The organism is Rhizobium sp. NXC24, from assembly GCF_002944315.1.
In the GTDB taxonomy this organism is placed as follows: Bacteria; Pseudomonadota; Alphaproteobacteria; order Rhizobiales; family Rhizobiaceae; genus Rhizobium.
This window is the reverse complement of sequence record NZ_CP024311.1, coordinates 3713845-3770156: the sequence shown is the minus strand read 5'-3', so window position 1 is coordinate 3770156 and position 56312 is coordinate 3713845. Positions and strand designations below refer to the sequence as shown.

The 56312-nt window shown below is 60.6% G+C and carries 56 protein-coding genes (1 of these 56 running past the window's edge); 46 read left to right on the top strand and 10 right to left on the bottom strand.

The window, feature by feature from the left end:
- Window positions 1-2: 2 nt before the first annotated feature.
- The 5 genes from NXC24_RS18480 to NXC24_RS18460 all read left to right on the top strand — a co-directional run bounded on the left by NXC24_RS18480 (window position 3) and on the right by NXC24_RS18460 (window position 2198).
- Window positions 3-302, top strand: coding sequence for a hypothetical protein (locus NXC24_RS18480; RefSeq protein WP_104824615.1), 300 nt, complete (start codon window positions 3-5; stop codon window positions 300-302).
- Window positions 299-733, top strand: coding sequence for a PIN domain-containing protein (locus tag NXC24_RS18475; protein WP_104824614.1), 435 nt, complete (start codon window positions 299-301; stop codon window positions 731-733). The genes NXC24_RS18480 and NXC24_RS18475 overlap by 4 nt, the downstream gene beginning before the upstream one ends.
- Before the next feature lie 67 nt (window positions 734-800).
- Complete coding sequence (locus tag NXC24_RS18470) at window positions 801-1094, top strand: YciI-like protein (RefSeq protein ID WP_104824613.1); 294 nt, start codon at window positions 801-803, stop codon at window positions 1092-1094.
- Window positions 1095-1096: 2 nt separating this feature from the next.
- Complete coding sequence (locus NXC24_RS18465) at window positions 1097-1528, top strand: EVE domain-containing protein (RefSeq protein WP_104824612.1); 432 nt, start codon at window positions 1097-1099, stop codon at window positions 1526-1528.
- A 19-nt stretch (window positions 1529-1547) separates the two neighbouring features.
- Complete coding sequence (locus NXC24_RS18460; protein WP_104824611.1) at window positions 1548-2198, top strand: methyltransferase; 651 nt, start codon at window positions 1548-1550, stop codon at window positions 2196-2198.
- A 6-nt stretch (window positions 2199-2204) separates the two neighbouring features.
- Here NXC24_RS18460 and NXC24_RS35725 read toward each other — a convergent pair whose 3' ends face one another.
- Window positions 2205-2708, bottom strand: a complete 504-nt coding sequence (locus NXC24_RS35725; RefSeq protein ID WP_245463904.1) for a hypothetical protein — start codon at window positions 2706-2708, stop codon at window positions 2205-2207.
- Between the two features lie 311 nt (window positions 2709-3019).
- On the opposite strand from NXC24_RS35725, the gene sdhC reads away from it, so the two are divergent.
- The 20 genes from sdhC (at window position 3020) to NXC24_RS18355 (ending at window position 22941) form a co-directional block, all read left to right on the top strand.
- Entirely contained in the window at window positions 3020-3418 is a 399-nt protein-coding gene (sdhC, locus tag NXC24_RS18450) for a succinate dehydrogenase, cytochrome b556 subunit (RefSeq protein ID WP_104824610.1), read from the top strand.
- A 64-nt stretch (window positions 3419-3482) separates the two neighbouring features.
- A complete protein-coding gene (sdhD, locus tag NXC24_RS18445) occupies window positions 3483-3863 on the top strand; it encodes a succinate dehydrogenase, hydrophobic membrane anchor protein (RefSeq protein ID WP_104824609.1) in 381 nt (126 codons plus the stop codon).
- A 6-nt stretch (window positions 3864-3869) separates the two neighbouring features.
- Window positions 3870-5726, top strand: a complete 1857-nt coding sequence (sdhA, locus tag NXC24_RS18440; RefSeq protein ID WP_104824608.1) for a succinate dehydrogenase flavoprotein subunit — start codon at window positions 3870-3872, stop codon at window positions 5724-5726.
- The gene (locus tag NXC24_RS18435) at window positions 5727-6683 is read left to right on the top strand and encodes a hypothetical protein (protein WP_104824607.1); all 957 of its coding nucleotides are present in this window, start codon (window positions 5727-5729) and stop codon (window positions 6681-6683) included. It abuts the gene before it with no gap.
- Window positions 6676-7455: a succinate dehydrogenase iron-sulfur subunit gene (locus NXC24_RS18430; RefSeq protein ID WP_104824606.1), complete on the top strand. Its 780-nt coding sequence runs from the start codon at window positions 6676-6678 to the stop codon at window positions 7453-7455. Before NXC24_RS18435 ends, NXC24_RS18430 begins: the two co-directional genes overlap by 8 nt.
- 390 nt (window positions 7456-7845) lie before the next feature.
- Window positions 7846-8364, top strand: a complete 519-nt coding sequence (locus tag NXC24_RS18425) for a protease inhibitor Inh/omp19 family protein (RefSeq protein ID WP_104824605.1) — start codon at window positions 7846-7848, stop codon at window positions 8362-8364.
- A gap of 61 nt (window positions 8365-8425) precedes the next feature.
- Window positions 8426-9589: a cell division protein ZapE gene (gene zapE, locus NXC24_RS18420; protein WP_104824604.1), complete on the top strand. Its 1164-nt coding sequence runs from the start codon at window positions 8426-8428 to the stop codon at window positions 9587-9589.
- Window positions 9590-9769: 180 nt separating this feature from the next.
- The gene (gene mdh, locus NXC24_RS18415; RefSeq protein WP_104824603.1) at window positions 9770-10732 is read left to right on the top strand and encodes a malate dehydrogenase; all 963 of its coding nucleotides are present in this window, start codon (window positions 9770-9772) and stop codon (window positions 10730-10732) included.
- Between the two features lie 27 nt (window positions 10733-10759).
- Window positions 10760-11953, top strand: coding sequence for an ADP-forming succinate--CoA ligase subunit beta (gene sucC / locus NXC24_RS18410; RefSeq protein WP_104824602.1), 1194 nt, complete (start codon window positions 10760-10762; stop codon window positions 11951-11953).
- 5 nt (window positions 11954-11958) lie between these two features.
- Complete coding sequence (locus tag NXC24_RS18405; RefSeq protein ID WP_104824601.1) at window positions 11959-12450, top strand: DUF1579 family protein; 492 nt, start codon at window positions 11959-11961, stop codon at window positions 12448-12450.
- A gap of 12 nt (window positions 12451-12462) precedes the next feature.
- Entirely contained in the window at window positions 12463-13365 is a 903-nt protein-coding gene (gene sucD / locus NXC24_RS18400) for a succinate--CoA ligase subunit alpha (protein ID WP_104824600.1), read from the top strand.
- 176 nt (window positions 13366-13541) lie between these two features.
- Window positions 13542-16526 carry a 2-oxoglutarate dehydrogenase E1 component gene (locus tag NXC24_RS18395; protein WP_104824599.1) on the top strand — a complete coding sequence of 995 codons (2985 nt, stop codon included), beginning with the start codon at window positions 13542-13544 and terminating at the stop codon, window positions 16524-16526.
- Between the two features lie 26 nt (window positions 16527-16552).
- The gene (locus NXC24_RS18390) at window positions 16553-16873 is read left to right on the top strand and encodes a YciI family protein (RefSeq protein ID WP_104824598.1); all 321 of its coding nucleotides are present in this window, start codon (window positions 16553-16555) and stop codon (window positions 16871-16873) included.
- A 31-nt stretch (window positions 16874-16904) separates the two neighbouring features.
- A complete protein-coding gene (gene odhB / locus NXC24_RS18385) occupies window positions 16905-18134 on the top strand; it encodes a 2-oxoglutarate dehydrogenase complex dihydrolipoyllysine-residue succinyltransferase (protein ID WP_104824597.1) in 1230 nt (409 codons plus the stop codon).
- A gap of 14 nt (window positions 18135-18148) precedes the next feature.
- On the top strand, window positions 18149-18898 hold the full coding sequence (locus NXC24_RS18380) for a DUF4241 domain-containing protein (protein WP_104824596.1): 750 nt from the start codon (window positions 18149-18151) through the stop codon (window positions 18896-18898).
- Between the two features lie 20 nt (window positions 18899-18918).
- Window positions 18919-19425: a hypothetical protein gene (locus NXC24_RS18375; protein ID WP_104825245.1), complete on the top strand. Its 507-nt coding sequence runs from the start codon at window positions 18919-18921 to the stop codon at window positions 19423-19425.
- Window positions 19422-20177, top strand: coding sequence for an SDR family oxidoreductase (locus NXC24_RS18370; protein ID WP_104824595.1), 756 nt, complete (start codon window positions 19422-19424; stop codon window positions 20175-20177). Before NXC24_RS18375 ends, NXC24_RS18370 begins: the two co-directional genes overlap by 4 nt.
- An 18-nt stretch (window positions 20178-20195) precedes the next feature.
- The gene (locus tag NXC24_RS18365) at window positions 20196-20834 is read left to right on the top strand and encodes a LysE family transporter (RefSeq protein ID WP_104824594.1); all 639 of its coding nucleotides are present in this window, start codon (window positions 20196-20198) and stop codon (window positions 20832-20834) included.
- Between the two features lie 29 nt (window positions 20835-20863).
- Window positions 20864-22270, top strand: a complete 1407-nt coding sequence (lpdA, locus tag NXC24_RS18360; RefSeq protein WP_104824593.1) for a dihydrolipoyl dehydrogenase — start codon at window positions 20864-20866, stop codon at window positions 22268-22270.
- A gap of 23 nt (window positions 22271-22293) precedes the next feature.
- Window positions 22294-22941 (top strand): DUF2867 domain-containing protein, encoded by a 648-nt coding sequence (locus NXC24_RS18355; RefSeq protein WP_311319434.1) that lies wholly within the window; start codon window positions 22294-22296, stop codon window positions 22939-22941.
- On the opposite strand, the gene NXC24_RS18350 is transcribed toward NXC24_RS18355, so the two are convergent.
- Both NXC24_RS18350 and NXC24_RS18345 read right to left on the bottom strand, forming a co-directional pair.
- Window positions 22919-24010 (bottom strand): TraB/GumN family protein, encoded by a 1092-nt coding sequence (locus NXC24_RS18350; RefSeq protein WP_104825244.1) that lies wholly within the window; start codon window positions 24008-24010, stop codon window positions 22919-22921. The two genes, NXC24_RS18355 and NXC24_RS18350, sit on opposite strands and share 23 nt — an antisense overlap.
- Before the next feature lie 117 nt (window positions 24011-24127).
- A complete protein-coding gene (locus NXC24_RS18345; protein WP_104824591.1) occupies window positions 24128-25063 on the bottom strand; it encodes a tyrosine recombinase XerC in 936 nt (311 codons plus the stop codon).
- Window positions 25064-25308: 245 nt separating this feature from the next.
- Here NXC24_RS18345 and NXC24_RS18340 point away from each other — a divergent pair, with 245 nt between their 5' ends.
- From NXC24_RS18340 to NXC24_RS18305, 8 genes are all read left to right on the top strand, one after another.
- Entirely contained in the window at window positions 25309-26265 is a 957-nt protein-coding gene (locus NXC24_RS18340) for a 1-acyl-sn-glycerol-3-phosphate acyltransferase (RefSeq protein WP_104824590.1), read from the top strand.
- Window positions 26266-26402: 137 nt separating this feature from the next.
- Window positions 26403-28634 carry a primosomal protein N' gene (locus NXC24_RS18335; protein WP_104824589.1) on the top strand — a complete coding sequence of 744 codons (2232 nt, stop codon included), beginning with the start codon at window positions 26403-26405 and terminating at the stop codon, window positions 28632-28634.
- 108 nt (window positions 28635-28742) lie between these two features.
- Window positions 28743-29126 (top strand): DUF4345 family protein, encoded by a 384-nt coding sequence (locus NXC24_RS18330; RefSeq protein ID WP_104824588.1) that lies wholly within the window; start codon window positions 28743-28745, stop codon window positions 29124-29126.
- 262 nt (window positions 29127-29388) lie between these two features.
- Window positions 29389-29955, top strand: coding sequence for a F0F1 ATP synthase subunit delta (locus NXC24_RS18325; RefSeq protein ID WP_104825243.1), 567 nt, complete (start codon window positions 29389-29391; stop codon window positions 29953-29955).
- Window positions 29955-31484, top strand: coding sequence for a F0F1 ATP synthase subunit alpha (gene atpA, locus NXC24_RS18320; RefSeq protein ID WP_104824587.1), 1530 nt, complete (start codon window positions 29955-29957; stop codon window positions 31482-31484). Before NXC24_RS18325 ends, atpA begins: the two co-directional genes overlap by 1 nt.
- A 29-nt stretch (window positions 31485-31513) precedes the next feature.
- Window positions 31514-32398: a F0F1 ATP synthase subunit gamma gene (locus NXC24_RS18315; protein WP_104824586.1), complete on the top strand. Its 885-nt coding sequence runs from the start codon at window positions 31514-31516 to the stop codon at window positions 32396-32398.
- Between the two features lie 23 nt (window positions 32399-32421).
- Window positions 32422-33852 (top strand): F0F1 ATP synthase subunit beta, encoded by a 1431-nt coding sequence (atpD, locus tag NXC24_RS18310; RefSeq protein ID WP_104824585.1) that lies wholly within the window; start codon window positions 32422-32424, stop codon window positions 33850-33852.
- A 75-nt stretch (window positions 33853-33927) separates the two neighbouring features.
- Complete coding sequence (locus tag NXC24_RS18305) at window positions 33928-34335, top strand: F0F1 ATP synthase subunit epsilon (protein WP_104824584.1); 408 nt, start codon at window positions 33928-33930, stop codon at window positions 34333-34335.
- Between the two features lie 75 nt (window positions 34336-34410).
- Here the strand turns inward: NXC24_RS18305 and NXC24_RS18300 are convergent, their stop codons facing one another.
- Window positions 34411-35316, bottom strand: coding sequence for a LysR substrate-binding domain-containing protein (locus tag NXC24_RS18300; RefSeq protein WP_104824583.1), 906 nt, complete (start codon window positions 35314-35316; stop codon window positions 34411-34413).
- 68 nt (window positions 35317-35384) lie between these two features.
- On the opposite strand from NXC24_RS18300, the gene NXC24_RS18295 reads away from it, so the two are divergent.
- The 3 genes from NXC24_RS18295 to NXC24_RS18285 are packed head-to-tail and all read left to right on the top strand — an operon-like array spanning window position 35385 to window position 39222.
- Complete coding sequence (locus NXC24_RS18295) at window positions 35385-36578, top strand: iron-containing alcohol dehydrogenase (RefSeq protein ID WP_245463996.1); 1194 nt, start codon at window positions 35385-35387, stop codon at window positions 36576-36578.
- 1 nt (window position 36579) lies between these two features.
- The gene (locus NXC24_RS18290; RefSeq protein ID WP_104824582.1) at window positions 36580-38079 is read left to right on the top strand and encodes an aldehyde dehydrogenase; all 1500 of its coding nucleotides are present in this window, start codon (window positions 36580-36582) and stop codon (window positions 38077-38079) included.
- A 21-nt stretch (window positions 38080-38100) separates the two neighbouring features.
- Window positions 38101-39222 (top strand): mandelate racemase/muconate lactonizing enzyme family protein, encoded by a 1122-nt coding sequence (locus NXC24_RS18285; protein ID WP_104825241.1) that lies wholly within the window; start codon window positions 38101-38103, stop codon window positions 39220-39222.
- Window positions 39223-39262: 40 nt separating this feature from the next.
- On the opposite strand, the gene NXC24_RS18280 is transcribed toward NXC24_RS18285, so the two are convergent.
- Both NXC24_RS18280 and NXC24_RS18275 read right to left on the bottom strand, forming a co-directional pair.
- Entirely contained in the window at window positions 39263-40513 is a 1251-nt protein-coding gene (locus tag NXC24_RS18280) for an acyltransferase (RefSeq protein WP_104824581.1), read from the bottom strand.
- Window positions 40514-40705: 192 nt separating this feature from the next.
- A complete protein-coding gene (locus NXC24_RS18275; RefSeq protein WP_104824580.1) occupies window positions 40706-41281 on the bottom strand; it encodes an NAD(P)H-dependent oxidoreductase in 576 nt (191 codons plus the stop codon).
- A gap of 74 nt (window positions 41282-41355) precedes the next feature.
- Here NXC24_RS18275 and soxR point away from each other — a divergent pair, with 74 nt between their 5' ends.
- Complete coding sequence (gene soxR / locus NXC24_RS18270; RefSeq protein ID WP_104825240.1) at window positions 41356-41814, top strand: redox-sensitive transcriptional activator SoxR; 459 nt, start codon at window positions 41356-41358, stop codon at window positions 41812-41814.
- Between the two features lie 113 nt (window positions 41815-41927).
- Here the strand turns inward: soxR and glpD are convergent, their stop codons facing one another.
- Window positions 41928-43439 carry a glycerol-3-phosphate dehydrogenase gene (glpD, locus tag NXC24_RS18265; RefSeq protein ID WP_104824579.1) on the bottom strand — a complete coding sequence of 504 codons (1512 nt, stop codon included), beginning with the start codon at window positions 43437-43439 and terminating at the stop codon, window positions 41928-41930.
- A 117-nt stretch (window positions 43440-43556) separates the two neighbouring features.
- A complete protein-coding gene (locus tag NXC24_RS18260) occupies window positions 43557-44330 on the bottom strand; it encodes a DeoR/GlpR family DNA-binding transcription regulator (protein ID WP_104824578.1) in 774 nt (257 codons plus the stop codon).
- Between the two features lie 98 nt (window positions 44331-44428).
- On the opposite strand from NXC24_RS18260, the gene NXC24_RS18255 reads away from it, so the two are divergent.
- The 9 genes from NXC24_RS18255 (at window position 44429) to NXC24_RS18210 (ending at window position 55096) form a co-directional block, all read left to right on the top strand.
- Complete coding sequence (locus tag NXC24_RS18255; RefSeq protein ID WP_104825239.1) at window positions 44429-45199, top strand: SDR family oxidoreductase; 771 nt, start codon at window positions 44429-44431, stop codon at window positions 45197-45199.
- Between the two features lie 101 nt (window positions 45200-45300).
- Window positions 45301-45639: a metalloregulator ArsR/SmtB family transcription factor gene (locus NXC24_RS18250; RefSeq protein WP_104824577.1), complete on the top strand. Its 339-nt coding sequence runs from the start codon at window positions 45301-45303 to the stop codon at window positions 45637-45639.
- A 620-nt stretch (window positions 45640-46259) separates the two neighbouring features.
- Complete coding sequence (locus NXC24_RS18240; RefSeq protein WP_104824575.1) at window positions 46260-47156, top strand: LysR family transcriptional regulator; 897 nt, start codon at window positions 46260-46262, stop codon at window positions 47154-47156.
- 117 nt (window positions 47157-47273) lie between these two features.
- Window positions 47274-47753 carry a formate dehydrogenase subunit gamma gene (locus NXC24_RS18235; RefSeq protein ID WP_104824574.1) on the top strand — a complete coding sequence of 160 codons (480 nt, stop codon included), beginning with the start codon at window positions 47274-47276 and terminating at the stop codon, window positions 47751-47753.
- Window positions 47750-49306, top strand: a complete 1557-nt coding sequence (locus tag NXC24_RS18230; protein ID WP_104824573.1) for an NADH-quinone oxidoreductase subunit NuoF — start codon at window positions 47750-47752, stop codon at window positions 49304-49306. Before NXC24_RS18235 ends, NXC24_RS18230 begins: the two co-directional genes overlap by 4 nt.
- A gap of 6 nt (window positions 49307-49312) precedes the next feature.
- Window positions 49313-52192 (top strand): formate dehydrogenase subunit alpha, encoded by a 2880-nt coding sequence (fdhF, locus tag NXC24_RS18225; RefSeq protein WP_104824572.1) that lies wholly within the window; start codon window positions 49313-49315, stop codon window positions 52190-52192.
- A 52-nt stretch (window positions 52193-52244) separates the two neighbouring features.
- Window positions 52245-53072 carry a formate dehydrogenase accessory sulfurtransferase FdhD gene (fdhD, locus tag NXC24_RS18220; protein WP_104824571.1) on the top strand — a complete coding sequence of 276 codons (828 nt, stop codon included), beginning with the start codon at window positions 52245-52247 and terminating at the stop codon, window positions 53070-53072.
- Window positions 53062-53319 (top strand): formate dehydrogenase subunit delta, encoded by a 258-nt coding sequence (locus NXC24_RS18215; protein ID WP_104824570.1) that lies wholly within the window; start codon window positions 53062-53064, stop codon window positions 53317-53319. The genes fdhD and NXC24_RS18215 overlap by 11 nt, the downstream gene beginning before the upstream one ends.
- Before the next feature lie 118 nt (window positions 53320-53437).
- Entirely contained in the window at window positions 53438-55096 is a 1659-nt protein-coding gene (locus NXC24_RS18210) for an OFA family MFS transporter (RefSeq protein ID WP_104824569.1), read from the top strand.
- A gap of 85 nt (window positions 55097-55181) precedes the next feature.
- Here the strand turns inward: NXC24_RS18210 and NXC24_RS18205 are convergent, their stop codons facing one another.
- Together NXC24_RS18205 and rocD are read right to left on the bottom strand one after the other, a co-directional pair.
- On the bottom strand, window positions 55182-55658 hold the full coding sequence (locus NXC24_RS18205; RefSeq protein ID WP_104825238.1) for a chemotaxis protein CheW: 477 nt from the start codon (window positions 55656-55658) through the stop codon (window positions 55182-55184).
- A gap of 134 nt (window positions 55659-55792) precedes the next feature.
- Window positions 55793-56312: the 3' portion of an ornithine--oxo-acid transaminase gene (rocD, locus tag NXC24_RS18200; protein ID WP_104824568.1), read on the bottom strand. The gene runs 683 nt beyond the window's last position; only the last 520 of its 1203 coding nucleotides appear in the window; its start codon lies beyond the right edge, outside the window — the gene reads right to left on this strand; the stop codon is at window positions 55793-55795.

Below are 56312 nucleotides of genomic sequence, written 5' to 3'. Positions count from 1 at the left end.
GAATGGGCAGTTCACAGAAGCGTGCAATTCAAAATTACCGCTCACGTATCGAGGAGCGCGGCCTGGCTCGTTTCGAAGTGCTGGGCCTTGATAGTGATCGGGCGCTCATTCGTTCTGTGGCGCGGCGTCTGGCGGAAGGAGGGACCGAAGCGGCATATATCCGTAATGTCCTGAACCAGACGCTCTCCGGCGAGCCGCCGAAGAAAGGTGGCGTTTATGCCTGGCTGCGTAGTTCGCCCCTCGTCGGCGCGGATATCGATCTTGAACGAGTTCGTGGCAAAGTGCGCGAGATCGATCTTTGACCCGTTATTTGCTCGATACCAATATTATCAGCAACACGATCAAACCAGAGCCGTCACCTGATCTTGCCAGATGGCTTCAAGCCCAAATAGACGATGATCTCTTCATCGCAGCCTCCACGATCGCCGAGATTCAGCGCGGCATCCTGATCATGCCGGCGGGGCGTATGCGCGATGACCTCGAAACCTGGTTTCTCGGTGCACAAGGACCACTGGCGTATTTCGCCGGACGTATTCTTTCCTTCGATGAGAACGCGGCCTTGGTATGGGCGCAACTCATGGCGGAGGGGCGAGCAGCGGGGCGGCAGCGTGACCCGCTGGATATGTTGATCGCTTCCGTCGCAATCGCGAATGAATGCATCATCGTCACGCACAATGAGGCCGATTTCTGGGGCCTCGATATTATCAATCCGCTTCGCGCAGAAACAAGATGACCTTCGGTGGATGAGACTTTATCCATCACCCCTGATGATCTGCTGATTTCCATAGGAGAATGAAACAATGCTGTTTGCCTTTGTCTGCAAGGACAAGCCCGGTCATTTGAATGTCCGCATGGACACGCGCCCTGCGCATCTCGAGCATTTGAACAAGCTCAATGCCGAGGGTACGCTGAAGATGGCGGGTCCCTTCCTCGATGCCGAAGGCAAGCCGAATGGGAGCCTGGTTGTCGTCAGTGCCGAAACGATCGAGGCGGCGAAGGCGATCGCCGATGCCGATCCCTACACCAAGGCTGGCCTGTTCGAGAGCGTAGAGATCAAGCCGTTCAACTGGGTCTTCAACAATCCGGAGGTATGAACATGGCGCACTGGCTGTATAAATCCGAGCCGTCCTCCTGGTCCTGGGAGGCACAGAAGAAGGCTGGCGAGAAGGGCACGGAATGGACCGGAGTGCGCAACTATCTCGCCCGCAACAACATGCGGGCGATGCAGATCGGCGACAAGGGCTTCTTCTATCATTCCAACGAAGGGCTGGAGATCGTCGGCATTGTCGAGGTCTGCGCGCTGTCGCATCCCGATTCGACCGCCAAGGACGATCCGCGCTGGGATTGCGTGGATATCCGCGCCGTGTGCGACATGCCGAAACCGGTGTCGCTAAAGGATATCAAAGCCAATCCGAAGCTCTCGCAGATGTCGCTCGTCACCTCGATGCGGCTTTCCGTGCAGCCGGTGACCGATGAGGAATATCTCGAAGTCTGCCGCATGGGCGAACTCGACAATCCGCCCGTCTGACCCGTAATTCGAGGACGCTTTGAAGACCGATCCGGAGAGTTTCATCCGTGCGAATACCAGTCTCATGGCGCCGCCGCATGTGCCGGAAATCCGGCTGCATCTGGCAAGCGAAGCCCATGATCTCTGGCTGAAGACGGAGGAAGAACTTGAAGAGATCGGCCTGCCGCCGCCCTTCTGGGCTTTTGCCTGGGCGGGCGGGCAGGGGCTTGCGCGCTATGTGCTCGATCATCCCGACATGGTCGCCGGAAAACGGGTACTGGATTTCGCCAGCGGCTCCGGCCTCGTCGCGATTGCGGCAAAGCTCGCGGGCGCAAGCCATGTGCTCGCCGCCGATATCGATCCCTGGGCGGAAACCGCGGTAAGGCTGAATGCTGCGGAAAACGGCGTTGCGCTCGATTTTACAGGCGACAATCTCATTGACCAAGCTACGGATGCCGACGTCATTCTCGCCGGCGATGTCTTTTATGATCGCGATTTCGCCGATCGGCTGATTCCCTGGTTCCGGCAGCTCGCGGGAGAGGATCGCCTTGTGCTGGTCGGCGATCCGGGGAGGGCCTACCTGCCCAAGGATCGTCTGGAGCTTCAGGCGACCTATCAGGTGCCGGTGACGCGGGCGCTGGAGGATAGCGAGGTCAAGAAGACCACGGTCTGGCGATTTCTAGCCGGCTAACGACCGTCAGGGGCGAATCACACAGACGCCGGCCTCGTAGGAGCAGGCATTGCCGGCACGTTTGACGTTGATGATCTTGGCTCTCGGCTTCAATGCAGCCGGTTCGCCCTGATATTGATCATAGCCGCCGCCATAGCCGACAATATAAGTCCCATCGTCGGCCTGATACATATCGGCCGTGCCCGCATAGGTGCCGATGTCAGCGGCATATTGCCGATCCATGAGGATGATTCTGGTCGGTTGCGGCTGCGTGTAGTGCTGCGGCCAGGAGATTTGTTGCAACCGAACCGGGCCGCGATGATGGAACGGCCGATATCCATGGCGATAGCCGGTCGAAAAGGCGACCTCCGTGGCATAGGCACCGACGCGTCCGGGGTGCAGCGGAAATGGCCCATGATGCTGGAACGGGCGGTACCCATGGCGATAATCGCCTGCGGAGGCCGACATGGACGAAAGGGCGGCGGCTGCCGCTAAGACGAGCGTTGCTGCCTTGAAAAGATGCTGTCCCATAGGTTGCCTCGCTCTCCAAATGCTTAATAAAATATGAAGAACAGAGTGCCGCAAGAGCGACGCCAAGTCTACTCGGTTAGCGGGAAAATCGTGTGGAATGGCCAATCGGAGAATGTCGTTTCTGCGCACTCGCTAAAAGTGTCGGCTGATCCGAATCGATTAAATTCAAGGCAGACAGCAATTGTGCTTGTCGACGTGCCTTTCCGTGATTAATGGTCCAATTGATGCAACGCACACAGGACTTCCCCCAGGCGTGTGTTGCCCCGGAGATATTCCGGGATAGAAGCGTATCGTAACGCCGCGAGGTTCTGATGGCGAACGTCACACAAAACCGGCCCCTGTCGCCGCATCTGCAAGTCTACAAACTTATTCCCACCATGGTCATGTCGATCGTCCACCGCATCACCGGCGGCGCGCTTTATTTCGGCACGCTGCTGGTCGCCTGGTGGCTGATCGCGGCGGCGACCGGCCAGGGCTATTTCGATCTGGTCAACTGGATCATGGGCTCGATCATCGGCCGGCTCGTCCTGCTCGGTTATACCTGGGCGCTGCTGCACCACATGCTCGGCGGTTTCCGCCATTTCGTCTGGGATCTCGGATACGGCTACGACCCCGCTGTCTCGACCAGGATGGCCAAGGCGACGCTCGTCGGCTCGCTCTGTCTTACCGCGCTGGTCTGGATCATCGGCATTATCATCCGGCTGATTTGATTGGCATGACTGTTCTCGAAAGCGCTCGAACGCTTTCGGGATCATGCTTTAAAGGATATTTCTCATGGATATGCGCACTCCCCTGGGCAAAGTCCGCGGTCTCGGTTCCGCTAAGGAAGGCACGGAGCATTTCTGGCGCCAGCGCCTGACCGCCGTCGCCAACGTTCCTCTCATCATTTTCTTCGTCATCTTCCTGATGATCTATGCCGGCGCGCCCTACGCGGAAGTCGTGCACGCGCTGTCGAACCCGATCGTTGCCGTTATTTTCGGCCTGATGGTGATCTCCGGCGTCATCCACATGCGGATAGGCATGCAGGTCATCATCGAGGACTATGTCCATAGCGAGATCAGCAAGATCGTCCTTCTTATGCTCAACACATTCTTCGCGATCATCGTGGCCGGGCTCTGTCTCTTCGCCATTCTGAAGATCGCGTTCGTAGGATAATTACCGATGGCACCGAATTCATCCGCTCAGAATGGGCCCGCTCAGAACGGGAAAGCCTATAAATATGTCGATCACTCCTACGATGTGATCGTTGTCGGCGCCGGCGGCGCTGGCCTGCGCGCCACGCTCGGCATGGCCGAGCAGGGTTTCCGAACCGCCTGCATCACCAAGGTATTCCCGACCCGCTCGCACACGGTCGCAGCCCAGGGCGGTATCGCCGCCTCACTGCAGAACATGACGCCGGATAGCTGGCAGTGGCATCTCTACGACACCGTCAAGGGTTCCGACTGGCTCGGCGACGTCGACGCCATGCAGTATCTCGCCATGGAAGCGCCGAAGGCGGTCTACGAGCTCGAGCACTACGGCGTGCCCTTCTCGCGTAACGAAGAGGGCAAGATCTACCAGCGCCCGTTCGGCGGCCATATGCAGAACTACGGCGAAGGCCCGCCGGTTCAGCGCACCTGCGCCGCTGCCGACCGTACCGGCCACGCTATCCTGCACACGCTTTATGGCCAGTCGCTGCGCAACAACGCTGAATTCTTCATCGAATATTTCGCGCTCGATCTGATCATGTCCGACGATGGCAGCCGCTGCACCGGCGTCGTCGCCTGGTGCCTGGACGATGGAACGATCCATCGCTTCGCCGCCAAGATGGTGGTGCTGGCGACCGGCGGCTACGGCCGCGCCTATTTCTCGGCGACTTCGGCCCATACCTGCACCGGCGACGGCGGCGGCATGGTTGCCCGCGCCGGCTTGCCGCTGCAGGATATGGAATTCGTACAGTTCCATCCGACCGGCATCTATGGTTCCGGCTGTCTGATCACCGAAGGCGCACGCGGCGAAGGCGGGTATCTCGTCAACTCCGAAGGCGAGCGCTTCATGGAGCGCTACGCGCCGTCGGCCAAGGACCTTGCCTCGCGCGACGTCGTTTCGCGCTGCATGACGCTGGAAATCCGCGAAGGCCGCGGCGTCGGCAAGAACAAGGACCACATCTTCCTGCATCTCGACCATCTCGATCCGGCCGTGCTGCATGAGCGCCTGCCGGGTATTTCCGAGAGCGCGCGCATCTTCGCCGGCGTCGATGTCACCCGCGAGCCGATCCCGGTCCTGCCGACCGTTCACTACAATATGGGCGGCATTCCCACGAATTATTGGGGTGAAGTGCTGAATGCCGACAGCAACAATCCGGAGCGTGTTCTGCCGGGCCTGATGGCCGTCGGTGAAGCCGGTTGCGCCTCGGTGCACGGCGCCAATCGCCTCGGCTCCAACTCGCTGATCGACCTTGTGGTCTTCGGCCGCGCCGCCGCCATCCGCGCCGGCCAGGTCATCGACCGCAACAGCCCGGTTCCGCCGGTCAATGTTGCCGCCTGCGACAAGATTATGGAGCGTTTCGACCGCCTGCGCCACGCCAGCGGCTCGACGCCGACGGCGGTGCTGCGCGAAAAGATGCAGCGCGCCATGCAGGAAGACGCCGCCGTGTTCCGCACCCAGGAATCGCTGGAATCCGGCTGCCGCCGCCTTTCGGAGATCTGGAAGGAAATGCCCGATATCAAGGTCACCGACCGTTCGCTGATCTGGAATTCCGACCTTGTCGAGACGCTGGAGCTGCACAACCTGATGGCAAACGCCATCACGACGATCTACGGCGCCGAAGCCCGCAAGGAAAGCCGTGGCTCGCATGCCCGTGAGGACTATACCGAGGGCAAGTTTGCCGGCCGCGACGACGAAAACTGGCGCAAGCATACGCTTGCCTGGGTCAACGAGGCAGGCGACGTGAAGCTCGACTATCGTCCCGTTCACACCGACCTGATCGCCGAAGGCATCGATCCGCACAAGATCGAGCCGAAGGCACGAGTATATTAAGTGTTGTCACTAGACGAAGCTTCGGATGATGACGGAGAGCGAGTCTCGTCAAAACTACGGGCCGCTTTTCCGTTGTCTATGCGAAAGGATTTTGAAGTTCCAGTGAACAGGAGCGCTTATCAAGTTGGCGTTGATAAGCATTATCCGGCTCGTCTCCGTGAGATGATTAGCGCGGCTGTTTTAACATACTCGTTGCAGAATAAATCCGTCGACAACATTTACAGAAAGTATTTCAAAGACAAGCCGTATTCAGAGGATCCTGGAGGTGATGCTCGTCTAGATCGGCTCTATCGTCGGAGCTGCCGAGAGCAAACCACTTGCTTGGATGAGATACTGAAATGGTATCCAAAGTTGCTAACGCGTGAGCCATCTATTGGTGAAGTGATTGGCGATTTAACGTTGATTCGAGTCTTGTATAGCTTTGAACGTGCATTCTCTGAAGCCGATAAAGGTGCGCTGTTTGAAGCGGTAGCGATAGCGCGCATGATTCTTGAGCAAGTCTCCTGGGTTTTTGCTGTGCACGGCCTGGATGACGGCGAGGTGATCAAGAAGACTAAGACGACCAAATCTATAGCGACAACGACGGCTAAATTCCCTCAGGTAGGGCGCTTGTATGGGTGGATGAGTGATCATGCTCACTGGAGCTACGGCGCGCATATGAAAGTAATCGTTGAAGATGATGAGAGCGCGACGAGTGCGCTGCTGGCTTCCTCAGAGTTTAAAGCGATCGCATATGCGATGCTGATCGCGCTGACTTTCTTAGTTTCGGAAATTGTAGCCTCCATACTAGGTAGCTATCTGGCGCTTTCTTCTGCGGAAGAATTTAAAAGTTGGAATGCGACGCGCGGGGCCTTCGATGCAGCCTCGATGATAGACAAAATGTATCATCTATCTGGTGAGGCGCCAGATATTGGATTAATTCTGAACATCGTGAAGGTGGATAGAAAGAATGGTTGAACTCGCTCTCCCCAAGAACTCTCAGATGCGTGAAGGCAAGGTCTGGCCGAAGCCGGCCGGTGCCACGAACACCCGCGAATTCCGTGTCTATCGCTGGAGCCCGGATGACGGCCTGAACCCGAGCATCGACACTTATTACATCGATGTCGACGATTGCGGCCCGATGGTGCTCGACGGTCTGCTCTACATCAAGAACAAGATCGATCCGACGCTGACACTGCGCCGCTCCTGTCGCGAAGGCATTTGCGGCTCGTGCGCGATGAACATCGATGGCACCAATACGCTCGCCTGCACCAAGGGCATGGACGAGATCAAGGGCACGGTGAAAATCTATCCGCTGCCGCATATGCCCGTCGTCAAAGATCTCGTGCCGGATCTGACGAACTTCTACGCCCAGCATCGCTCGATCGAGCCCTGGCTGAAGACGGTGTCGCCGCCGCCGGCGAAGGAGTGGAAGCAGAGCCACGAGGATCGTCTGAAGCTCGACGGCCTTTATGAATGCATCCTCTGCGCCTGCTGCTCGACCTCCTGTCCGAGCTACTGGTGGAACGGCGACCGTTATCTCGGCCCGGCCGTTCTTCTGCAGGCCTATCGCTGGCTGATCGACAGCCGTGACGAAGCAAAGGGCGAGCGTCTTGATAATCTCGAAGATCCGTTCCGCCTCTATCGCTGCCACACGATCATGAACTGCGCCCAGACCTGCCCCAAGGGTCTGAACCCGGCCAAGGCGATCGCCGAAATCAAGAAGATGATGGTCGAGAGGCGGATCTGACCGCCGCCGACCGTTCGTCCCTGTTGCGGCGGGAATAGCCTGACCGCCATGATTACCGCTTCGACCACATCGGGTCGGAGCGGGATCATTCTGTAGGCCGCTCTCGGTGAAGAGGCGGATGCCGCCGCTGCAGCTCACGGAATTTTTATCGGCCTCGCTTGCATGTTGTTCCGATTTCTCCAGCAAACTTCGCTAGAACGCGGACCTGCAGGAACTCGCCGGATGAGGTTTGTCTGGTTAAGCCTTGAAATGACCGGATTCCTGCGGAGCTATGGCCTCCAGCGATTTGTGTCCCGTAGCGACTTGATTAACCAAAGTGAAATACGGTAATTCCAACTTAATTAAGCGCCAGTTTGCAAACCTCGATGGTGGACAATTAGGAGTATGATGATGCAATTGAGATATGCAGCGACGGCTGCGGCGATAGGTCTGTCGCTTGCCGGTTGCCAGCGCACAGCATACAACGACGAATATTCTGCCGCGCCATTGCAGGCTCAACCCGTTCCTTCCGTCCAATCCAGCCAGCTTCCGCCGACCACCGGCGGCGCCTCGCAGTTCCCGGCAGCGCCGACGAATACGCCGAATGCTGCCAATCAGCAGCAACAGCAGGCGATGGCCGCTTCCGCGCAGGACGTGACCAAGGAATCCATGGTCGGTAGCTGGAAGGTCAGCAATGGCGGCGCGAGCTGCGACATGTTCCTGACGCTCACCAATCTCGGCAGCGGTTCGCGCGGCGGCACGCGCGGTTGCGCGGGCGAGTTGACGACGATGGGTTCCTGGGAAGTGTCCGGCAAGCAGGTCATCCTCAAGAATCGTGACGGCAGCCAGATCGGCTCGCTCTACAAGACGGCCGCTTCGCGCTTCGACGGTTCCACGGCATCCGGCCAGCCGCTCAGCCTCAGCCGATAAGCTCTTTTGAAGCGGCTGGGCCGTCCAGCCGCTTCCTCCTTGCACAGGCGGGTATTTCCCCATGCAGCCCATGCCCGACTATTCCATCAGCGTCGTCGAACATCTAAAGACGCTGACGGCTTCCGGATCGCTTCAGGTGGATTCGGCGCAGATGGATGTCGCAAAATCCCTCGATCGCGTGCTTGCCGATCTCAAGCGGAAGCGACCGGCGACCAAATCGAGCGCGCTTGGCTGGATGTTTGCCGCGCGCAAGAGGCCGACGGGGATCGTTCGTGGCCTCTACATCCATGGCAGTGTCGGGCGCGGCAAGACCATGCTGATGGACATGTTCTTCAACATGGCGCCCTGCAGCAAGAAACGTCGGGCACATTTCCATGAGTTCATGGCGGATGTGCACAACCGCATCGCTGCTCACCGGCTGAAGTTCAAGAATGGCGAGACCAAGCAGGCCGATCCGGTACCGCCGGTCGCAGCCGACCTTTATGGTCAGGCGGAGCTGCTTTGCTTCGATGAATTCACCGTGACCGACATTGCCGATGCGATGATCCTGTCGCGGCTGTTTTCCGAATTGTTTTCGCTCGGCTGCGTCTTGGTTGCCACATCGAATGTCGAGCCGGACAATCTCTATCGCGATGGCCTCAATCGCGGCCTGTTCCTGCCTTTCATCGATCTTTTGAAACGCCATGTCGATGTCGTCACGCTGGACTCGCCAACGGATTACCGCATGGAGAAGCTGAATAGCCAGCCGGTCTATCTGACCCCGATCAACGATCGCACCGATATGGCAATGGATGCGTCGTGGGTGCAGGTGCTGCACGGACGCAAGGCACAGCCGTCAGACATTCCGATGAAGGGGCGTTCCATCCATGTGCCGCTCGCCGTCGATCGCGCGGCGCGCTTCTCGTTCGCCGATCTCTGTGAAGCGCCGCTGGGCGCAGCCGATTTCCTGGCCATCGCCAATCGGTTCGACACGATATTTCTCGACCGCGTTCCGAAGCTCGGGCCGGAAAAGCGCAACCAGACCAAGCGCTTCATCATTCTCATCGACACGCTTTACGATCATGCCATCCGGCTTTACGTTTCGGCCGAGGCGATGCCGGAGGAGCTTCTGATCGAAAAACGCGGCACGGAAGGCTTCGAGTTCGACCGCACCGCATCGCGGCTTTTCGAAATGCGCAGCACGGAATATCTTGCCCAGACTCAGGCAAAACGCGCCGCCGAGTAACGTTTTGGTGACAAAATGTCTTACGTTTACGTAAGACATTTTCGATCTAACCGATTGAAATACCTGATCCAAAAATAATCAATTGCCAATTTCGACCTTTGGGTCTATGCGATTGGCGGCAATGGTGGATGCCTTGCAAGGTGTCCCGCCACGGATTTTGATCGCAAAGGATACACCGAAATGGCGCGCAACAAGATCGCACTTATTGGTTCTGGCATGATTGGTGGCACGCTGGCGCATCTCGCCGGCCTGAAAGAACTGGGCGACATCGTCCTGTTCGACATCGCGGACGGCATTCCCCAGGGCAAGGGTCTCGACATCGCCCAGTCTTCTCCTGTCGAAGGCTTCGACGCCAACCTCACCGGCGCCAGCGACTATTCCGCGATCGAAGGCGCTGACGTCTGCATCGTCACCGCCGGCGTTCCCCGCAAGCCGGGCATGAGCCGCGACGATCTTCTCGGCATCAACCTCAAGGTCATGGAACAGGTCGGCGCCGGCATCAAGAAATATGCCCCGGACGCTTTCGTGATCTGCATCACCAATCCGCTTGACGCCATGGTCTGGGCTCTGCAGAAGTTCTCGGGCCTGCCGACCAACAAGGTCGTCGGCATGGCTGGCGTGCTCGACTCGTCGCGCTTCCGCCTCTTCCTCTCCCAGGAATTCAACGTCTCCGTCGAAGACGTCACCGCTTTCGTTCTCGGCGGACACGGCGACTCGATGGTGCCGCTCGCCCGTTACTCCACCGTTGCCGGCATTCCGCTGACCGACCTCGTCACCATGGGCTGGGTCACCAAGGAACGCCTCGAAGAAATCATCCAGCGCACCCGTGACGGCGGCGCCGAGATCGTTGGCCTCCTGAAGACCGGCTCGGCCTACTACGCTCCGGCTGCTTCCGCCATCGCGATGGCCGAATCCTACCTCAAGGACAAGAAGCGCGTCCTGCCTTGCGCTGCCTACCTCTCCGGCCAGTACGGCGTGAAGGACATGTATGTCGGCGTTCCCACCGTCATCGGTGCCGGCGGCATCGAGCGCGTGATCGAGATCGACCTGAACAAGGCCGAAAAAGAAGCCTTCGACAAGTCTGTCGCAGCCGTTGCCGGCCTCTGCGAAGCCTGCGCCGTCATCGCGCCGTCGCTGAAGTAATTTCCGCGTTCCAATAGGGATAAATCCATGAACATTCATGAATATCAGGCCAAGGCTCTGCTGAAGACCTATGGCGCACCCGTCGCGGACGGCGTTGCCATTTTCTCCGCCGATGAAGCCGAAGCCGCCGCAAAGCAGCTTCCGGGCCCGCTTTATGTCGTCAAGAGCCAGATCCATGCCGGCGGTCGCGGTAAGGGCAAGTTCAAGGAACTCGGCCCCGACGCCAAGGGCGGTGTTCGCCTCGCCAAGTCGATCGAGGACGTCGTTGCCAATGCCAAGGAAATGCTCGGCCACACGCTGGTGACCAAGCAGACCGGCCCGGCCGGCAAGCAGGTCAACCGCCTCTACATCGAAGACGGCGCCGATATCGACCGCGAACTGTATCTCTCGATCCTGGTCGACCGCTCGGTCGGCAAGGTTGCCTTCGTCGTTTCGACCGAAGGCGGCATGGACATCGAAACCGTTGCACACGACACGCCGGAAAAGATCATCACCGTCGCCATCGACCCGTCGACCGGCGTTACGGCTGCCAACTCGGCTGCCCTGTCCGACGCGCTGAAGCTCGAAGGCGCTGCCCGTGAAGACGCTGCCAAGCTCTTCCCGATCCTCTACAAGGCCTTCGTCGAAAAGGACATGGCCCTGCTCGAAGTCAACCCGCTGATCGTCATGACCAACGGCAATCTGCGCGTCCTCGACGCCAAGGTATCCTTCGACGGCAATGCGCTGTTCCGCCACGAGGACATCGTTGCGCTTCGCGACACGACCGAAGAGGACGCCAAGGAAATCGAAGCGCACAAGTATGACCTCGCCTATGTCGCCCTCGACGGCAACATCGGCTGCATGGTCAACGGCGCCGGCCTTGCCATGGCGACCATGGACATCATCAAGCTCTACGGCGCAGAGCCGGCGAACTTCCTCGATGTCGGCGGCGGCGCTACCAAGGAAAAGGTCACCGCGGCCTTCAAGATCATCACCGCCGACCCGGCTGTCGAAGGCATCCTCGTCAACATCTTCGGCGGCATCATGAAGTGCGATGTCATCGCCGATGGCGTGCTCGCAGCCGTCAAGGAAGTCGGTCTGAAGGTTCCGCTCGTCGTTCGCCTCGAAGGCACGAATGTCGAGCTCGGCAAAAAGATCATCAACGAATCCGGTCTCAACGTCATCTCCGCTGATGACCTGGACGATGCCGCCCAGAAGATCGTGAAGGCAGTCAAGGGCTGATCGGGATGGCTGCTTCCTTCGCTCCAACGGCTGCTCATCTTCGCCTCGGTGCCTTCGCCGGCATCTGGGAAGGGGAAGAGCATGTCGCGGCCTCGGCCTGGACGAAGGAAGGAAAGGCAACCGCGCAGCTCACGGCCGAGTGTCTGTTCGGCGGATTTTTCGTCGAACAGCGCTACGTGCAGACACGGGACGGCAGCACATCGTTCGAAGCCCGGAACATTCTCGGCTTCGACGCTGCGGATCAGGCCTACAAGCTCTATCAGTTCGATACGGTCGGCTTCGTGCCCGCCGCGCCGGCTTCCGGCGAGTGGATCGACGACAAGCTTGTCCTGACCAAGGTCTCGCCGCGCGGTCAACAACGCACTCTCTTCCAGTTCGAAAATGAAGACTGCTACCGCATGGGCGTCACTTTCTCGCCCGCCGGCAGCGATACATGGCAGGAGGTCGTCAGCGGCATCTATCGTCGCGTCGCCTCCGCGTCTTCCAACCTCTCGTAACAAAGGCCTCGCATGTCTATTCTCATCAACAAAGACACCAAGGTCCTGGTTCAGGGCCTGACCGGCAAGACCGGTACTTTCCACACTGAACAGGCGCTTGCCTATCACGGCACGAAGATGGTCGGCGGTATCCACCCTTCCAAGGGCGGTGAAACCTGGGCCGGCAAGGACGGCGAAAAGCTGCCGATCTTCAAGTCCGTCGCCGAAGGCAAGGAAGCAACCGGCGCCAACGCTTCGGTCATCTACGTGCCGCCGGCTGGCGCTGCGGCCGCGATCCTCGAAGCGATCGAAGCCGAGATCCCGCTGATCGTCTGCATCACGGAAGGCATTCCGGTCGCCGACATGGTCAAGGTCAAGGACCGTCTCATCAAGTCGAAGTCGCGCCTGATCGGGCCGAACTGCCCCGGCGTCCTGACCCCGAACGAATGCAAGATCGGCATCATGCCGGGCTCCATCTTCAAGAAGGGCTCGGTCGGCGTTCTCTCGCGTTCCGGCACGCTGACCTACGAAGCCGTGTTCCAGACCACCAATGAAGGCCTCGGCCAGACGACGGCTGTCGGCATCGGCGGCGACCCGGTCAAGGGCACCGAATTCATCGACGTCCTGGAAATGTTCCTCGCCGACGACGAAACCAAGTCGATCATCATGATCGGCGAAATCGGCGGCTCGGCGGAAGAAGACGCCGCGCAGTTCCTCAAGGACGAAGCCAAGAAGGGCCGCAAGAAGCCGATGGTCGGCTTCATCGCCGGCCGCACGGCACCTCCCGGCCGCACGATGGGCCATGCCGGCGCCGTAATTTCTGGCGGCAAGGGCGGCGCGGAAGACAAGATCGCAGCGATGGAATCGGCAGGCATCCGCGTGTCGCCGTCGCCGGCGCGTCTCGGCAAGACGCTGGTAGAAGTCCTGAAGGGCTGATCCTACCTATTGCAAGACCCGGACGGGAAGCGGCAGTCGCCAGCCCGTCCGGCCTTCGAATTCGTAAAAGCAGATACGTGATCCCAAGGGATCGCGGACGAAATATGGTCGCCGGATTTCCATAAGCCGGCAAAGCAAACAAGTCGGGAGGCGGACGAGAGCGTCCGCATATCACCATGGCAAGGCAAGAAGCCAACGAGCAATTTCAGATCACCTCGTTCCTGGACGGCGCCAACGCTGCTTATATCGAGCAGCTTTATGCGCGCTTCGAGGAAGACCCATCGTCGGTCTCCGACGAATGGCGGTCGTTCTTCAAGGCACTGGAAGACAGTCCTGACGATGTGAAGAAGGCGGCCAAGGGCGCCTCCTGGCAGCGCAAGAACTGGCCGATCCAGGCAAACGGCGAGCTCGTCTCCGCGCTCGACGGCAACTGGGGCATCGTCGAGAAGGCGATCGAGACCAAGGTGAAGGCCAAGGCCGAAGCCGCAGGTAAGCCGACGGACACCGCCGACATTCTGCAGGCGACGCGCGATTCTGTCCGCGCCATCATGATGATCCGCGCCTATCGCATGCGCGGCCACCTGCACGCCAAGCTCGACCCGCTGGGTATCGCCGCTGCGGTCGAAGACTACAAGGAGCTGTCGCCGGAAGCCTATGGCTTCACCGAGGCCGACCTCGACCGCAAGATCTTCATCGATAACGTGCTCGGCCTCGAATATGCGAGCGTGCGCGAGATGATGGAAATCCTCGAGCGCACCTACTGCTCGACGCTCGGCGTCGAATTCATGCATATCTCCAATCCGGAGGAGAAGGCCTGGATTCAGGAACGCATCGAGGGCGTCGACAAGGGCATCGCCTTCAGCGCGGAGCGCAAGAAGGCGATCCTGCAGAAAGTGATCGAATCCGAGGGCTACGAGCAGTTCCTTGACGTCAAGTTCAAGGGCACGAAGCGTTTCGGCCTCGATGGCGGCGAATCGCTCATCCCGGCACTGGAGCAGATTCTGAAGAGCGGCAGCCAGCTCGGCCTCAAGGAAGCCGTGTTCGGCATGGCCCATCGCGGCCGTCTCAACGTGCTTTCCCAGGTCATGGGCAAGCCGCACCGCGCCATCTTCCATGAGTTCAAGGGCGGCTCCTACGCGCCGGACGAGGTCGAAGGCTCGGGCGACGTCAAGTACCATCTCGGCGCCTCTTCGGACCGCGATTTCGACGGCACCAAGGTGCACGTTTCGCTGACAGCCAACCCGTCGCATCTGGAAATCGTCAATCCGGTCGTCATGGGCAAGGTCCGCGCCAAGCAGGATATGAGCGCCACTCTCTGGGACGGCGATATCATTCCGCTCTCCGAACGCGCCAAGGTCGTGCCGTTGCTGATCCACGGCGACGCGGCTTTCGCCGGTCAGGGCGTCGTGGCTGAAATCCTCGGGCTTTCCGGTCTGCGCGGCCACCGCGTCGCCGGCACGATGCACGTCATCATCAACAACCAGATCGGCTTCACCACCAATCCGGCCTTCTCGCGTTCGTCGCCCTATCCGTCCGACGTTGCCAAGATGATCGAAGCGCCGATCTTCCACGTCAACGGCGATGATCCGGAAGCGGTGGTCTATGCGGCGAAGATCGCGACCGAATTCCGCATGAAGTTCCACAAGCCTGTTGTGGTCGACCTGTTCTGCTATCGCCGCTACGGCCACAATGAAGGCGACGAGCCGTCCTTCACGCAGCCGAAGATGTACAAGGTCATTCGCGCCCACAAGACGGTGCTGCAGCTCTATTCCGAGCGGCTGGTTGCCGAAGGCGTGCTGAGCGAAGGCGAAGTCGAGAAGATGAAGGCCGACTGGCGCGCCCATCTCGAACAGGAGTTCGAGGCCGGCCAGTCCTACAAGCCGAACAAGGCCGACTGGCTGGACGGCGAATGGTCGGGCCTGCATACGGCCGACAATGCAGACGAGCAGCGTCGCGGCAAGACTGCGGTGCCGATGAAGACGCTGAAGGATATCGGCCGCAAGCTGTCGGAAATTCCGGCCGGCTTTCATGCGCACCGAACCATCCAGCGCTTCATGGAAAACCGTGCTGGCATGGTCCAGACAGGCGAAGGCATCGACTGGGCAATGGCGGAAGCGCTCGCTTTCGGCTCGCTCGTGGTCGAAGGCCACAAGATCCGTCTGTCCGGTCAGGATTGCGAGCGCGGCACGTTCTCGCAGCGTCATTCGGTTCTCTACGATCAGGAAACCGAAGATCGCTACATCCCGCTCGCCAACCTGTCGCCGACCCAGGCCCGCTACGAAGTCATCAACTCGATGCTGTCGGAAGAGGCGGTTCTCGGCTTCGAATACGGCTATTCGCTGGCCCGTCCGAATGCGCTGACGCTGTGGGAAGCGCAGTTCGGCGACTTCGCCAACGGTGCGCAGGTCGTGTTCGACCAGTTCATCTCGTCGGGCGAACGCAAGTGGCTGCGCATGTCCGGCCTCGTCTGCCTGCTGCCGCATGGCTATGAAGGTCAGGGTCCGGAACACTCTTCGGCCCGCCTGGAACGCTATCTGCAGCTCTGTGCCGAAGACAACATGCAGGTCGCCAACGTCACGACGCCGGCGAACTACTTCCATATCCTGCGTCGCCAGTTGAAGCGTGACTTCCGCAAGCCGCTGATCCTGATGACGCCAAAGTCGCTGCTGCGCCATAAGCGTGCGGTATCGGGCCTAGCGGAGATGGCGGGGGAAACCTCCTTCCATCGCCTGCTCTGGGACGATGCGGAAGTGATCAAGGACGGCCCGATCAAGCTGCAGAAGGACGCCAAGATTCGTCGCGTCGTCATCTGCTCGGGCAAGGTCTATTACGACCTGCTGGAAGAGCGCGAGAAGCGCGGCATCGACGATATCTACCTGCTGCGTATCGAACAGCTCTATCCGTTCCCGGCCAAGGCGCTCATCAACGAGCTCAGCCGCTTCCGCAATGCGGAGATGGTCTGGTGCCAGGAAGAGCCGAAGAACATGGGCGCATGGTCCTTCATCGATCCGTATCTGGAATGGGTGCTTGCCCATATCGACGCCAAGTACCAGCGGGTTCGCTACACCGGCCGTCCGGCCGCCGCCTCGCCGGCGACGGGCCTGATGTCCAAGCATCTGGCGCAGCTCGCTGCATTCCTTGAGGATGCGCTCGGCGGTTAAGGCATGAGCCGGAAAGGGGGTGCGCGATGGCCTATTTTCATCTGAAACTTGTGCCGCCGCGCCCCAGCTTCCCGCATGACGCCACAGGGGAGGAGATGGCCGCCATGCAGAAACACGCCGCTTATTGGCGCGATCATGCAAGTGCCGGAACGGCTGTTATCGTCGGTCCGGTTTTCGCGGCCGATGGTGCTTTCGGCATGGCTGTCCTCGACGTGGAAGACGCCGATGCCGCCAAGGCGCTTGGCGATGCCGATCCCGTCCTTCTCGCCGGGCTCGGTTTCCGCATCGAAATCTCGCCGATGCCCTCGATCATTCTCCGGCCGTCCGTCGCCGGTAATTCTATCTAAGTCATAACGACGAAAAATCAGGATCTGAACAATGGCCACTGAAATCCGCGTTCCTACCCTCGGCGAATCCGTCAGCGAAGCGACCGTCGGTACTTGGTTCAAGAAGGTCGGCGATGCCATCAAGGCTGATGAGCCGCTTCTCGAACTCGAAACCGACAAGGTGACGATCGAAGTCCCTGCGCCTTCGGCCGGCACGCTTTCCGAAATCGTTGCCCAGGCCGGCGAAACCGTAGGCCTCGGCGCGCTGCTCGGCCAGATCTCCGCCGGCAACGGTGCTGCGGTTGCTCCGGCCCAGGCTGCCGCACCGACCGCTGCTGCCGCGCCCGCTCCGGTCGCCGCTGCTCCAGTCGCCGCACCGGCTTCCGCCATGCCGGCGGCTCCGGCCGCCGCCAAGCTGCTCGCCGAAAACAATCTTTCCGCCGATCAGGTCGATGGCAGCGGCAAGCGCGGCCAGGTCCTGAAGGGTGATGTCATCGCCGCCGTCGCCAAGGCTGCCTCGGCGCCTGCCGCCGCACCGGCTGCTCCGGTTGCCGCCCGAGCCCCGACCACCGTCGAAGATGCCGGCCGCGAAGAGCGCGTGAAGATGACGCGCCTGCGCCAGACGATCGCCAAGCGCCTTAAGGATGCGCAGAACACCGCCGCCATGCTCACCACCTATAACGAGGTGGACATGAAGGCCGTCATGGACCTGCGCAACAGGTACAAGGACATCTTCGAGAAGAAGCATGGCGTGAAGCTCGGCTTCATGGGCTTCTTCACCAAGGCAGTCACGCATGCGCTGAAGGAACTCCCGGCCGTCAACGCCGAGATCGACGGCACCGACATCATCTACAAGAACTACTGCCACATCGGCGTTGCCGTCGGCACGGACAAGGGCCTCGTGGTTCCGATCGTGCGTGATGCCGACCAGATGTCGATCGCCGGCATCGAGAAGGAAATCGGCCGCCTCGGCAAGGCAGCCCGTGACGGCCAGCTCTCCATGGCCGACATGCAGGGCGGTACCTTCACCATCTCCAACGGCGGCGTCTACGGCTCGCTGATGTCCTCGCCGATCCTGAATGCGCCGCAGTCGGGCATTCTCGGCATGCACAAGATCCAGGAGCGTCCGGTCGCCATCGGCGGCCAGGTCGTCATCCGCCCGATGATGTATCTGGCGCTCTCCTACGATCACCGCATCGTCGACGGCAAGGAAGCGGTTACCTTCCTCGTGCGCGTCAAGGAAAGCCTGGAAGATCCGGAACGTCTGGTTCTCGATCTCTAAGGGAGCGCTGGCTCATGTCGAAATGGCCCATGCGGACGATGCGCGGACTCTTGTGCGCCGTCGCCGCGTGGATGCCATTTTCCGCCGCCGCGGATGATTTCGACGTTGCCAAGCTCAGCAGCAATCTCGATCTGGCGTCGCTGAGCGACGCCGATCTCGCCGCCCGGTCGATCACTGTCTTTCACATGGGCGATGTCGAATTGACGTCCGGCCGCATCGTCGCCAGCGATCCTCTGGTCGGGCCGGATCGTCCCGCCTTCGTCAGGATCGTTGCGCCGGGCAACTATCCCGTGTCCATCTACAAGGCCTTCGGCCGCGTTGCCGCGGCCGGCCTGCGCTTTGCCGATGGCAAGCCGGCGCGCTGGGAGCTGGCGCTCATTCCCGGCCAGGATATCAAGTCGCTGAAGAACGACGAGTTCTTCGGCTATCCGGTCGATGCCGGTCTTGGCTGCTATATGGATGCGGAAACATACGCCCTGATCCAGGAACGGGAGCAGCAGGTCCGCACCCAGAAGTCCGCCACCGACATCAATTACTACGATGATGTGCTCGCTCCCGAGATCGAGGCGAATGACGACAAATATGTCATGCATCGGCCGGTGACCGGCAAGCGCGGCAATGTCGCGGTGTTCTGGAGCGGATGGGGCGATGGTTTCTACCCGGTGTTCTGGGGCCTCGATGCGAAGGATCGCCCGCTTGTCCTCTTTACGGATTTCGGGGTGACAGAAAATGCAGACGGTCGGCACGAACCAGGGGGAGGGTGATCATGCTGGCGAACCGAGGGATGGCACGACTAGGCCCCGTGCACTGGGCAATGATGGCGTTTGCGGCCATTCCGGTGCCGGCGCTTGCGGATGAATGCGTACAGGAAAAGGCTGTTTATGGCGACATGGACGATGCCTACGAGCTGCGTTTCGAACCGGTCGATTCCGACGCGGCAGCCACCAGCAACAAATTCAAATTCTCTGTGCGGAACACGCCGATCGTGGCGGATGGCGTGGTGATGCGCTCGGATGATCAACTGCGCGCCAACGGCCTGATCATGTTCAACTGCCCGGAAGGCGATGTGACCGGCGCCGATCTCCGCGCCTGCACTGTTTGGCAGGGCATGATCTACGCCTCTGACCTGAAGGGCAATATCGGTGTCTTGCCGGCGGAGGGCGCAGGCGCCGCGGCGCGGCTGTTCCTGCCGGCGCTCGGACCTTCGATCCGTGAATCCTCCATCTGGGGCAAAGGCAAAGCGACCGTCGCCCCCTGGGATGTCCTGACCTTGAAAGGATGCGGCGAATGACTGGCAAATCCCCTGTTCTTCTCGTCACCGGCGGCAGCCGCGGCATCGGGGCGGCAGTGTCGATTGCGGCTGCCCGGCAAGGCTGGGCCGTGGCCGTCAATTACGCTTCGAACAAGGCGGCTGCTGAGGCGGTCGTCACCGCGATTAGGGATGCCGGCGGCGAGGCGATTGCGGTCGCCGGCGATGTCGGCTCGCCCGAGGATATCAGGTCCATTTTCTCCACCGTCGACCAGCATTTCGGTCGGTTGGACGGTCTCGTCAACAATGCCGGCATCGTCGATCGCGTGCAGCGTCTGGACGAGATGACGCCGGAGCGCCTCGACCGGATGTTTCGCATCAACATCACCGGCTCGATGCTGGCCGCCGCGGAAGCCGTTCGCCGCATGTCCACTCGCCATGGCGGCAAGGGCGGCGCGATCGTCAACCTCTCCTCCGTGGCAGCCACCCTTGGTGGCGGTGGGCAATATGTCGATTATGCGGCTTCCAAGGGCGCGATCGATACGTTCACGCTCGGCCTGGCGCGCGAGGTGGCGGCCGAGGGCATAAGGGTCAATGCGGTGCGGCCGGGCATTATCGATACGGAAATCCACGCGGCGGCAGGCCTGCCAGACCGTGCGCGCGAGATCGCTCCGCAACTGCCGATGAAGAGGGCGGGGACCGCGGAAGAGGTGGCGGACGCCATCCTCTACCTGTTGGGAGCCCAGGCATCCTATATAACGGGCGCCGTCCTCGATGTGAGCGGCGGCCGCTGATCGGAAAGGGCAGAAATCATGCAATATGTCTTGGAATTCCTCGGCCTGATGGCGGTGTTTTCGATTTTCATCGTCGCACCGGGCGCTGACTTCGCCGTCATCCTGCGCCAGAGCATCGTGCATGGCCGCCGCGCGGCCGTCATGACCGGCCTCGGCATGGGCTTCTCTCTGCTTTTCCACGTCAGCTATACCATTCTCGGCCTCGGTCTCATCGTCTCGCAATCGCTGATGCTCTTCAGCCTGATCAAATGGGCCGGCGTCCTTTATCTCGTCTATCTCGGCATCAAGTCTTTCCGGGAGCCCGGCTTCAAGGTGAAGGAGATCGAGATCGGCGAGGAGGATCGCAAGCCGGTTTCCATCTGGCGCTGCCTGGCAACGGGTTTCATCACCAATGCGCTCAATCCGAAGCCGGTGCTGTTTTTCCTGTCGCTGTTTTCGACGCTCGTGCATCACGACACGCCGGCGCTCATTCAGTTTTCCTATGGCATAGGCATGGCGACGGCGCTTGTCGCCTGGTTTGCCGGCGTCTCCGTCTTCTTCACCGTCAAGCCGGTCCGCGATCGCTTCATCGCCGGCGGCAAATGGTTCAACCGCATCACTGGAGCGGCACTTGTCGGCTTCGGTATCCGCCTCGCATTGGCGCGGGCGACCGACTAACAGAGATACAAAACAAGGAAATTAAAACCATGTCCTACGATGTGATCATTATCGGAACCGGCCCCGGCGGCTATGTCTGCGCTATCAAGGCGGCGCAGCTCGGCCTCAAGGTGGCAGTCATCGAAAAGCGCGCCACGTTCGGCGGCACCTGCCTCAACATCGGCTGCATCCCGTCCAAGGCGCTGCTGCATGCCTCCGAAATGTTCCATCATGCCGGCCATGGCATGGACGCGCTCGGCGTCGAAGTCGCAGCACCGACGCTCAATCTTTCGAAGATGATGGCGCACAAGGATGCGACGGTGAAGGCGAACACCGACGGCGTCGCTTTCCTCTTCAAGAAGAACAAGATCGATACCTTCCAGGGCACCGGCAAGATCGTCGCTACCGGCAAGGTTTCCGTCACGGCCGAGGATGGCAAGGTGACCGAGATCGAGGGCAAGAACATCGTTATCGCCACCGGCTCCGACGTTGCCGGCATTCCGGGCGTGTCGCTCGAAATCGATGAGAAGGTGATCATTTCGTCCACCGGCGGCATCGCGCTCGACAAGGTGCCGGCCAACATGATCGTCGTCGGCGGCGGTGTCATCGGCCTCGAGCTCGGCTCGGTCTGGTCGCGCCTCGGCGCCAAGGTCACGGTCGTCGAATATCTCGACACCATTCTCGGCGGCATGGACGGCGAAGTCTCCAAGCAGTTCCAGCGCATGCTGGCCAAACAGGGCATCGACTTCCATCTCAGCGCCAAGGTCACCGGCGTCGAAAAGGTCGGCGACGGCGCCAAGGTCACCTTTGAGCCGGTCAAGGGCGGCGACAAGGTGGTGCTCGATGCCGATGTCGTGCTGGTGTCGACCGGCCGCAAGCCCTACACGGCCGGTCTCGGCCTGGAAGAGGCAGGCGTTGCCCTCGATGTCAGGGGCCGCGTCGAAATCGATGGCCATTTCAAGACCAATGTTCCTGGCATCTATGCCATCGGCGACGTGGTGAAGGGCCCGATGCTGGCGCACAAGGCGGAAGACGAGGGCGTGGCGCTTGCCGAAATCCTCGCCGGTCAGGCTGGCCATGTGAATTACGATGTCATTCCGAGCGTGGTCTACACGCAGCCCGAAGTCGCCTCCGTCGGCAAGACCGAGGAAGAGCTGAAGGCCGCGGGCATCGCCTACAAGGTCGGCAAATTCCCCTTCACCGCCAATGGCCGCGCCCGCGCCATGCTGGCGACGGACGGTTTCGTCAAGATCCTGGCGGACAAAGAGACTGACCGCGTTCTCGGCGGCCACATCGTCGGCTTCGGCGCTGGCGAGATGATCCACGAGATTGCCGTGCTGATGGAATTCGGCGGCTCGTCGGAAGATCTCGGCCGCACCTGCCATGCGCATCCGACCATGTCGGAAGCCGTAAAGGAAGCCGCGCTCGCGACCTTCTTCAAGCCGATCCATATGTAAATTATAGAGACGTATCCTTTGATGTGAGCGGCGGCGGTGATGACGGCCGCCGTTTCCTTTTGCGGGTTGTCGTGAGCGAATTGCCGCAGCCGTCGTTTGTATGTCTGGCTATACGTTGGCTGTGCTACTTTGCAGAGAGTGAAACAGCAGACGCCAAAATGCCGGCAAAGCCCGTAATGGTTAAACCAAATATGCCGCATCCCGCATTGCCGGGCGCGGACTGGGCTGATTGTTACGAGCTACAGGTACAGGAATCGGATTTTACGGCAGTCGCTGCCGCGCGCACAATGTTCGGCAAATTTCCTTTTTGGGTGCGGTCACTGCTAAAGCTGCGCGATACGGTCGTCAGCGTCTTCGGCCTGAAATCTACGGGACATCACTCCCTAAATACGTCGGAAACAATCGGCTTCTTTCCGATCGTCAGCAAATCAGAGAACCAAGTTGTTCTCGGCTTCGACGACAAGCACCTTGATTTCCGTGTCGTAATCGATGTGCGGGATGATGGTCGGGGGCGTCGACTCATCGATATAACGACGCTCGTGAAACGGAAAATCTTGCTCGGCCAGATCTATATCGCTGTGATCACGCCGTTCCATCGGTTGATTGTCGAGACAGTGCTGACTGACTTCGGCAAACGAATGGGCGCGCTCAGTTCGCCGCCGTCACCGTAAAACCCTGCTTGCGCAGCAGTTCCACCAGACCCTGATCGCCGACCAGATGCAGTGCGCCGACGGCGATGAAGGCGTTGCCCTTGGCGAGGATCGGCGCGGCGCGTTCGGCCATTACCTTGTTGCGGTCCAAAATGATGCGCTGTTCGAAGGCGGCGGTATCATCGTCGGACAGGTTCTGATCCGGCACGATGTTCTTCAGCATCGGGACGATCGCGCCGATATTGCCGGCGAGATAGAGATCGGTCATGGTTTCGTTGACGTCGTTGATCTTGTCGCCGAGTTCCAGCGTCTGGATCAGCGATTTCACGTGAAGTTCGATCGGCAGATCGCTCATGGCCTTGGCCTGTTCGGCCAGTGTTTCCAGCCCCTTCACCTGTTTGCCGCTAGCGATCGCGTCGCTCGCAAGCTTCTGATCGAGGAATTTCATGCCGGCCGTCTTGCGGCGGACTTCACAGCCGGTCATTTCGAAAGAGCTCGAAATCAACCAAGGTTGCATGTGGGCGACGGTGGCGAGCGACACGCCGCGCTGTTTCAGGCCCGCTTCCAGCTTGGCATTCTCTTCCGGCGACAGATGCTGGCTAATGGTCGAGCCGTCGGTCAGCATCATCAAAGACGGATTGCCGAAGAGAGCTGCCATCGCCTTCTTGTCGTCGAGGATTTCATCGGATTCGACGACGATCGTATCCGCCCCGGCACTTGCTTCGGCTGCGCCCTTCGGCATGGTCACCACGCGCGCGTCGCTGACATGCATGGTGCCGAGCAGCCAGGAGGGTTTTAGGCCGGACTTTTCGATCTTCCAGAAGATGCCCTTGCCATTCGCCACCTTGTCACCCTCGGCGAGGATCGAGGCATATTTGGCGGGGTCGCTCTTTTGCAGTTCAGCCATCAGATCTTTGCCGCCGCAGCTATCGGACGCGGCCTCTTCGGCATGCGCAGGCGCCAGCGACAACAGAGCCACGATCAATGCCGTCATCAGCATCCAGGGAAAGGCCGTCGCCAGCCAGAGGAGAATGTCACCGAATCTCGACGCTGTCAGCCGCGCTGTCTTGATTCCGAGAGCAGACATTATCTCAACCTTCCGAAAGCAGGGGACATGATCGCGACTTTGGCCGGGATCATGCCGAATTAGCTTCTGCTCTATCCGCCTGAAACGCATATTCCCTTAACGCGAGAGGTTAACACTTTCTTACGCCCGCGGGTGAGCCCGGTCATAGACCTCCAGCAGCCGCGATGAATCGACCCCAGTATAGACCTGTGTTGTCGAAAGGCTGGCATGGCCGAGCAATTCCTGGATCGTACGCAGGTCGCCGCCACCTGCGAGCAGATGCGTGGCGAAAGAATGGCGCAGCGCATGGGGCGTCGCCGTGTCCGGCAGCCCGAAGGCGCAGCGCAGCTTCTGCATGCCGCGCTGGATAAGGCCGGCATGCAGCTTGCCGCCGCGCGCGCCGCGAAAGAGCGGGGCATCTGCGTTGAGATGATAGGGGCAGAGCGCACGGTATTTCTCGACCGCTTCGACGACGATGGGCAGCAGCGGCACCAGCCGGGTCTTGTTGCCCTTGCCGGTGATCCGTAGCGCCGTCGCGCCGGGGCGCACGTCTTCCGGCGTCAGATCCAGCGCTTCGGAGATGCGCAGGCCACAGCCATAGAGCAGGGTCAGCACTGCCGTGTCGCGCGCGGCAATCCAAGGCTCGTCATGCATCTGCGCCTCGTCGCTGACGACGGTGATCGCCTGGGTGTCCGACAGCGGCTTCGGCAGTGATTTCGGCTGCTTCGGCGAGCGTACCGCTCCGGCGCCGGCCGCGTTCACCAGGCCTTTCTTTTCAAGATAGCGCAGCAGCGAACGAAGGCCGGCGAGGTTGCGCCCGAGCGAACGCGCACCCGCGCCATCCTTGCGGCGCGCAGCCAGAAAACCGCGGAAGTCGGCGGGGCGTAGCGCATGGATATCCTTGATTGTCGCCGGGCCACCGAGATGGCCGGTCAGAAACGTCAAGAATTGCCGCGTGTCACGCTCGTAGGCATCCAGCGTATGGGCCGAAAGCCGCCGCTCCTGGCCGAGCGTATCCAACCAACGGCTGCGCTCAGCCATCAGCTCGGGATCGGCGATAATCAGCAACTCGTTCAGTGGAAAACCCCTTGAAATTCAAATTCCTTCTGCCACTTTGAAGGAGGGAAGGTTATGGAATCGCTAACATTCCTACTGTGCCGTGTCTCTCCTTTGCGTACGGAAAGATCGCAGTAGTTCTTTTCAACTGCGTATAGGCTGCGCCTTGAATCAAAATCGATTTAAGCGGTTATACGCGAGGCGCTTGTCATGCTTCGATCATATTCGATTGCAATAGAGTACAACCCAACCATCCAGGGCATTTCATGGCACGTCGCGGTTCGATAACTGCATTGGGACAACTTGCAGAAGCAATTGCTTTGGTGTCCCAGGGCCAGCCCGGACATATCGTCGATACGCTGATCGCCGAGCGCGGCCAGAAGATCGTTCGCAACCCACTCTGGCCCTTGATGCGGCCCTTTCTCTACACGCTGCTGCGCTACAACAAGGCGATCGAATTTGCCAACGACATCGCCAAGCTGCCGGGTTTCCAGTGCTTCGAATATATGAGCGATCTGCTGCGGCTCGATATCGGGGTAACCCACGCCGAACGCATCCCGGCTTCCGGCGGCTTCATTCTCGTCAGCAACCATCCGACCGGCATTGCCGACGGCGTCGCCGTCTTCGATCTCCTGAAGACGCGCCGGCCCGATATGATGGTTTTCGCCAATCGCGATGCCGTCCGCGTCAATCCGCGATTCGCCGAGATGATCATCCCGGTCGAATGGCGTGAGGAATATAAGAGCAAACTGAAGACGCGCGAAACGCTGCAGATCACCAATCGCGCCGTTGCCGAGGGCAAGGTTACCGTGCTCTTCCCCTCCGGCCGCATCGCCTATTGGGCAAACGGCAAGCTGAACGAGCGGCCTTGGAAGACATCGGCCGTGGGGCTGGCGCGTAAGTATAATCTGCCGATCCTGCCGGTGCATCTGACAGCGCGCAATTCCGGGCTGTTCTATTGGTTCGCCAAATGGTCGACGGAGCTGCGCGACATGACGGTGTTCCACGAGCTCCTCAACAAGCGCGGCGACCGCTTCGATTTCCTGATCGGCAATCTCATCCCGGTCGAGCATCTGGACGGCGACGTCAACGAAGTGACGAAGGCGCTGGAGAAGCATACGGTGTTCGATCTGGCTGCCGACGGAAATACGACGTTTGCGCCGGTCGGTCCTCCGGCTGCGGTCCAGGATATGGCAGCCGCCGTCGCGGAGCATTCCGTTTGACGGCTGTTGGCAGCTCATTGCTTCGGCATCCTGTGTCAAAAGACAACAGCGGTGAAAGTTTGAAGTGGCTTCGGACAATATGATGCCGAACCACCCCGGGTTTCTTTTTGTCGCCGCTCGGGGCATGGTCTGGCGCGATGACTAAAGATTCGTCCGATCTGTTCGGCGCGCTGTTTGAAGCTGCGCCCGCACACCCGACCATGAGCCGCACGGTCCCGGTTCTGGTGCCGATGCCGGCGCCGAAGCCCTATTCCTATGCGGTTCCGGAAGGCATGGCGGTCGAGCCCGGCTCGGTCGTGCAGGTGCCGCTCGGGCCGAGGCAGGTGATCGGTGTCGTCTGGGATGGCGGCGATGAGGGCGGCGTCGATCCGAAGAAGCTGCGGCCGATCAGCCATGTCTTCGATTGCCCGCCGCTGACCAAGGAGATGCGCGATTTCATCGACTGGGTGGCCGCCTATACGCTGTCGCCGCCGGGGCTGGTGGCGCGCATGGCGCTGCGCGCGCCCGCAGCCTTCGATCCCGAACCGATGGTCGAGGGCCTTCGTTTTGTCGGCGGCGCACCGGAACGGCTGACACCCGCCCGCACCCGGGTCATGGAGACGGCAAAGGACGGCCTCTCGTGGACGCGGAGCGGGCTGGCGCACGCTGCCGGCGTTTCGACTGGAGTCGTCGACGGGCTGATCGCGCAGGGCATTTTCGAAACCATATTCCTGCCGCCGCCGCCCGTCGTCGCCAGGCCCGATCCGGATTTCACCGCCTCGCGGCTCGAAGGCCCGCAGCGCGAAGCGGCCGATGAAATCCTTGCCGAGGTGCGCAAGGGCGAGTTCTCCGTTTCGCTGATCGATGGCGTCACCGGCTCGGGCAAGACCGAGGTCTATTTCGAGGCGATCGCCGAGATGCTGAAGCGCGGCAAGCAGGTGTTGATCCTGCTGCCGGAAATCGCGCTGACGGCGAGTTTCCTCGAGCGCTTTCAGGATCGCTTCGGCGCCAAGCCGGCCGAGTGGCACTCGGACCTGGCGCCGCGCATGCGCGAAAAAGTCTGGCGGCAGGCGGTGACCGGCGAGGTCCGGGTCGTTGCCGGCGCGCGCTCGGCGCTGTTCCTGCCCTTCGAAGACCTTGGCCTGATCATCGTCGACGAAGAGCACGATCCCGCCTACAAGCAGGAGGATCGGGTCTATTACAATGCCCGCGACATGGCGGTCGTGCGCGGCCGGATCGGCGATTTTCCGGTAGTGCTGGTGTCGGCGACCCCTTCGGTCGAGAGCCAGGTCAACGGCCAGAGCGGGCGTTACAGCACCATTCATCTGCCGACCCGCTACGGGGATGCGGCTCTTCCGGACCTGCATCTGATCGACATGCGCCGGCATGCGCCGGAGCGCGGCGGGTTCCTCTCGCCGCTGCTAATTCGGGCGATCGGCAAAACGGTGGAAAAGGGCGAACAGTCGCTGCTGTTCCTCAACAGGCGCGGCTATGCACCGTTGACGCTCTGCCGCGTCTGCGGGCATCGCTTCCAATGTCCGCAATGTTCGAGCTGGCTGGTGGAACACCGTTTCCGTGGACAGATCCAGTGCCATCAATGCGGCTATGCCGAACGGACGCCTGAAGCCTGCCCGGAATGCGGCACGCTCGACCATCTCATCGCCTGCGGTCCGGGCGTCGAGCGCATTGCCGAGGAGGTCGAGCGGCATTTTCCCGAAGCGCGGACCATCGTGCTCTCCTCCGACATCATGGGCGGCGTCAAGCGGCTGCGGCTGGAGCTGGAGGCCATTGCCAAGGGCGAGGCGGATATCGTCATCGGCACGCAGCTCGTCGCCAAAGGACACAATTTCCCGCTGATGACGCTGGTCGGCATCGTCGACGCCGATCTTGGTCTTGCCAATGGCGATCCGCGTGCAGCCGAGCGGACATTCCAGCTTCTGTCGCAGGTGACCGGCCGCGCCGGGCGAACCGGGCTCAAGAGCCACGGCCTGTTGCAGACCTATCAGCCGCAGCACCCCGTCATGCAGGCGATCGTCTCCGGCGATGCCGGCGCTTTCTATGAGCGCGAGATTTCGGAGCGCGAAAGAGCCATATTGCCGCCCTTCGGCCGGCTCGCCTCGATCATCGTCTCGGCCGATACCCGGCAGGATGCGGAAACTCATGCCCGCGGCCTGCGCAATGCGGCGCCGCAGGTCCAGGGCATATCGGTGCTCGGGCCGGCTGAAGCGCCGCTCGCCCTGGTGCGGGGCCGCCATCGTTTCCGCCTGCTTGTGCACGGCCGGCGCAATTCAGATATGCAGGGGTTCCTTCGCGCTTTGCTGGCACAATCGCCGAAGGAGCGCGGTTCCGTGCAGGTGCAGCTTGACATCGATCCACAGAGTTTCCTGTAGTTTCGCGAAACGGTGCCTTTCCGGCGTCTTCCCCTGTTTCGCCTGTTCATGCCATAAGTCAGCCTCTTGATATGATTGATTTGGTTTAGGTTGATTTGGGGACGACCGATGGAGCTTTATTTTCCGACTGACCTGGGCGAACAGCTTGCCTATTGCTCGGCGGCGTTTACGGCGCTCATCGGGTTCCTCGCGATGTTCGCGCCTGGCTATACCTATCGTTTCCTGAAGTTGCAGGTGCGCGAAGGGCGGCCGGAAGCCTATGCCGAGGGACGTTCGGCCGGCGGCTTCTATCTGGGCTTCGGGCTGGTCGCTATCCTGCTGGCGCAGCCGATGGTCTACCTGGCGCTCGGGGCGTCCTTTGCCGTTGCCGCATTCGGTCGCATCCTCTCGATCATGTCGGATCGGGGAAGCGTTCTCGTGAATTTGTTACTTCTGGTTGTCCAGGCGATTTTGGCGGCTCTACCGCTTCTTTACGGATTGGGCTATATTTGATCGAAAATGATCTCGCTTCGGCTGCAATTGCCCGCGCTATCCCCAAGGTTTTGAACTTTTTGCCATCATAAATTCACCCGAATAGCGTATTCGGCTATTACGCGTGTTGCGAGTCTCAATATCCTATGTTAGACGAACCCCGAATTTCGGATGAGGTAGGGGGAAGCCCCTGCTGATTTCTGGGGGAAATCAAAACGAATTCAAGAACATGTGGCTTCCGTCTCCCGGAAGCCGGATTCTTGGGTTGAAATCAGGGAATTTTGTGCCCGTGGCAGACACATCCCAGCATATTTCTGGTGTCGCAGAGCGATATGCCTCGTCATTGTTCGAGCTGGCCCTCGAAGAGGGTGCTGTTCCGGCAGTGACCGCCGATCTCGATCGGTTTCAAGCCATGCTGGATGACAGCGAAGATCTGAAGCGTTTCGTCTCGAGCCCGGTCTTTTCGGCCGAAGAGCAGGTCGGTGCCGTCCAGGCGCTGGCAACGAAGGCGGGCTTCGGCAATTACGTCACCAATTTCCTCAAGGTCGTGGCAGGCAACCGGCGCCTTTTTGCGCTGCCGGGCATGATCAAGGCTTTCCGTATCATCGCCGCGAAGCATCGCGGCGAAGTTTCCGCCGAGGTCACCTCGGCGCATGCGCTGACCCCGGCGCAGGAAGATGAATTGAAGGCGGCGCTGAAGGGCGTCACCGGCAAGGACGTGGCGATTGCCGTCACCGTCGATCCGTCGATTCTTGGTGGCCTGATCGTCAAGGTCGGTTCGCGTCAGATCGATACGTCCCTTCGCACCAAACTCTCCACCCTTAAGCTTGCATTGAAAGAGGTCGGCTGATGGATATCCGCGCCGCGGAAATTTCCGCAATTCTGAAAGATCAGATCAAAAACTTCGGCAAGGAAGCTGAAGTCTCCGAAGTCGGCCAGGTTCTCTCCGTCGGTGACGGTATCGCCCGCGTCTACGGTCTGGACAATGTTCAGGCCGGCGAAATGGTCGAATTCCCCGGCGGCATCCGTGGCATGGCGCTGAACCTCGAATCCGACAACGTCGGCGTGGTTATCTTCGGCTCCGACCGTGACATCAAGGAAGGCGACACCGTCAAGCGCACCGGCGCGATCGTTGACGTTCCGGTTGGTCCGGAGCTTCTCGGCCGCGTTGTCGACGCGCTCGGTAACCCGATCGACGGCAAGGGCCCGATCAATGCGACCCGCCGCGCTCGCGTCGACGTCAAGGCTCCGGGCATCATTCCGCGCAAGTCGGTTCATGAGCCGATGTCGACCGGCCTGAAGGCCATCGACGCTCTGATCCCGGTTGGCCGCGGCCAGCGCGAGCTTGTCATCGGCGACCGCCAGACCGGCAAGACCGCCATCATTCTCGACACGATCCTGAACCAGAAGGCCATCCACGATGCCGGTCCGGACAGCGAAAAGCTGTACTGCGTCTACGTCGCTATCGGCCAGAAGCGTTCGACCGTTGCCCAGTTCGTCAAGGTGCTCGAAGAGCGCGGTGCGCTGAAGTATTCGATCGTCGTCGCCGCAACGGCTTCCGACCCGGCCCCGATGCAGTACCTGGCGCCGTTCGCCGGTTGCGCCATGGGCGAATATTTCCGTGACAACGGCATGCACGCCCTGATCGGCTACGACGACCTGTCGAAGCAGGCTGTTTCCTATCGTCAGATGTCGCTGCTGCTGCGCCGCCCGCCGGGCCGCGAAGCCTATCCGGGCGACGTTTTCTACCTGCATTCGCGCCTTCTCGAGCGCGCCGCCAAGATGAACGACGAACAGGGCGCCGGTTCGCTGACCGCTCTTCCGGTCATCGAAACGCAAGGTAACGACGTTTCGGCGTTCATCCCGACCAACGTGATCTCGATCACCGACGGCCAGATCTTCCTCGAAACCGACCTGTTCTATCAGGGTATCCGCCCGGCCGTTAACGTCGGTCTGTCGGTTTCGCGCGTCGGTTCGTCCGCACAGATCAAGGCGATGAAGCAGGTTGCCGGCTCGATCAAGGGCGAACTCGCCCAGTATCGCGAAATGGCCGCCTTCGCTCAGTTCGGTTCGGACCTCGATGCCGCAACGCAGCGCCTGCTGAACCGCGGCGCCCGCCTGACCGAGCTCCTGAAGCAGCCGCAGTTCTCGCCGCTGAAGACGGAAGAGCAGGTTGCGGTGATCTTCTCCGGCGTCAACGGCTATCTCGATAAGATCGGCGTTGCCCTGGTCGGCAAGTTTGAGCAGGGCCTGCTTTCCTACCTGCGGTCGGAAGGCAAGGACATCCTCGACGCGATCCGCACTGAAAAGGCCATCAGCGATGCGACCAAGAGCAAGCTCATCGCTGCTCTCGACAGCTACGCCAAGTCTTTCGCCTGATCGGACCTCACTTCTAGGACGGATACCGGATGCCTTCACTTAAGGATCTGAAAAACCGGATCGCCTCCGTCAAGGCGACGCAGAAGATCACCAAGGCGATGAAAATGGTCGCCGCGGCGAAGCTTCGGCGCGCCCAGGAGGCGGCCGAGGCCGCACGGCCCTATTCGGAACGCATGAGCGCCGTTCTTGCCAATATCACGGCTGCCGTCAGCGACGCGGACGGTGCGCCGCCGCTGATGACCGGCACCGGCAAGAGCGATGTGCATTTGCTCATCGTCTGCACGGCTGAGCGTGGCCTTTGCGGCGGTTTCAACTCGCAGATCGCACGTTTTGCCCGCGATCACGTCCGCAAGCTGTTGGCCGACGGCAAGACCGTGAAGATCTTCACGGTCGGCAAGAAGGGCTACGACATCCTGCGCCGTGAATACGCATCGCTGATCGTCGAGCGCAAGGAACTGCGCGACGTCAAGCGTATCGGTTTCGACAATGCCGATGCCATCGGCAAGCGCGTCATCGAAATGTTCGAAGGCGGCGAGTTCGACGTCTGCACGCTGTTCTATTCCGAGTTCAAGTCGGTGATCAGCCAGGTGCCGACCGCGTTTCAGCTCGTCCCGGCTTCGGCTCCGACCGTTGTCGAAGAGGATGCCGAGCATAAGGGTGCCGTTTACGAATACGAGCCGGATGCGGCTTCGATCCTCGCGGACCTGATCCCGCGCAACATCTCCGTCCAGATCTTCCGCGCGCTCCTCGAGAACGTCGCCGGCGAGATGGGCGCCAAGATGAGCGCGATGGACAATGCGACGCGCAACGCTGGTGAGATGATCAACAAGCTGACGCTCAATTACAACCGTCAGCGCCAGGCACAGATCACCAAGGAATTGATTGAAATCATTTCGGGCGCGGAAGCGCTCTGAGGTTAGGAAAAGAGGGTAAGAATATGGCTGACGCAGCTACCCCCGCAGGTTCTGTCGGTAAGGTTACGCAGGTTATCGGCGCCGTTGTGGACGTTGCTTTCGAAGGCGAACTCCCGGCGATCCTGAACGCGCTTGAAACCGACAACAATGGCAACCGTCTGGTTCTCGAAGTCGCACAGCACCTCGGGGAAAACGCGGTCCGCACCATCGCCATGGACTCGACCGAAGGTCTGGTTCGCGGCCAGTCCGTCAAGGACACGGGCGCGCCGATCTCGGTTCCGGTCGGACATGAAACGCTTGGCCGTATCATGAACGTTATCGGCGAGCCGGTCGACGAAGCAGGTCCGCTGAATACCCAGAAGAAGCGCGCCATCCACCAGGATGCTCCGTCTTACGTCGAGCAGTCCACGGAAGCGCAGATCCTCGTCACCGGCATCAAGGTCGTCGACCTGCTCGCTCCCTACGCAAAGGGCGGCAAGATCGGCCTGTTTGGCGGCGCTGGCGTTGGCAAGACCGTTCTTATCATGGAACTGATCAACAACGTCGCCAAGGCGCACGGTGGTTACTCGGTGTTCGCAGGCGTGGGTGAACGTACCCGCGAAGGCAACGACCTCTACCACGAAATGATCGAATCTGGCGTCAATAAGCATGGCGGCGGCGAAGGCTCCAAGGCTGCGCTCGTTTACGGCCAGATGAACGAACCGCCGGGCGCTCGTGCTCGCGTCGCTCTGACCGGTCTGACCGTTGCTGAAAACTTCCGCGATGAAGGCCAGGACGTTCTGTTCTTCGTCGACAACATCTTCCGCTTCACCCAGGCTGGTTCGGAAGTGTCGGCTCTGCTCGGCCGTATTCCTTCGGCCGTGGGCTATCAGCCGACGCTCGCCACCGACATGGGCCAGATGCAGGAACGCATCACCACGACGACGACGGGCTCGATCACCTCGGTTCAGGCCATTTACGTTCCGGCCGACGACTTGACCGACCCGGCACCGGCAACCTCGTTCGCCCACTTGGACGCAACGACGGTTCTGTCGCGCTCGATCGCTGAAAAGGGTATCTACCCGGCCGTCGACCCGCTCGACTCCACCTCGCGCATGCTCGACCCGATGGTCGTCGGCGAAGAGCACTATGAAGTCGCTCGTAAGGTTCAGTCGACCCTGCAGCGCTACAAGGCTCTCCAGGACATCATCGCCATCCTCGGCATGGACGAACTGTCGGAAGAAGACAAGCTGGCCGTTGCCCGCGCCCGCAAGATCGAGCGCTTCCTGTCGCAGCCGTTCTTCGTCGCAGAAGTCTTCACCGGTTCGCCGGGTAAGCTCGTCGCTCTCGAAGACACGATCAAGGGCTTCAAGGGCCTAGTCAACGGCGAATACGATCACCTGCCGGAAGCCGCTTTCTACATGGTCGGCTCGATCGAAGAGGCGATGGAAAAAGCCAAGAAGCTGGCTGCCTGATAAGACCAATCGAACGGCGCGCGAGGTTTCGTGCGCCGTTGCCTTGAAATAAAGACAATCGAGAAGAGACCGGTCATGCCTGACAATTTCAATTTCGAACTGGTATCTCCGGAGCGTCTGCTTCTGTCGGAGCAGGTTATCGATGTTGTCATTCCCGCCAGCGAAGGCGAGATGACCGTCATGGCCCATCATGCGCCGACGATGACCATGATCAAGCCGGGCGTCGTCAAGGTGCATGCCGCATCGGGCAAGAAGCAGGATTACGTCGTGTTCGGCGGCTTCGCCGACATCCTGCCGACCGGCTGCACGCTGCTGGCCGAATCCGCAATTCCGGTGGAAGATCTCAACCAGGATGAGCTGACGCGTCGTATCGATATCGCTAGGGCAGAACTCGAAGATGCCGAGCATCACGAGCACAAGTCGCGCCTTGAGCACTACATCATGGAAATGACGCGGCTGCGCGGCGCAATCGGACAAGATTGATCCGGTACCTAGTCTTAGGTTTTGAATGAGAGCGGCCTTTTGGGGCCGCTTTTTTGTTGGGCGGTTCGGTTTGCGTCAGCCCTGATAGCCGCCGAGCAAATGCCGATGCAACTGGCCTGCTTCCGGCGAGAGCGCACGGAAGCGGGGGGCGCCCAGATAATAACCGAAGCCGCTTTCGACCCGGTCGTTGCCGATGGTAATCAGTGCGCCCGAGCGCAGATGTTCCTCGATAAGTCCGAGGCTGCCGAGCGCGATACCCTCGCCACGCAATGCCGCCTCGACCGCCATGATGTAGGTGGAGAAGGATAGCCGCGGTCGGGGCAGTTTGCTCCTCAGTGGGTTGCCGATGCGGCCGAACCATTGGCGGAAGCTGATCCAGTGGGCGTTGAAGCGCTCGTAATCGATGAGATCCAGCCCGGCTATGTCAGCCGATGTCAAAGCCTGCGGCTCCAGGCCGCGGCTGGCGAGATAATCGGGCGAGGCGATCGGAACCAGCACTTCCTTCATCAATAGCGTCAGGTTCCAGCGCGGATGTTCGCCGGTGGAATAGAGAATGACGAGGTCGTTGGTTTCCGATGCAAGTTCCGAAGGCGAGTCCGTCGTCAGCAGGCGGACGGAGATGCCGGGGCTCTCCTTGCCGAAATCCTTGAGCCGCTGCCCGAGCCAGAGATGCGAGACCGAGCCGCTGGCAGCGATCGAAATGATCTCGCCTGTGCCGGCGCGGAAAGGCTCCAGGCTCTCCTCGAGATATTCCAGCGTGGCGCGGACGCGCTGAAACAGCCGTTCGCCTTCCGGCGTCAGCGCCAAGTTCCGGCCGCGCCGGGTAAAGAGCGCGGCGCCCAGATGATCCTCCAGCCCCTTGATACGTCGGCTGACGGCCGCTTGCGTGATGTTCAATTCGCGGCCGGCGCGGGAAAAGTTCATCGCGCGCGCCGCGGCATCGAACACGCGAAAGGATTCCAGCGGTATCTTCTCCAGCATTGTCTCTCCATAACTTCAAGTCATCAATATTCCCGATAAATGGCCAGATTTGAAGAGCTGAAATTGTGATGCAGGATTGCGGCATCGAATCTGCTGCGCTTTTCCTGGTGATCCTCGTGTCCTTTTCCATTTCCGCCATTCCAGACATCCACTTTGGCAGCGGCGCGCTGTCCGGCCTTGCCGGTGCCGCCAAATCCTTCGATGGTGTTTCCGCCGCTTTCTTGGTGATCGATGCCTTTCTGGCTCAGTCGGGTCTTGCGAATAAAATCAGAAGCGATCTGACGGAAGCGGGCATCGCCACGCAGGTCTTCTCGGATTTCTCCGGCGAGCCGAAACTCGCGCATATCCGCTCGGCGATAGAAGCGGCGAAGGGCGCGGATCTGGTAATCGGCGTCGGCGGCGGTTCGGCGCTGGATATCGCCAAGATCGTCGCCTGTTGCGCAGCATCGGGCGAAGACCCGATGTTTTATGCACTGGCCGCCAATCCCCTACCGAAGAGCCCGCTGAAGAAGATCATGGTGCCGACGACGGCCGGTACTGGCTCGGAGACCTCGGCCACCAATATTTTTGCAGGCCCCGAGGGCAAGAAGCTCTGGATCTGGGGGCCGGAAACCAAGGCAGATCTCGTCATCCTCGATCCGGCTCTGACGACCACGCTGCCGGCGGGTCTCACCGCCTGGTGCGGCCTCGATGCCTTCATCCATGCTTTCGAGGCGGCGACGAACCGCAACACGCATCGCGGTGCGCAGCTCTACGCCTATCAGGCACTGCGGCTGATCACCGGCGCGCTGGAAACGGCGGTGAAGGAGCCCGGCAATATCGAGGCGCGGGGTGACGTGCTGCTCGGCTCCTGCTTCGCCGGCATCGCCATCGACAATTGCGGCACGGCGATTGCCCACAATATCAGCCACGCGCTGGCCGGCCTTGCGCCGGTCCACCATGGGCTTGCAACCGCCCTCGGCTTTGAAGCGACGCTGCCCTGGCTGGTCGAGGCGGATACGGTTGATCTCAACGCTGCCGCAAGGGCTTGCGGCCTCGAAGGTGCGGCGGCGCTGCCCGCCTTCCTCTCCGATTGGATGGACCGTTGCGGTATTGTCCACGCTTTGCCGGCAGCGTTCATACCTTTCGATACGACCGATCTCGCGCGCGAAATGCGCGCTCCGGAAAACCAGCCGATGCGGCGTTCGACCGTACGCGATGTCACGGATGCCGACATCGACCGCTTCGCCGCCACCGTCATGGCGCTGCCGAAAGGAATTTGAGATGACCAAGAATTATACGCGCGACTATTGGGAAGGCGTTCTATCCGGCCTCAAGCTCGAAGGGCGGCATTTCATCGATGGCGCCTATCGCGCCTCTTCCTCCGGCGCGACCTTCACCCGCGTCCGGCCGATGGATGGCAGACCGGGTGCGGAACTGGCCCGCGGCAACGCGGCCGATATCGATGCGGCCGTGGCTGCGGCACGCGCCGCCTTTGAAAGCGGCGTCTGGCGCAGGAAGGAGCCGCTGGAAAAGAAGCGGATCATGCTGAAATGGGCCGAACTCATCCGCGCCCATGGCGAAGAACTCGCCATGCTGGAAACACTTGATGTCGGCAAGCCGGTCATGGCCTCGCTCACCGTCGATGTGCGCCTCTGCGCCGACGGCATCCAGTTCTACGCCGAGATGATCGACAAGATGTATGACGAGATTGCGCCGACCGGGCCGAATGCCCGCGCTTTGGTGCGCAAGATACCGCTCGGTGTCATCGGGGCGATTACGCCTTGGAACTATCCGATGATCATCGATGCCTGGAAACTCGGCCCGGCCATCGCGGCCGGCAATTCCGTGGTGCTGAAGCCGGCGGAGCAGTCCTCGCTATCCGCCATCCGCCTGGCCGAACTTGCGTTCGAAGCAGGGCTGCCCGCCGGTGTCTTCAACGTCGTCACCGGCTATGGCGAAGAGACCGGCAAGCCGCTGGCGCTGCATATGGATGTCGACATGATCGCCTTCACCGGCTCGACCGAGGTCGGCAAGCTGATCATGGGCTATGCGGCGCAGTCGAACGTCAAGCGCGTGGCGCTGGAACTCGGCGGCAAGTCGCCGTTGGTCGTCTTCGAAGACGCCAATCTCGATGCGGCGGCGAGTGCGGCCGCCTGGGGCTGCTTCTACAATTCCGGCGAAACCTGCCATGCCTCGACGCGGCTGATCGTGCAGCGCTCGGTGCAAGAGAAGCTGATTGCGAAGATCGAGGCGGTGACTCGCTCCGATATCGCTCTCAAGCACCCTCTCGATCCTTCGGCGCAGATCGGCGCGCTGATCGAGGAGGAGCATATGAACAAGGTGCTGTCCATGATCGCCGCCGGCGAGAAGGAAGGCGCGCGCCGCGCCTTCGGCGCCGAGCGTGTCTTGAGCGAGACTGGGGGCTATTATGTTTCGCCCGGCGTCTTCGTCGACATGACAAATAATATGAGCCTGGCGCGGCAGGAAATCTTTGGCCCCGTGCTCGCCGCTATTCCCTTCGATACCGAGGAGGAGGCCCTAAAGATCGCAAATGACACCATCTACGGCCTCGCCGGTGCCGTCTTCACCAAGGACATGGATCGTGCTCAGCGCTTTTCCGAGGCGATCCATGCGGGCACCGTATGGATCAACACCTATGACATGTCGAATTTCGCCACGCCCTTCGGCGGGTTCAAGCAGTCCGGCTTCGGGCGTGATCGCTCGGTGCATGCGATCGATAAATATTGCGACTACAAGACCATCTGGCAGCAGTTCGGCTGAGGTTTGCGGAGAGGCATGGCCATGAGCAAGATCGTTTCCATTGAGATCACCCACCATCGGCTGCCGCTCGATCCGCCGTTCAAGGCGAGCTGGGATGGGCGGCCGCGCCGGCAATTCGATGCGACGATCGTTCGCGTTCGGGATGACGAGGGCCGCGAAGGCATCGGCTCCGGCGATCTGATGAAGGGATTCGAGGGGCACGAGGATCTGTTCATCGGTCAGGACCCGCGGCATCTGGAGCGCCATTACGAGGTCCTGTCGCATATTAATTTTCACTACGGCCGCTGCTGGCCGATGGATCTGGCGCTCTGGGATCTCTCCGGCAAGATCACTGGCGAGCCGGTTTGGCGGATGCTTGGCGGCCGGGCCAGCCGTGTGCGCCTCTACGCTTCCTCCGGCGTGTTGCGAGAGCCGGCTGCAATGGCGGAGCAGGCGGAACGTTATCTCGAAGAAGGCTTTCCGGCGATGAAGGTGCGTTTCTCTTCGTCTGCGGGCGGGCGCGGCAGTTGGCGGGACGATGTGAAGGCCCTGGAGGCGATCCGTGCGCGTGTGGGCACCAGGCTGGAGTTGATGGTCGACTGCAACCAGGGTTGGCGCATGCCGTGGGATACGACATTACCATGGACTTTCAAGGATGCGCTGGCGGTTGCAAAAGAGCTGGAGCGGCTCGGCATCTACTGGATGGAGGAGCCGCTGCACCGCTCGGACCGCAAGGGCATGAAGGAGCTGAAGCAGGCGACCTCCGTGCGCATTGCCGGCGGCGAGATGACGCGGGAGCTGTATGAGATCCGTGACATCATCGAGGAACGCGCCTTCGATGTCATTCAGCCGGATGTGGCGCTGGTCGGCGGTATCACCGGCTGCCGGCGGCTGGTCTACCAGGCGCGCGAGGCGGGTGTCCAATTTACGCCGCACTCATGGACGAATGGTATCGGTGTGCTGGCGAACGCGCATTTGACCGCGGGTGTCGGGGATGCGCCTTGGCTCGAATATCCGTATGACAATCCGGAATGGAGCGAGGCCCGTCGTGACTATCCGATGGCGATGCCGCTCAAGCACGATGAGGGCTGGCTGGATTTGGGGCTATCTCCCGGCCTCGGTGTTGTTCTCGATGAGGAGCGACTGAAAGCCACCCGCATCTGACATGATGCTCGGCCTTGCCGGTCGAGTTTCGTTTCCCACCTTATCTGCCGCCCAATGGGTTCCCTTGGGCGGCTTTTTTGTCGGATGTGGGCATCGTCCGTGTCGCCTGCTCGCGGGTGCGCGCCCAGCGGATGATTGGGCGTTCCAGGCAGAAATAGCTGAAGGTGCCGATCGCGAAAATGATGAGGATTGCGACGAGGCTCGATGTGATCCATCCGCCAAGCACATTGTCGGAGCCGGTGCCGAAGGTCCAGGGGAAGAGCGTCTTCATCAGCGTCAGCACGATATCCTGCCAGATATAGACGCCGAACGAGACGGTGGCGACATAGCGGATGAGACTGAAGTCGACAACTCTTCCCAGAAAGACCGACTGCGGCAGAACGCAGAGCGCGGTAGCCGCCGCCAGGGGAAGCAGCGGGAATTGATAGGGAATGCCAAGCCACGCATAGCCTTCCGCCGGGCCGCCGATGGATTGCGGCAACTGCCATGCGCCCATGACGATCATAAGCGCTCCGATGATATCGTAGATTACCAAGCGGCGGGCAGGAAGGATGGTCTGTATTCCGGCAGCCAGCGCGCCGATCGCGAATATCGCGAAGAAGCCGACGGGGTTGTAGCGCGGCATCCATTCCTTGGCGCCGCCCTCGAAGCCATATTGCCATCCCTTTCCGACGCTGTCTGTCGGGAGATAGCTCACCACCAGCCAATGGCCGACCAGCGCGGCCGCGATAATGCCGATCCAGAGCAACCGGCTGACGAGAACGGAGCGTGATCTCGGCGTTGCATGGAACAGCAGCAGGAAGCCGATCGGCAAAAGGACATAGCAGGTTGTCTCGAAGGGGATCGACCATAGGGGGCCGTCACCCTGCACCGGAAAAAAGGTGCGCCAATGCCATTGGCTCATCAGGAAGAAGCCGGCGACATAGCGGCCGATCAACTCTCCATCGAGTGGAAATCCATAGATGGTGAAACTTAGCACGAAGCCGACCGTGAGCGCGACCCAGAAGCCCGGCAGGATGCGTGCAGCGCGGCGCATGGTGTAGATCTTCAATGACGGTAGCGGCTGGGCTCTATCCAGCGCCAGCCAGAAGGGACGCGAAAGAAGAAAGCCGCTGAGAACGAAGAAGACCGAGACGCCGTGATTGCCGAAGCGCGCCAACATGAAGGTCAAGTCCAAGGTCGGGGGGATCTTGTTGAAATCCATCCGGAGCGCGAGATGGTGGGCGAGCACCATCAGACATGCGACGGCGCGCATGAAATCCGCTCCTCCAAGACGTTTCTCGTTCTCCATCGCAATACCGCCGAAACTGTCTTCCTATTGGGTTAGGTCATCGAGGCGACTTCGGCAAGCGCAGCTTTGCGGCAAGGTAAACTTCTGGGTGTATAACAGACGTCCGGACCTGGGGTACCAGGTCCGGACGTCAAACCGGTCTTTCGCACCTGCCAGAAACGAAAGACCGTGTTCGGATATTGCAGAAGGGGCTCAGGCGGCGACGGAGCGATAGGGGCGCGTTGCGTGAGCCGGTTTCAAGGCCGCGCTCCACCAATGCAGCTTCGCCATCATCCGCACCAGCGATTGACGTGCCTCGATCGGGTTTTCAAGGGAGCCATCTTCGGCGAACCGGCCCCAGGGATTGGCGAAGCTGACGGTGTCGCGCACGGTTACGGCATGCAGCTCGGCAAAGACCAGCCGCAATTGTTCGACGGCACGAAGCCCGCCGGAAATGCCGCCATAGGAAACGAAGGCGACCGGCTTGCCCTGCCATGGCTCATAAACGAGATCGAGCACGAATTTCAGCGAGGCGGTGAAGCTGTGATTGTATTCCGGCGTGACGACGATGAAGGCATCGGCCTTGGAGAGCCGCTCGGCGAGGGCCGCGACGGCCGGATGCTCGCGGTCGTGCTGCGCCGGCAGGTCGAATTCAAGGGGATCGATAATGTCGATGTCGATCAGCGGATAGTTTTCCAGCTCACGGACGACCCAATTGACCACGCGGTCACATAGTCGGCCCTTGCGGGTGCTGCCGTAGAGAATTGCCAGCTTGGTAGGTCCAGTCATGTGTTGCTCCTGCTTTACGCGCTTCGGAGCAGGAGCTATAGAACCTCAAGTAAAGTTGAGGTCAAGGACGTATGATGGAAAAAATCGAATCCGATCAATTTTCCAAATTGCTGACGGTCGGCGAGGTGGCGGCGCGCAGCGGCGTCGCGGTCTCGACGCTGCATTTCTACGAGGCAAAAGGGCTGATCGAGAGCCATCGCAGCCGCGGCAATCAGCGGCGTTACGCCCGCGAGGTCCTGCGCCGGGTGGCGGTCATCAAGGTGGCGCAGCGTGTCGGCATTCCGCTTGCCGAGATTCAAGCGGCACTCGACACGCTGCCGCAAAGCCGGACGCCGACAGGCGCCGATTGGCGGGCGCTCTCGGCACACTGGAAGGATGATCTCGACAAAAGGATCAAGCGGCTGCAGGGCCTGCGGGATCAACTCGACGGCTGCATCGGCTGCGGCTGTCTCTCGATGCAGACCTGCCCCTTGCGCAATCCCTGGGATGTGCTGTCAGAAGAGGGGCCTGGGCCGCGTCTGCTGGATCCCTAGAGTATCCGTGTTTCTTCGAACCACGGAAGTACTCTATCTCTTGTTTTCAAGCAATTCCGGATGCAACACCGTTTCGCACTTTTGCTGGAATTGCTCTGGAGCGCCGTGCCTGCCTAAGCATGAACGCGCGTGCCGGCCATATAATCATCCAGCGCGGCGGCTTCATCCTTCGAGAGATAGAGGCCTTTCTTCGAGCGACGCCAAAGGACGTCGGCGGCGGTATAGGCCCATTCATGCGCCATGAGATAGCGGACTTCCGCTTCATAGAGATCGCTGCCGAAGCTGCGGCCGAGATCGGCCGCGGTCTTCGCCTCTCCAAGGAGCATAGCGGCGCGGGTGCCATATCGGCGCACCAGCCGGCGGGCATGCGGGTCGGCGAGGAAGGGATAACGTGCCTTCAGCTTGGCGACCTCGGCCTCGTAGCCGCGAACCGGAAAATCGCCGCCCGGAAGGGAGCTCTTGGCCGTCCATGGCGTTCCCTTGAGGCCGATGACCTCTCCGATCTTTTCCAGCGCATGTTCGCTAAGGCGGCGATAGGTGGTGAGCTTGCCCCCGAAAACGTTGAGCAACGGCGCCTGTCCCTCGGCGCCTTCGACCTTCAGCACATAATCGCGCGTCGCTTCCTGCGCCTTGGAAGCGCCGTCGTCATAGAGCGGACGTACGGCGGAATAGGACCAGACGATGTCCTCGCGCCGGACCGGCTCCTTGAAATATTCGCTGGCGGCGCTGCAGAGATAGGTGGTTTCCTCGTCGGAAATCTTCACATCCTTCGGATCATCCTTGTAGTCGCGATCCGTCGTGCCGATAAGGGTGAAATCCTGTTCATAGGGGATGGCGAAGATGATGCGGTTATCTGGATTTTGGAAGAAATAGGCGCGAGGATCGTCGAACTTTTTGCGGACGATGATATGGCTGCCCTGCACCAGGCGGACATTGTGCACCTGGTTCTTGCCGAAGGCGTCGGACAGGACATGGTCGACCCAGGGACCGGCGGCATTGATGAGCATGCGCGACTGGAACGTGCGCTTCTCGCCGGTGACGGTGTCCTGTGTTTCAATCGTCCAGGTGACCCCTTCGCGACGAGCGGAAATTACCTTGGTCCGCGGCATGATCGTGGCGCCGCGATCGGCCGCGTCGCGGGCGTTGAGCACGACCATGCGCGCATCGTCCACCCAGCCGTCGGAATATTCGAAAGCCTTGGTAAACAACGCCTTCAGCGGTTTTCCCGCCGGGTCCCTCTTCATGTCCAGCGTCGCGGTCGGCGGCAGCAGCTTGCGGCCACCGAGATGATCATAGAGGAAGAGGCCGAGGCGGATCAACCAGGCCGGGCGGATGCCGCCCTTGTGGTAAGGCAGGACGAAACGCATCGGCCAGATGATGTGCGGCGCCATCGCCCAGAGCACTTCACGCTCCATCAGCGACTCGCGCACCAGGCGGAATTCATAATGTTCGAGGTAGCGCAGGCCGCCGTGGATGAGCTTGGTCGCCCCGGACGATGTGCCGGAGGCGAAATCATTCATTTCCGCAAGCGCCACCTTGTAGCCGCGTCCGGCAGCGTCACGAGCTATGCCGCAGCCGTTGATGCCGCCGCCGATAACGAAAATGTCGTAAATCTGCTCGCTCACCCGCCCCTCCGAAAAGGTCTGCCATTTTGGGAAATGGAAAATTCGAAAATTGATTCATCTAAAACGAAATCAATCCGAATGTCAAACGAACGTTTCGTGACGAAAGCGATGTGAGGATCAATTCTGGCGGCGCGAGGTTTCCAACAGGCGAACGCCGTGTTCCGCCGCGGCGGCGCGGACGGATTCGACGCGACATTCGTCGGTAACGAAAGTATGGACTTGCGAGAGATGGCCGATGCGCACCGGAGCGGTGCGTTCGAACTTGGTGCTGTCGGCCACCAGGATGACATGGCGGGCATTGGCAATGATTGCCTGCGCCACTTTCACTTCGCGGAAATCGAAATCCAAAAGCGCGCCGTCGGCGTCGACAGCCGAAGTCCCGATGATGGCGTAGTCCACCTTGAATTGCCTGATAAAATCGACCGCGGCTTCCCCGACGATGCCGCCATCCGAGCCGCGCACGACGCCGCCCGCGATAACCACTTCGATCGACGGGAAAATACGTAACTTATTGGCAACGTTGATGTTATTGGTGATGACCATCAATTCGTGATGGCCGAGGAGCGCCTCGCCGACTGCTTCCGTGGTGGTGCCGATATTGATGAAAAGAGAGGTGTTGTTGGGGATCAAGCCGGCGGCGGCGCGGCCGATCGCCTGCTTTTCAGGGGCGGCGATGGAGCGGCGCGCTTCGTATTTGACGTTTTCCGTACCGCCGGGAAAGATCGCGCCACCGTGGACGCGCGATAGAACGCGGCCGTCACAGAGATCGTTCAAATCCTTGCGGATGGTTTGTGGCGTTACCGAAAAACGCAGCGCCAGTTCCTCCACCAGCACGCGCCCCTCAGCCTTGGCGATTTCCAGAATCTCCGTCTGGCGTCCGGATAGGAACATTGTCGACGCTCCCTTTCTTTCGTTTTTTCGTCATCATATGATAAAGTGAAAATTCCGCAATTGCCGACGCGCGGATTCTGCACATTGGGGAGGTCATGGTGTTTCATCCGAAGCTATTCGAAAATCGCAATGTCGTCGTCACCGGCGCCGGCCGTGGCATCGGGCTGGAGGTGGCGCGGCAGTTTCTCGATTGCAGTGCGCGCGTTCTCGTCCATGTCGGCCGCGACCCCGGCCGTGAGCTGCCGGATTTTCTGTTGGAGGCCGAACTCGATCGTCGCGCCTTTCTCGTTCCCGCTGATTTCACCAGTGAAAGCGGCACCAGGGACTTTGCTCTCGCCGCCGCTGATGTGTTCGACCGCATCGATGTGCTGGTCAACAATGCCGGTACCATGGTCGGCCGCTTTCCGGCCGGCGAATTGACCGACGAGTGGTATGACCGGATTGTCCAGCTCAACCAGACCTCGGTCGTCGAGGTGACCAGGGCGCTGTTGCCGCTGTTGCGGGCGGCCGGGCAGGCGGCGATCGTCAATACGGTCTCGATCTCGGCTTTGACCGGCGGCAGTCCTGGGTCGGCGATCTATTCCGCCTCCAAGGCTTTCGTTGCCACCTACTCGAAGGCTTTGGCGCGCGAGCTGGCGCCGGACGGGATCCGGGTGAATTGCGTATCGCCGGGAACCATCGCCACCGATTTCCACGAGCGGTATTCGTCGAAGGAAAAACTCGAACAGACCCGCCGGTCGATCCCGTTACAGCGTCTGGGCACAGCGGAGGATTGCGCGCCTGCCTATCTCTTCCTCGCCGCGCCAACGCTCTCGGGCTACATCACCGGCCAAGTGATCGAGATCAACGGAGGACAGCTTATCTGCTGATAATCGGACCTTTTTTGGTGTTCTGCGACCTTTTGAACCAGCTTATGGATTCATAATATTATAAACATATCTCTATGTGAGTTATCACTAGAGGCCATCCTATGTCGCTGTCTCCACCGCCTGGCGGTGCCGCCGAGCATAATGTCGAGGAACTGACGGCGGAGGCCCGGCGGGCGAGCATTTTGTTGAAGGCTCTGTCGCACGAGACGCGGCTGATCATCCTCTTTATGCTGGCCACTGGCGAAAAGACCGTTACGGAGATCGAGGGGTTGCTCGGTCTGCAGCAGGCGGTGGTTTCTCAGCATCTGGCGCGGCTTCGCCTGGAAAAGCTGGTCGATACGCGTCGCGAAGGCCGGCTCATCTATTATGCTGTCGCCAGTTCTGAAATCTGCGCCGCAATCAATTCGCTGCAAAAAATCTTCTGCACGGGCGATTGCTGAAACGTCCTCCTCGGGCTGTCAGGCTTGAGCCGCGACTGCCGACTGGCCTCTGCGTTTATTCGGAAATTTCCGAAGCCTCGTTTTGGCCTTCAATTCATCATCGTATCGTCAACTGCCTGACATGACAGTGTTATGCAAGGCCGCTAATACTCCCTTATAAGATAAAAGGAGGATAGGCCGTGCAGAATAGTGAAATGACGATTTCGGAAGTTCTGCGAGATCCGATGATCCGCCAGATGCTCCGTGCCGATCGCGTATCGTTGAGCGACTTTGCGAAACTTCTGGAAAAAACGGCCCGTGCGAGAAATGCTGCCTCTGCCGAACAGGATGCGATACCGTTTATCCCTCGCGTTTTCATTGAGCGCTCATCGGCTGGTGGCGAGACCGCTCTCTAGGGAATTTTCGGAGGGGCACGATTTCCGACGACGGCAGTAGAAGCTAGTGAATGCAGCCGGATTTGGCGAAAGCCTTTCCGGCTGCATTCTTACTTGCGCCTTCAGAGGCAGAGACGGGGTGTGATTGCTGGAGGAGTGCGGTGAACCGCCCCAATGCCTCACTTCTATTTTCCAATGTTGCGCTGATGCCCTGGCCCGTTTAACTCTCGCATTCAGGAGAGTTAAATGATCGATAAGCTGGAATTCTTCATCGCGCTTGCCAACCAGAAGCATTTCGGCCGTGCTGCGGAGGAATGCGGGGTGACGCAGCCGACATTGTCGGCGGCGATCAGGCAGTTGGAGGATCAGCTCGGCGTCATGCTCGTCAGCCGCGGCTCGCGCTTTCAGGGGCTCACGCCGGAGGGCCAGCGGGTGCTGGAATGGGCGCGACGCATCGTCGGCGATACCAGAACCATGCGCGAGGAAATGCGGGCTGCGCGCAAGGGGCTTGCCGGCCATCTCCGCATCGCCGCCATTCCGACGGCGCTTGCCATGGTGCAGAAGATCACCGCGCCGTTTCAGGAGCGGCATCCCGACGTCACCTTCTCCATTACCTCGCGCAATTCGCTGCAGGTGCTGAGCCTGCTTGAAAACCTCGAGATCGATGCCGGCATCACCTATCTGGAAAACGAGCCGCTCGGCCGCGTCACCAGCGTGCCGCTTTATGCCGAGCGCTATCATCTGATAACGGCCGCCGGCAGCCCGCTGGCCGAGCGCACAAGTGTGACGTGGAAGGAAGTGGGCGATCTTCGGCTTTGTCTATTGACGGCCGATATGCAGAACCGCCGGATCATCAACCGGCATCTCGGCGAAGCCGGCGCGACCGCCCGGCCGACGCTGGAATCCAATTCGATGATCGTGCTGTTTTCCCATGTCCAGACCGGACGCTGGGCGAGCATCATGCCGAAGAATATCGCCGATTCCTTCGGCTTTCCGGCCGATATTCATAAGATCCCCATCACGGAGCCGGAGGCGGAGCATCTCGTCGGCCTGGTGGCCACCCATCGCGAACCGTTTACGCCGCTTGTCTCCGCTTTGCTGCACGAGGCACGATTGCTGGCCGAAGGCAATAAGAGTCGATAGGAGTTTTCTATCGACTGACGGGATTACCTTATTGATCCCCCGCCTCTTCCTTGCGATTTTTGTTTGGTGAGCACGCGTCGACGCCTGTTTACGGAGGAAAGCCTGGGAGGGCTGCATATGAATTTGCATCTTGGTTCGGGCGAGATCGCGGCCCGCGCCGGCGTTATCATCGACAGCATGAAGTCGATGGAAGGTCCGCTCCTGCCGATCCTGCACGGGATCCAGGAGGAATTCGGTTATGTGCCGCAGGATACGCTTCCGTTGATCGCCAAGGCCCTGAACCTATCGCGCGCCGAAGTGCATGGCGTGATGACCTTCTACCATGATTATCGCGATCATCCCGCTGGCCGTCATGTCCTGAAGCTCTGTCGTGCCGAAGCCTGTCAGTCGATGGGCGGCGATGCGCTGGCCGAGCACGTCAAGCGGCTGCTTGGTATCGATTTTCACCAGACGACGCTGGATGGCAGCGTGACGCTGGAGCCGGTCTACTGTCTCGGCCTCTGCGCCTGCGCGCCGTCGGCGATGCTGGACGGCGAGCTGCACGGCCGCCTGGACGATGAGGCCGTCGAAGACCTCGTGAAGGAGGCGCGCCGATGACGGTGAAGATTTACATTCCCCGCGATGCTGCCGCTCTTTCCCTCGGTGCCGAAAAGGTGGCGAAGGCGGTCGCGCAGGAGATCGCCAGCCGGGGTCTTGATGCGCAGATTGTGCGCAACGGCTCGCGCGGCATGTTCTGGCTGGAGCCGCTGGTCGAGGTTGAAGTCGACGGCAAGCGTATCGGTTATGGGCCGGTGAAGGCCAAGGACGTGGCTGATATTTTCGATGCCGGGCTGATCACCGGCGGCGCTCATCCGCTCTGTCTTGGGGAGGTCGAAAACCTCCCATTCCTCAAGGAACAGACCCGTCTCACTTTCGCCCGTTGCGGCATCACAGATCCTCTTTCACTGGAAGACTATGAAGCCCATGGCGGTCTGAAGGGGGTGCGTCGCGCCGTCGACATGGCGGCAGGCGATATCGTCAAGGAGGTCACCGATTCCGGCCTGCGCGGTCGCGGTGGTGCAGGTTTCCCGACCGGTATCAAATGGAAGACGGTGCTCGACGCGCCGGGCGACCGCAAATACATCGTCTGCAATGCCGACGAGGGCGACAGCGGCACCTTCGCCGACCGTATGATCATGGAAGGCGATCCCTTCGTGCTGATCGAGGGCATGGCGATCGCCGGCCTAGCGACCGGCGCGACCAAGGGTTTCGTCTACACGCGCTCGGAATATCCGCATGCGATTGCCGTCATGACCGAGGCGGTCGAGATCGCCAGAGCTGCCGGCATTCTCGGTGCCTCGGTGCTTGGCTCCGGCAAGGCTTTCGATATGGAGATCCGCAGCGGCGCCGGCGCCTATGTTTGTGGCGAGGAAACGTCGCTGCTCAACAGCCTGGAAGGCAAGCGCGGCGTTGTGCGCGCCAAGCCCCCGCTGCCGGCGCATAAGGGCCTGTTCGACTGTCCGACCGTCATCAACAATGTCATTTCGCTCGCCTCCGTCCCGGTCATCATGGACAAGGGGGCTGCCTTCTACCGCGATTTCGGCATGGGCCGTTCGCGCGGCACGATTCCTCTCCAGATCGCCGGCAACGTCAAACATGCTGGCCTCTATGAGACGGCCTTCGGCCTATCGCTTGGCGATATCGTCGACAGGATCGGCGGCGGCACGAGGTCTGGCAGGCCGGTGAAGGCGGTGCAGGTCGGCGGGCCGCTGGGGGCTTATTTCCCTCGCAAGCTCTTCGATACGCCCTTCGACTATGAAGCCTTTGCGGCCAAGGACGGGCTGATCGGCCATGCCGGCATCGTCGTCTTCGACGATACGGCCGACATGTTGAAGCAGGCGCGTTTCGCCATGGAATTCTGCGCGGTGGAAAGCTGCGGCAAGTGCACGCCCTGCCGTATCGGCTCGATCCGCGGCGTCGAGACGGCAGACAAGATCGCACGCGGCATCGAGCCGGAACAGAACCGGGCGCTGCTTGCCGATCTCTGCAACACGATGAAATTCGGCTCGCTTTGCGCACTCGGCGGGTTCACGCCCTATCCGGTCATGAGCGCGATGACGCATTTTCCGGAGGATTTCTCTCCGGTTCCCCTGATTGAAGCGGCGGAGTAAGACCAGATGTCCCTTGTTTCCGAAATTGATTACGGTACTCCAGCCTCCCGCTCCGAAAGCATGGTGTCCTTGACCATCGACGGGCAGCAAATCACCGTGCCGGAAGGTACCTCGGTCATGCGCGCGTCGAGAGAAGCCGGGATCATGGTGCCGAAGCTGTGCGCCACCGACATGATCGATGCCTTCGGCTCCTGCCGCCTCTGTCTGGTCGAGATCGAGGGAAGGGCAGGCACGCCGGCTTCCTGCACGACGCCGGTGGCGCCGGGCATGGTGGTGCACACACAGACCGGACGATTGAAGGATATTCGCCGTGGCGTGATGGAGCTTTATATCTCCGACCATCCGCTCGACTGCCTGACCTGCGCCGCCAATGGCGATTGCGAATTGCAGGATATGGCGGGCGCTGTCGGTCTGCGCGACGTGCGCTATGGCTACGACGGCGACAATCACGTCAAGGCACGCAACAACGGCGACATCAATCAGAAATGGATGCCTAAGGACGAGTCCAATCCCTATTTCACCTATGATCCGTCGAAATGCATCGTCTGCTCCCGTTGCGTGAATGCCTGTGAGGAGGTGCAGGGCACCTTCGCGCTGACTATCGAGGGCCGCGGTTTTGGCTCGCGCGTCTCGGCGGGCATGCATGAGCATTTCATCGATTCGGAATGCGTTTCCTGCGGCGCCTGCGTGCAGGCTTGCCCGACCGCGACTCTGACCGAGAAATCGGTGATATCGATCGGCCAGCCGGAACACTCCGTCGTCACCACCTGCGCCTATTGCGGCGTCGGCTGCTCGTTCAAGGCGGAAATGCGCGGCGAGGAACTGGTGCGCATGGTGCCCTGGAAGGACGGCCAAGCCAATCGCGGCCATTCCTGCGTCAAGGGCCGCTTCGCCTACGGCTATTCGACTCACAAGGACCGCATCCTCAATCCGATGGTCCGCGAGAAGATCAGCGATCCCTGGCGGGAAGTCACCTGGGATGAGGCCTTTGCCCACATCGCCACGGAGTTCAAGCGCCTGCAATATCAATACGGCCGCGACTCCATCGGTGGCATCACCTCGTCGCGCTGCACCAATGAGGAGACCTACCTCGTGCAGAAGCTGGTGCGCGCCGGCTTCGGCAACAACAACGTCGATACTTGCGCCCGCGTCTGCCATTCGCCAACCGGCTACGGCCTCGGCCAGACCTTCGGCACTTCGGCCGGCACGCAGGATTTCGACAGCGTCGAACATTCCGATGTCGTCGTCGTCATCGGCGCCAATCCGACGGACGGCCATCCGGTCTTCGGTTCGCGGCTGAAGAAGCGGCTGCGCCAGGGCGCCAAGCTTATCGTCATCGATCCCCGCCGCATCGATCTGGTGCGCACGCCGCATGTCGAGGCGAGCTATCACCTGCCGCTGAAGCCGGGCACCAACGTCGCCATGCTGACGGCGCTCGCCCATGTCATCGTCACCGAAGGCTTGTTCGACGAGAAGTTCATCCGCGAACGCTGCGACTGGTCCGAATTCGAGGATTGGGCTGCCTTCGTCGCCGAGCCGCAGCATAGCCCGGAGGAGACGGAAAAGTTCACCGGCGTTCCCGCCGATCTCGTGCGTGGCGCGGCCCGCCTCTATGCCAAGGGCGGCAATGGCGCGATCTATTACGGCCTTGGCGTCACTGAGCACAGCCAGGGCTCGACGACCGTTATGGCGATCGCCAATCTCGCCATGGCGACGGGCAATATCGGCCGTCCGGGCGTCGGCGTGAACCCGTTGCGCGGCCAGAACAATGTGCAGGGCTCCTGCGACATGGGGTCCTTCCCGCATGAGCTGCCGGGCTATCGCCACATCTCCGACGATGCGACGCGTGACATCTTCGAAAAGCTCTGGGGCGTAAAGCTCAACAACGAGCCCGGTCTGCGCATCCCCAACATGCTCGATGCCGCCGTCGATGGCACCTTCAAAGGCATCTACATCCAAGGTGAGGATATTCTGCAGTCCGATCCGGACACCAAGCATGTCGCCGCCGGCCTTGCCGCCATGGAATGCGTCGTCGTTCACGACCTCTTCCTGAATGAGACGGCCAACTACGCCCACGTCTTCCTGCCGGGCTCGACCTTCCTCGAAAAGGACGGCACCTTCACCAATGCCGAGCGTCGCATCAATCGCGTGCGCAAAGTCATGACCCCACGCAACGGCTATGGGGATTGGGAAGTGACGCAGAAGATGGCGCAGGCCATGGGCCTTGCCTGGAACTATACGCATCCGTCCGAGATCATGGACGAGATCGCCGCGACGACGCCGAGCTTCGCGCTTGTCTCCTATGACTATCTGGAAAAGATGGGCTCGGTGCAGTGGCCATGCAACGAGAAGACGCCTCTTGGCTCGCCGATCATGCATGTCGATGGTTTCGTGCGCGGCAAGGGCAAGTTCATCCGCACGGAATATGTCGCGACCGACGAACGCACCGGCCCGCGCTTTCCGCTGCTGCTCACCACCGGGCGTATCCTCAGCCAGTACAATGTCGGCGCACAAACGCGGCGGACGGACAATGTTGTCTGGCATGCGGAGGACCGGTTGGAGATCCATCCGCACGATGCCGAACAGCGCGGCATCCGCGACGGCGATTGGGTCAAGCTCGCCAGCCGCTCGGGCGACACGACGCTGCGCGCGCTGATCACCGATCGCGTGGCCCCCGGCGTCGTCTACACGACCTTCCATCATCCGGACACGCAGGCGAATGTCATCACAACCGACTATTCCGACTGGGCGACCAATTGTCCGGAATACAAGGTGACGGCGGTGCAGGTCTCGCCCTCCAACGGCCCGTCGCAATGGCAGATCGACTATGACGAACAAGCGCGGCAATCGCGCCGGATTGCTGGGAAGCTGGAGGCAGCGGAGTGATATCCGATGGATTGACCCCTTCTCCCCGTCGGGGAGAAGGAAGGGTCGCCACATGACCCGTTTCACCCGCACCACGACCGTCCCCGAAACTGCCCGCCGCAATGGCCTGGTACGCTCGGGTACGCGCACCGTGCCGGAAGAAGTTCCGATTGCCTTTTCCTATGGCGGCACGTCGCATGCGGTGATGATGGGTACGCCTGCCGATATCGAGGATTTTGCGGTCGGCTTCAGCCTGACCGAGGGCATCATTACCAATGTCGATCAGATAGCCGCGATCGAGCCGATAGAGGACGAGCGGGGGATCGATATGCAGATCACTCTGGTCGATGACGCGGCCGATGCGCTGCGCGTCCGGCGGCGGCATATGGCCGGGCCGGTCGGCTGTGGGCTCTGTGGCATCGAATCGATCGAGCAGGCGGTGCGCGAGGTGCCGGATGTTTCGAAGGTCGCTCTGACAATCTCGTATGGGGATATCGTCAAAGCGGTCGCTCTTTTGAGCGACGCGCAGGTATTGAACCATGAGACCCGCGCCGTGCATGGGGCGGGCTTTTATATTTCGGCCGAGGGATTGATCGCCGTGCGTGAAGATGTCGGGCGCCATAATGCGTTGGACAAGCTCTGCGGCGCCGTCATCCGTTCCGGCCATAAGGGGCCTGAGGGCGTCGTTGCCGTCACCAGCCGCTTGTCGGTCGAGATGGTGCAGAAGGCTGCGATACTGGGCAGCTCCGTCCTCATTGCCATTTCCGCGCCGACCGCACTTGCCATCCGCACCGCCGAAGAAGCCGGCATGACGCTGGTAGCACTGGTGCGCGGCGACGATTTTGAGATTTTCACCCATCCGCAGCGCATTACCCCAGGGAGCATCGCCGATGTCGCCTGACGAAACACCCCACGGCAAAACGTCAGCCAAGCTCGTCTATATGGCGAACCAGATCGCCACTTTCTTCAAAACGCAGCCAGCCAACGAGGCGGCACAGGGCGTTGCGACGCATATCAATAAATTCTGGGATCCGCGGATGCGGCGGCAGTTTTTCGAAATAATTGATAATGGAAATAGTGGATTGGATCCCTTGGTGCTGGAGGCAGCCCCATTGATCCATAGGCCGGAGCCAGTCAAGCAAGACTGATCCGGTCAAATATTAGATATTCTGAATAAGAAGGGAGGATGGCGGAATCTGCTCGTTAATGCAATTTAAAGTAGAAAAATTGAGAATTTCCAGTCTCTGAATCAAGGAGGAGTTGTTCATGACGACTGCGGAAACAGATATTTCAAGAGAACAGATAACATCAGGTTTGCTCGATCGCGAGCGCATTATCGCCAAACCCGGTTTCAATCGATGGCTGGTGCCGCCGGCAGCTCTGGCGATCCATCTTTGCATTGGCATGGCTTATGGTTTCAGCGTCTTCTGGCTGCCATTGTCGAAAGCGCTCGGCATTTCGACGCCGCCGGCCGAATGCGCTGGCCTCAATCTTCTTTCCGCCCTCGTCACCACGAGCTGCGATTGGCGCGTCAGCGATCTCGGCTGGATCTATACCTTGTTTTTCGTATTGCTGGGCTCTTCCGCTGCCATTTGGGGCGGCTGGCTGGAGCGGGTCGGGCCGCGCAAGGCGGGCGTCGTCTCCGCTTGCTGCTGGTGCGGCGGCATTCTGGTTGCCGCGATCGGCGTCGTCTTCCATCAGCTTTGGCTGATGTGGATCGGCGCCGGCGTCATCGGCGGCGTCGGTCTCGGTCTCGGCTATATCTCGCCGGTATCGACGCTTATCAAATGGTTTCCCGATCGGCGCGGCATGGCGACGGGCATGGCTATCATGGGCTTCGGGGGAGGAGCGATGATCGGCGCGCCGCTCGCCAACCTGCTGATGACCAGCTTCCGCAGCGACGGTTCAGCCGGAGTCTGGCAGACATTCGTCGTCATGGCGGCGATCTACTTCGTCTTCATGATGGGCGGCGCCTTCGGCTACCGCCTGCCGCCGGCCGGCTGGCGCCCGGATGGATGGACGCCGCCCGCCGCCAAGAGCACGATGATCACGACCAAGCACGTGCATCTGCGCGACGCCCATAAGACCAAGCAGTTCTGGCTGATCTGGGCTGTGCTATGCCTCAACGTCTCGGCTGGCATCGGCGTCATCGGCATGGCTTCGCCGATGCTACAGGAAATCTTCGGTGGTGCGCTGATCGGTCTGCCGGATGTGACGTTCGCCGCTCTGAGCAAAGACCAGGTGGCCGCCGTCGCTGTGATCGCCGCGGGCTTTGCCGGTCTCCTGTCGCTCTTCAATATTGGCGGTCGCTTCTTCTGGGCATCCTTGTCCGATAGAATCGGGCGCAAGAACACCTATTATTGCTTCTTCGTTATCGGGATTGCGCTCTATGTCCTTGCACCGTGGGCAGCGGGCATTCACAGCAAGGTGCTGTTCGTAGGTGCCCTTTGCATCATCCTGTCGATGTATGGCGGCGGCTTCGCCACGGTTCCCGCCTATCTCGCTGATATCTTCGGCACGCAGTTCGTCGGTGCGATCCATGGCCGGTTGCTCACCGCCTGGGCGACGGCCGGCATCATCGGTCCGGTGGTGGTCAACTATATCCGCGAGGCGCAGAAGGCTGCCGGCGTCGAAGGCGCGCAGCTTTACAGCTTCACCATGTATATCCTCGCCGGCATGTTGGCGTTGGGTCTGATCGCCAACTCGCTGGTGAAGCCGCTTTCGGACAAATGGTTCATGTCGGATGGCGAGGTTGCTGCCTTGCAGGCGAGAACCGCCGCCGCGAACGCCGGCCCCACCGGTTCCTTCGGCATCGGCACAGGCGGCCTCGACGCCAGGGCGCTGATCGCCTGGGCGATCGTCGGCATCCCGTTGCTCTGGGGCGTCTGGGTGACGATCAAGAGCACATACGCGCTGTTTGGCTGAACCCCGGCACGGCGACTGCATGCAGAAGCCGTCCTGGAAAACCGGGGCGGCTCTATTCATAGAGAATGGTATGAAGAACGAGCGTTTAGGCGGCGAGTTCTTCCGTTTCGTTTTCCTTGAACATCTTGGCGAGGTTCAGGAAGCAGATCATGCCGCTTTCGGTGGCGATGATGCCTTCGCAGAAGGCGCGATCGAAGGAAGCCGTGACCTCAGGGACCGGCTGGACCTGGCTCGAGGAGATCGTCAGGATGTCGGAAACGCGGTCGACCAGCATACCGATGACCATGTTGTGGACTTCGGCGACGACGATGGCGCTGCGCTCGTTTGCGACCGTGCTCTTCATGCCGAGTTTGTAGGCGAGATCGATGATCGGAATGACCGAGCCGCGCAGGTTCATGACGCCGATGACATCGGCCGGCGCATGCGGGATCGGCGTCGACGGCGCCCAGCCGCGGATTTCGCGGATCGTGGTGGTCTTGACGCAGAACTCCTGATCATGAAGCCGGAAGGCAATGATCTCCAAGGTGTCGCCGCTGAAGCTGGTGGAATTGATCGTGGCCATGAACATTCTTCCCATTCAAGTATGGCGCCAAAACTGACGCGTTATCATGAGAATAACGCAAGAATGTTGCTCAAACCTAAACCTGCCGAAGAGATTTCGGCAGGATATACTTTAGGTACTTCTCAAGATCAGGCCTATTGGGCCAGCACCTTGTCGATCTGTTCCAGTGCCCAATCGACCTGATCGCGGGTGATGACCAGGGGCGGCGCGAGGCGGATCGTGTGGTCGTGCGTGTCCTTGGCGAGCAGGCCGATATCCTTGAGCTGGTAGCAATATTGTCGTGCCCCGCCGGCTTCCGGCACCAGCTCCACCGCCATCATAAGGCCGCGGCCGCGGACGTCCTTGACGATAGTCGAACGGATCGAGCGCAGGCCTTCGAGGAAATAATCGCCCATGACGGCGGCGTTCTCGATCATGCCTTCTTCAGTCAGGACGCGCAGCGCGGCGCGAGCGACGGCGCAGGCCAGCGGATTGCCGCCGAAGGTGGAGCCATGCTGGCCGGGCTTCAAGACGCCAAGCACTTCAGAATTGGAAAGCACAGCGGAGACGGGATAGAAGCCGCCCGACAGAGCCTTGCCGATCAGCGTTACGTCGGCCTCGATGCCCTCATGCTCCTCGGCGAGCAGCTTACCCGTGCGGCCGAGGCCAGTCTGG

What these genes read in the sequence shown, in the direction of transcription:
- NXC24_RS18335 (WP_104824589.1), top strand. Translation starts at nt 26,403, where the DNA reads ATGACTAAAGATTCGTCCGATCTGTTCGGCGCGCTGTTTGAAGCTGCG.
- sucC (WP_104824602.1), top strand. Translation starts at nt 10,760, where the DNA reads ATGAACATTCATGAATATCAGGCCAAGGCTCTGCTGAAGACCTATGGC.
- NXC24_RS18300 (WP_104824583.1), bottom strand. Translation starts at nt 35,316, where the DNA reads ATGCTGGAGAAGATACCGCTGGAATCCTTTCGCGTGTTCGATGCCGCG.
- NXC24_RS18235 (WP_104824574.1), top strand. Translation starts at nt 47,274, where the DNA reads ATGAATTTGCATCTTGGTTCGGGCGAGATCGCGGCCCGCGCCGGCGTT.
- NXC24_RS18370 (WP_104824595.1), top strand. Translation starts at nt 19,422, where the DNA reads ATGACTGGCAAATCCCCTGTTCTTCTCGTCACCGGCGGCAGCCGCGGC.
- NXC24_RS18295 (WP_245463996.1), top strand. Translation starts at nt 35,385, where the DNA reads ATGCAGGATTGCGGCATCGAATCTGCTGCGCTTTTCCTGGTGATCCTC.
- fdhD (WP_104824571.1), top strand. Translation starts at nt 52,245, where the DNA reads ATGACCCGTTTCACCCGCACCACGACCGTCCCCGAAACTGCCCGCCGC.
- NXC24_RS18365 (WP_104824594.1), top strand. Translation starts at nt 20,196, where the DNA reads ATGCAATATGTCTTGGAATTCCTCGGCCTGATGGCGGTGTTTTCGATT.
- NXC24_RS18205 (WP_104825238.1), bottom strand. Translation starts at nt 55,658, where the DNA reads ATGGCCACGATCAATTCCACCAGCTTCAGCGGCGACACCTTGGAGATC.
- atpD (WP_104824585.1), top strand. Translation starts at nt 32,422, where the DNA reads ATGGCTGACGCAGCTACCCCCGCAGGTTCTGTCGGTAAGGTTACGCAG.
- lpdA (WP_104824593.1), top strand. Translation starts at nt 20,864, where the DNA reads ATGTCCTACGATGTGATCATTATCGGAACCGGCCCCGGCGGCTATGTC.
- NXC24_RS18380 (WP_104824596.1), top strand. Translation starts at nt 18,149, where the DNA reads ATGTCGAAATGGCCCATGCGGACGATGCGCGGACTCTTGTGCGCCGTC.
- NXC24_RS18375 (WP_104825245.1), top strand. Translation starts at nt 18,919, where the DNA reads ATGGCACGACTAGGCCCCGTGCACTGGGCAATGATGGCGTTTGCGGCC.
- NXC24_RS18395 (WP_104824599.1), top strand. Translation starts at nt 13,542, where the DNA reads ATGGCAAGGCAAGAAGCCAACGAGCAATTTCAGATCACCTCGTTCCTG.
- NXC24_RS18285 (WP_104825241.1), top strand. Translation starts at nt 38,101, where the DNA reads ATGAGCAAGATCGTTTCCATTGAGATCACCCACCATCGGCTGCCGCTC.
- NXC24_RS18280 (WP_104824581.1), bottom strand. Translation starts at nt 40,513, where the DNA reads ATGGAGAACGAGAAACGTCTTGGAGGAGCGGATTTCATGCGCGCCGTC.
- NXC24_RS18470 (WP_104824613.1), top strand. Translation starts at nt 801, where the DNA reads ATGCTGTTTGCCTTTGTCTGCAAGGACAAGCCCGGTCATTTGAATGTC.
- soxR (WP_104825240.1), top strand. Translation starts at nt 41,356, where the DNA reads ATGGAAAAAATCGAATCCGATCAATTTTCCAAATTGCTGACGGTCGGC.
- atpA (WP_104824587.1), top strand. Translation starts at nt 29,955, where the DNA reads ATGGATATCCGCGCCGCGGAAATTTCCGCAATTCTGAAAGATCAGATC.
- sdhD (WP_104824609.1), top strand. Translation starts at nt 3,483, where the DNA reads ATGGATATGCGCACTCCCCTGGGCAAAGTCCGCGGTCTCGGTTCCGCT.
- odhB (WP_104824597.1), top strand. Translation starts at nt 16,905, where the DNA reads ATGGCCACTGAAATCCGCGTTCCTACCCTCGGCGAATCCGTCAGCGAA.
- sdhA (WP_104824608.1), top strand. Translation starts at nt 3,870, where the DNA reads ATGGCACCGAATTCATCCGCTCAGAATGGGCCCGCTCAGAACGGGAAA.
- NXC24_RS18340 (WP_104824590.1), top strand. Translation starts at nt 25,309, where the DNA reads ATGGCACGTCGCGGTTCGATAACTGCATTGGGACAACTTGCAGAAGCA.
- NXC24_RS18315 (WP_104824586.1), top strand. Translation starts at nt 31,514, where the DNA reads ATGCCTTCACTTAAGGATCTGAAAAACCGGATCGCCTCCGTCAAGGCG.
- NXC24_RS18465 (WP_104824612.1), top strand. Translation starts at nt 1,097, where the DNA reads ATGGCGCACTGGCTGTATAAATCCGAGCCGTCCTCCTGGTCCTGGGAG.
- NXC24_RS18210 (WP_104824569.1), top strand. Translation starts at nt 53,438, where the DNA reads ATGACGACTGCGGAAACAGATATTTCAAGAGAACAGATAACATCAGGT.
- NXC24_RS18240 (WP_104824575.1), top strand. Translation starts at nt 46,260, where the DNA reads ATGATCGATAAGCTGGAATTCTTCATCGCGCTTGCCAACCAGAAGCAT.
- mdh (WP_104824603.1), top strand. Translation starts at nt 9,770, where the DNA reads ATGGCGCGCAACAAGATCGCACTTATTGGTTCTGGCATGATTGGTGGC.
- sdhC (WP_104824610.1), top strand. Translation starts at nt 3,020, where the DNA reads ATGGCGAACGTCACACAAAACCGGCCCCTGTCGCCGCATCTGCAAGTC.
- NXC24_RS18305 (WP_104824584.1), top strand. Translation starts at nt 33,928, where the DNA reads ATGCCTGACAATTTCAATTTCGAACTGGTATCTCCGGAGCGTCTGCTT.
- NXC24_RS18260 (WP_104824578.1), bottom strand. Translation starts at nt 44,330, where the DNA reads ATGTTCCTATCCGGACGCCAGACGGAGATTCTGGAAATCGCCAAGGCT.
- NXC24_RS18230 (WP_104824573.1), top strand. Translation starts at nt 47,750, where the DNA reads ATGACGGTGAAGATTTACATTCCCCGCGATGCTGCCGCTCTTTCCCTC.
- NXC24_RS18405 (WP_104824601.1), top strand. Translation starts at nt 11,959, where the DNA reads ATGGCTGCTTCCTTCGCTCCAACGGCTGCTCATCTTCGCCTCGGTGCC.
- NXC24_RS18290 (WP_104824582.1), top strand. Translation starts at nt 36,580, where the DNA reads ATGACCAAGAATTATACGCGCGACTATTGGGAAGGCGTTCTATCCGGC.
- NXC24_RS18425 (WP_104824605.1), top strand. Translation starts at nt 7,846, where the DNA reads ATGCAATTGAGATATGCAGCGACGGCTGCGGCGATAGGTCTGTCGCTT.
- NXC24_RS18250 (WP_104824577.1), top strand. Translation starts at nt 45,301, where the DNA reads ATGTCGCTGTCTCCACCGCCTGGCGGTGCCGCCGAGCATAATGTCGAG.
- sucD (WP_104824600.1), top strand. Translation starts at nt 12,463, where the DNA reads ATGTCTATTCTCATCAACAAAGACACCAAGGTCCTGGTTCAGGGCCTG.
- NXC24_RS18330 (WP_104824588.1), top strand. Translation starts at nt 28,743, where the DNA reads ATGGAGCTTTATTTTCCGACTGACCTGGGCGAACAGCTTGCCTATTGC.
- NXC24_RS18215 (WP_104824570.1), top strand. Translation starts at nt 53,062, where the DNA reads ATGTCGCCTGACGAAACACCCCACGGCAAAACGTCAGCCAAGCTCGTC.
- NXC24_RS18430 (WP_104824606.1), top strand. Translation starts at nt 6,676, where the DNA reads ATGGTTGAACTCGCTCTCCCCAAGAACTCTCAGATGCGTGAAGGCAAG.
- NXC24_RS18480 (WP_104824615.1), top strand. Translation starts at nt 3, where the DNA reads ATGGGCAGTTCACAGAAGCGTGCAATTCAAAATTACCGCTCACGTATC.
- NXC24_RS18390 (WP_104824598.1), top strand. Translation starts at nt 16,553, where the DNA reads ATGGCCTATTTTCATCTGAAACTTGTGCCGCCGCGCCCCAGCTTCCCG.
- fdhF (WP_104824572.1), top strand. Translation starts at nt 49,313, where the DNA reads ATGTCCCTTGTTTCCGAAATTGATTACGGTACTCCAGCCTCCCGCTCC.
- NXC24_RS18275 (WP_104824580.1), bottom strand. Translation starts at nt 41,281, where the DNA reads ATGACTGGACCTACCAAGCTGGCAATTCTCTACGGCAGCACCCGCAAG.
- zapE (WP_104824604.1), top strand. Translation starts at nt 8,426, where the DNA reads ATGCAGCCCATGCCCGACTATTCCATCAGCGTCGTCGAACATCTAAAG.
- NXC24_RS35725 (WP_245463904.1), bottom strand. Translation starts at nt 2,708, where the DNA reads ATGGGACAGCATCTTTTCAAGGCAGCAACGCTCGTCTTAGCGGCAGCC.